At 72.2% G+C, this 48,101-nt stretch carries 42 protein-coding genes; 24 read left to right on the forward strand and 18 right to left on the reverse strand.

What is annotated here, in order from left to right:
- Positions 1-128: 128 nt before the first annotated feature.
- Entirely contained in the window at positions 129-1,103 is a 975-nt protein-coding gene (locus ABT057_RS46125; RefSeq protein ID WP_352350834.1) for a carbohydrate kinase family protein, read from the reverse strand.
- 130 nt (positions 1,104-1,233) lie between these two features.
- Between ABT057_RS46125 and ABT057_RS46130 the strand changes: the two genes are divergently transcribed.
- Positions 1,234-1,443, forward strand: coding sequence for a hypothetical protein (locus tag ABT057_RS46130; protein WP_352350836.1), 210 nt, complete (start codon positions 1,234-1,236; stop codon positions 1,441-1,443).
- A gap of 107 nt (positions 1,444-1,550) precedes the next feature.
- A complete protein-coding gene (locus ABT057_RS46135; RefSeq protein WP_352350838.1) occupies positions 1,551-3,431 on the forward strand; it encodes a hypothetical protein in 1,881 nt (626 codons plus the stop codon).
- Between the two features lie 69 nt (positions 3,432-3,500).
- On the opposite strand, the gene ABT057_RS46140 is transcribed toward ABT057_RS46135, so the two are convergent.
- Positions 3,501-3,857 carry an iron-sulfur cluster assembly accessory protein gene (locus ABT057_RS46140; RefSeq protein WP_030582488.1) on the reverse strand — a complete coding sequence of 119 codons (357 nt, stop codon included), beginning with the start codon at positions 3,855-3,857 and terminating at the stop codon, positions 3,501-3,503.
- A gap of 243 nt (positions 3,858-4,100) precedes the next feature.
- Here ABT057_RS46140 and nadA point away from each other — a divergent pair, with 243 nt between their 5' ends.
- Positions 4,101-5,285 (forward strand): quinolinate synthase NadA, encoded by a 1,185-nt coding sequence (nadA, locus tag ABT057_RS46145; RefSeq protein WP_352350840.1) that lies wholly within the window; start codon positions 4,101-4,103, stop codon positions 5,283-5,285.
- Positions 5,286-5,303: 18 nt separating this feature from the next.
- On the opposite strand, the gene ABT057_RS46150 is transcribed toward nadA, so the two are convergent.
- The 5 genes from ABT057_RS46150 to ABT057_RS46170 form a co-directional block, all read right to left on the reverse strand.
- On the reverse strand, positions 5,304-7,544 hold the full coding sequence (locus ABT057_RS46150; protein WP_352350842.1) for a protein kinase domain-containing protein: 2,241 nt from the start codon (positions 7,542-7,544) through the stop codon (positions 5,304-5,306).
- A gap of 183 nt (positions 7,545-7,727) precedes the next feature.
- Positions 7,728-8,408, reverse strand: coding sequence for a response regulator (locus ABT057_RS46155; RefSeq protein ID WP_352350844.1), 681 nt, complete (start codon positions 8,406-8,408; stop codon positions 7,728-7,730).
- Positions 8,405-9,628, reverse strand: a complete 1,224-nt coding sequence (locus tag ABT057_RS46160) for a sensor histidine kinase (protein WP_352350846.1) — start codon at positions 9,626-9,628, stop codon at positions 8,405-8,407. Before ABT057_RS46160 ends, ABT057_RS46155 begins: the two co-directional genes overlap by 4 nt.
- A gap of 40 nt (positions 9,629-9,668) precedes the next feature.
- Positions 9,669-9,947, reverse strand: a complete 279-nt coding sequence (gene pspAA, locus ABT057_RS46165) for a PspA-associated protein PspAA (RefSeq protein WP_352350848.1) — start codon at positions 9,945-9,947, stop codon at positions 9,669-9,671.
- Between the two features lie 22 nt (positions 9,948-9,969).
- Positions 9,970-10,749: a PspA/IM30 family protein gene (locus ABT057_RS46170; protein WP_352350911.1), complete on the reverse strand. Its 780-nt coding sequence runs from the start codon at positions 10,747-10,749 to the stop codon at positions 9,970-9,972.
- Between the two features lie 328 nt (positions 10,750-11,077).
- Between ABT057_RS46170 and ABT057_RS46175 the strand changes: the two genes are divergently transcribed.
- The gene (locus ABT057_RS46175; RefSeq protein WP_352350850.1) at positions 11,078-11,674 is read left to right on the forward strand and encodes a DUF3043 domain-containing protein; all 597 of its coding nucleotides are present in this window, start codon (positions 11,078-11,080) and stop codon (positions 11,672-11,674) included.
- A gap of 83 nt (positions 11,675-11,757) precedes the next feature.
- Entirely contained in the window at positions 11,758-12,459 is a 702-nt protein-coding gene (locus ABT057_RS46180; RefSeq protein ID WP_352350852.1) for a methyltransferase domain-containing protein, read from the forward strand.
- Between the two features lie 94 nt (positions 12,460-12,553).
- Here the strand turns inward: ABT057_RS46180 and ABT057_RS46185 are convergent, their stop codons facing one another.
- Positions 12,554-12,766, reverse strand: a complete 213-nt coding sequence (locus ABT057_RS46185; RefSeq protein WP_352350854.1) for a hypothetical protein — start codon at positions 12,764-12,766, stop codon at positions 12,554-12,556.
- 114 nt (positions 12,767-12,880) lie between these two features.
- Here ABT057_RS46185 and ABT057_RS46190 point away from each other — a divergent pair, with 114 nt between their 5' ends.
- Entirely contained in the window at positions 12,881-14,098 is a 1,218-nt protein-coding gene (locus tag ABT057_RS46190) for a bifunctional adenosylcobinamide kinase/adenosylcobinamide-phosphate guanylyltransferase (protein ID WP_352350856.1), read from the forward strand.
- Here ABT057_RS46190 and ABT057_RS46195 read toward each other — a convergent pair.
- Positions 14,087-15,043: a class I SAM-dependent methyltransferase gene (locus ABT057_RS46195; RefSeq protein WP_352350858.1), complete on the reverse strand. Its 957-nt coding sequence runs from the start codon at positions 15,041-15,043 to the stop codon at positions 14,087-14,089. The genes ABT057_RS46190 and ABT057_RS46195 overlap by 12 nt on opposite strands.
- Before the next feature lie 157 nt (positions 15,044-15,200).
- On the opposite strand from ABT057_RS46195, the gene cobT reads away from it, so the two are divergent.
- The 3 genes from cobT to ABT057_RS46210 are packed head-to-tail and all read left to right on the forward strand — an operon-like array spanning position 15,201 to position 18,888.
- Positions 15,201-16,376: a nicotinate-nucleotide--dimethylbenzimidazole phosphoribosyltransferase gene (gene cobT / locus ABT057_RS46200; protein ID WP_352350860.1), complete on the forward strand. Its 1,176-nt coding sequence runs from the start codon at positions 15,201-15,203 to the stop codon at positions 16,374-16,376.
- Between the two features lie 59 nt (positions 16,377-16,435).
- Complete coding sequence (locus ABT057_RS46205; protein WP_352350862.1) at positions 16,436-18,160, forward strand: phosphatidylglycerol lysyltransferase domain-containing protein; 1,725 nt, start codon at positions 16,436-16,438, stop codon at positions 18,158-18,160.
- Positions 18,157-18,888: a hypothetical protein gene (locus ABT057_RS46210; RefSeq protein ID WP_352350864.1), complete on the forward strand. Its 732-nt coding sequence runs from the start codon at positions 18,157-18,159 to the stop codon at positions 18,886-18,888. The genes ABT057_RS46205 and ABT057_RS46210 overlap by 4 nt, the downstream gene beginning before the upstream one ends.
- On the opposite strand, the gene ABT057_RS46215 is transcribed toward ABT057_RS46210, so the two are convergent.
- Complete coding sequence (locus tag ABT057_RS46215; protein ID WP_352350866.1) at positions 18,792-19,559, reverse strand: hypothetical protein; 768 nt, start codon at positions 19,557-19,559, stop codon at positions 18,792-18,794. The two genes, ABT057_RS46210 and ABT057_RS46215, sit on opposite strands and share 97 nt — an antisense overlap.
- Positions 19,560-19,626: 67 nt before the next feature.
- Between ABT057_RS46215 and ABT057_RS46220 the strand changes: the two genes are divergently transcribed.
- Positions 19,627-20,412, forward strand: a complete 786-nt coding sequence (locus ABT057_RS46220) for an adenosylcobinamide-GDP ribazoletransferase (protein WP_352350868.1) — start codon at positions 19,627-19,629, stop codon at positions 20,410-20,412.
- Here ABT057_RS46220 and ABT057_RS46225 read toward each other — a convergent pair.
- The 4 genes from ABT057_RS46225 to ABT057_RS46240 form a co-directional block, all read right to left on the reverse strand.
- Complete coding sequence (locus ABT057_RS46225) at positions 20,409-21,188, reverse strand: endo alpha-1,4 polygalactosaminidase (protein WP_352350870.1); 780 nt, start codon at positions 21,186-21,188, stop codon at positions 20,409-20,411. The genes ABT057_RS46220 and ABT057_RS46225 overlap by 4 nt on opposite strands.
- Entirely contained in the window at positions 21,185-22,621 is a 1,437-nt protein-coding gene (locus tag ABT057_RS46230; RefSeq protein WP_352350872.1) for a hypothetical protein, read from the reverse strand. The genes ABT057_RS46225 and ABT057_RS46230 overlap by 4 nt, the downstream gene beginning before the upstream one ends.
- Positions 22,618-24,138, reverse strand: coding sequence for a GT4 family glycosyltransferase PelF (pelF, locus tag ABT057_RS46235; protein ID WP_352350874.1), 1,521 nt, complete (start codon positions 24,136-24,138; stop codon positions 22,618-22,620). Before pelF ends, ABT057_RS46230 begins: the two co-directional genes overlap by 4 nt.
- A gap of 139 nt (positions 24,139-24,277) precedes the next feature.
- On the reverse strand, positions 24,278-26,314 hold the full coding sequence (locus ABT057_RS46240; RefSeq protein WP_352350876.1) for a hypothetical protein: 2,037 nt from the start codon (positions 26,312-26,314) through the stop codon (positions 24,278-24,280).
- A 439-nt stretch (positions 26,315-26,753) separates the two neighbouring features.
- On the opposite strand from ABT057_RS46240, the gene ABT057_RS46245 reads away from it, so the two are divergent.
- The 7 genes from ABT057_RS46245 to ABT057_RS46275 all read left to right on the forward strand — a co-directional run bounded on the left by ABT057_RS46245 (position 26,754) and on the right by ABT057_RS46275 (position 37,341).
- On the forward strand, positions 26,754-28,292 hold the full coding sequence (locus ABT057_RS46245) for a leucyl aminopeptidase (RefSeq protein WP_352350878.1): 1,539 nt from the start codon (positions 26,754-26,756) through the stop codon (positions 28,290-28,292).
- 268 nt (positions 28,293-28,560) lie between these two features.
- Positions 28,561-29,949, forward strand: a complete 1,389-nt coding sequence (gene lpdA, locus ABT057_RS46250) for a dihydrolipoyl dehydrogenase (RefSeq protein WP_352350880.1) — start codon at positions 28,561-28,563, stop codon at positions 29,947-29,949.
- Between the two features lie 60 nt (positions 29,950-30,009).
- The gene (sucB, locus tag ABT057_RS46255) at positions 30,010-31,791 is read left to right on the forward strand and encodes a 2-oxoglutarate dehydrogenase, E2 component, dihydrolipoamide succinyltransferase (RefSeq protein WP_352350882.1); all 1,782 of its coding nucleotides are present in this window, start codon (positions 30,010-30,012) and stop codon (positions 31,789-31,791) included.
- Between the two features lie 282 nt (positions 31,792-32,073).
- Positions 32,074-32,697 carry a GntR family transcriptional regulator gene (locus ABT057_RS46260; protein WP_352350884.1) on the forward strand — a complete coding sequence of 208 codons (624 nt, stop codon included), beginning with the start codon at positions 32,074-32,076 and terminating at the stop codon, positions 32,695-32,697.
- Positions 32,698-32,979: 282 nt separating this feature from the next.
- A complete protein-coding gene (aceE, locus tag ABT057_RS46265; RefSeq protein ID WP_352350886.1) occupies positions 32,980-35,682 on the forward strand; it encodes a pyruvate dehydrogenase (acetyl-transferring), homodimeric type in 2,703 nt (900 codons plus the stop codon).
- A 91-nt stretch (positions 35,683-35,773) separates the two neighbouring features.
- The gene (locus ABT057_RS46270; protein ID WP_352350888.1) at positions 35,774-36,766 is read left to right on the forward strand and encodes a helix-turn-helix transcriptional regulator; all 993 of its coding nucleotides are present in this window, start codon (positions 35,774-35,776) and stop codon (positions 36,764-36,766) included.
- 56 nt (positions 36,767-36,822) lie between these two features.
- The gene (locus tag ABT057_RS46275; protein ID WP_352350913.1) at positions 36,823-37,341 is read left to right on the forward strand and encodes a DUF4240 domain-containing protein; all 519 of its coding nucleotides are present in this window, start codon (positions 36,823-36,825) and stop codon (positions 37,339-37,341) included.
- Positions 37,342-37,344: 3 nt separating this feature from the next.
- Here ABT057_RS46275 and ABT057_RS46280 read toward each other — a convergent pair whose 3' ends face one another.
- A complete protein-coding gene (locus ABT057_RS46280) occupies positions 37,345-37,572 on the reverse strand; it encodes a hypothetical protein (RefSeq protein ID WP_352350890.1) in 228 nt (75 codons plus the stop codon).
- Between the two features lie 86 nt (positions 37,573-37,658).
- On the reverse strand, positions 37,659-38,513 hold the full coding sequence (locus tag ABT057_RS46285) for a peptidoglycan recognition protein family protein (protein ID WP_502974080.1): 855 nt from the start codon (positions 38,511-38,513) through the stop codon (positions 37,659-37,661).
- 216 nt (positions 38,514-38,729) lie between these two features.
- Between ABT057_RS46285 and ABT057_RS46290 the strand changes: the two genes are divergently transcribed.
- Positions 38,730-39,914, forward strand: coding sequence for a MarP family serine protease (locus ABT057_RS46290; protein WP_352350892.1), 1,185 nt, complete (start codon positions 38,730-38,732; stop codon positions 39,912-39,914).
- Between the two features lie 3 nt (positions 39,915-39,917).
- On the opposite strand, the gene ABT057_RS46295 is transcribed toward ABT057_RS46290, so the two are convergent.
- Complete coding sequence (locus tag ABT057_RS46295; RefSeq protein WP_352350894.1) at positions 39,918-40,412, reverse strand: GNAT family N-acetyltransferase; 495 nt, start codon at positions 40,410-40,412, stop codon at positions 39,918-39,920.
- A gap of 71 nt (positions 40,413-40,483) precedes the next feature.
- Here ABT057_RS46295 and ABT057_RS46300 point away from each other — a divergent pair, with 71 nt between their 5' ends.
- Together ABT057_RS46300 and ABT057_RS46305 are read left to right on the forward strand one after the other, a co-directional pair.
- Positions 40,484-41,383, forward strand: a complete 900-nt coding sequence (locus ABT057_RS46300; protein WP_352350896.1) for a TIGR01777 family oxidoreductase — start codon at positions 40,484-40,486, stop codon at positions 41,381-41,383.
- Between the two features lie 216 nt (positions 41,384-41,599).
- Positions 41,600-43,078, forward strand: a complete 1,479-nt coding sequence (locus ABT057_RS46305; RefSeq protein ID WP_352350898.1) for an NAD(P)/FAD-dependent oxidoreductase — start codon at positions 41,600-41,602, stop codon at positions 43,076-43,078.
- 7 nt (positions 43,079-43,085) lie between these two features.
- On the opposite strand, the gene ABT057_RS46310 is transcribed toward ABT057_RS46305, so the two are convergent.
- Positions 43,086-44,564 carry an NsdA family TPR-like regulatory protein gene (locus tag ABT057_RS46310; protein ID WP_352350900.1) on the reverse strand — a complete coding sequence of 493 codons (1,479 nt, stop codon included), beginning with the start codon at positions 44,562-44,564 and terminating at the stop codon, positions 43,086-43,088.
- Positions 44,565-44,808: 244 nt separating this feature from the next.
- Between ABT057_RS46310 and lipB the strand changes: the two genes are divergently transcribed.
- The 4 genes from lipB (at position 44,809) to ABT057_RS46330 (ending at position 47,977) form a co-directional block, all read left to right on the forward strand.
- The gene (gene lipB, locus ABT057_RS46315; protein ID WP_352350902.1) at positions 44,809-45,618 is read left to right on the forward strand and encodes a lipoyl(octanoyl) transferase LipB; all 810 of its coding nucleotides are present in this window, start codon (positions 44,809-44,811) and stop codon (positions 45,616-45,618) included.
- A gap of 75 nt (positions 45,619-45,693) precedes the next feature.
- Positions 45,694-46,683 carry a lipoyl synthase gene (gene lipA, locus ABT057_RS46320; protein WP_352350905.1) on the forward strand — a complete coding sequence of 330 codons (990 nt, stop codon included), beginning with the start codon at positions 45,694-45,696 and terminating at the stop codon, positions 46,681-46,683.
- A 289-nt stretch (positions 46,684-46,972) separates the two neighbouring features.
- Positions 46,973-47,173, forward strand: a complete 201-nt coding sequence (locus ABT057_RS46325) for an SCO2195 family GlnR-regulated protein (protein ID WP_352350907.1) — start codon at positions 46,973-46,975, stop codon at positions 47,171-47,173.
- Between the two features lie 102 nt (positions 47,174-47,275).
- Complete coding sequence (locus ABT057_RS46330) at positions 47,276-47,977, forward strand: DUF4191 domain-containing protein (RefSeq protein WP_352350909.1); 702 nt, start codon at positions 47,276-47,278, stop codon at positions 47,975-47,977.
- Positions 47,978-48,101: the final 124 nt, after the last annotated feature.

Genomic DNA, 48,101 nt, shown 5'->3' on the forward strand with positions numbered 1-48,101 from the left:
GTCATCGAGACCGTCGGCACCCAGGAGTACCAGCTGCGCCGCGCCCACTTCATGGACCGCTTCACCAAGGCCTCCTGGCGGACGGGGCTTTCGGCACACTCCCTGGTGGTGCTTCGCCGGGTTCCGGTTCAGCCGAGGTGCTTGCGGACCTCGGTGGCGGCCTCGTCGCCGTAGGCCTTGGTGAAGCGGTCCATGAAGTGGGCGCGGCGCAGCTGGTACTCCTGGGTGCCGACGGTCTCGATGACCAGCGTGGCGAGCATGCAGCCGATCTGGGCGGCGCGCTCCAGGGAGACGCCCCAGGCCAGGCCGGAGAGGAAGCCCGCGCGGAAGGCGTCGCCGACGCCGGTGGGGTCGGCCTTGCGCTCCTCGTCCGGGCAGCCGACCTCGACCGGGTCCTCGCCGGCCCGCTCGATGCGGACGCCGCGCGCGCCGAGGGTCGTGATGCGGTGGCCGACCTTGCCGAGGATCTCGGCGTCGCTCCAGCCGGTCTTGGACTCGATGAGGCCCTTCTCGTACTCGTTCGAGAACAGGTACGTGGCGCCGTCCAGCAGTATCCGGATCTCGTCGCCCTCCATACGGGCGATCTGCTGGGAGAAGTCGGCGGCGAACGGGATCGAGCGGGAGCGGCACTCCTCCGTGTGACGGAGCATGCCCTCCGGGTCGTCGGCGCCGATCAGCACCAGGTCGAGGCCGCCGACGCGGTCCGCGACCGTCTTCAGCTCGATCAGCCGGGCCTCGCTCATCGCGCCCGTGTAGAAGGAGCCGATCTGGTTGTGGTCGGCGTCGGTGGTGCACACGAAACGGGCGGTGTGCAGGGTCTCGGAGATGCGGACCGACTCGGTGTCGACGCCGTGGCGGTCCAGCCAGGCCCGGTACTGGTCGAAGTCGAAGCCCGCGGCGCCCACCAGGATCGGGCGGGTGCCCAGCTGTCCCATGCCGAAGGCGATGTTCGCACCCACACCGCCGCGGCGGACATCGAGATTGTCGACCAGGAAGGAGAGCGAGACCGTGTGCAGCTGGTCCGCGACGAACTGGTCGGCGAAGCGGCCGGGGAACGTCATGAGGTGATCGGTAGCGATGGAGCCGGTGACTGCGATGCGCACGGCGGGGACTCTCCTGAGGGGAGGGGGATTGACAGTTCACGCTACCGGGTCGAGCGGCTCTGCTGAAGCAGCCGAAACTACCCGATAGTAGATCTTTCTTCACGGGCTCGATCATGCCTACGGTTCGGTTATGACGAACCTCAAGGTCCACTCCGCCGCTCCGGCCGACCCCGAAGGCGACCTGGCGTCGCTGCGGGGGGACTGCGCACGGATGGCTCCGCACTGGGCGCCTCCGGAGAAGATCGTTTCCCCTCCGGTCTCCCCGTCACGCATCCACGGCGTGACCGTCCCGGCGCGGTCGGCACGACTGCTCGAGGATATGCCGGACTACGGCAACTGACTGCGGGGCGCTCACAGGGAACCGTGCGCTCCCCCGCTGCGTCCCATCGCCGTCCCCCGTAAAGGGGATGTGGGGTACGACAGCAGGGCAGTCGAAGGAGCGATGCGGTGAACAGCGAGCGACCCGAGTACGACGGCACCGCGCGCGAGCCGGAGGAGACGGGCTCCGCCGGGAAGACCGAACGGCCTGAGGCGGCTGAGACGGCCGGGGAGGCCAGGGCGACCGGGGCAGCCGAGGAGGCCGAGGCCGCCGCCGAGGATGCCGGGACGGCCGACCGGGTCGAGGGCGACGCACCGGCGGACACGGCCCCGTCGGCCGACGAGCGCACACCGGTGAGCGGGTCCACGCCGGCCGACGAGCCCGAGCCGGCCGACGCGCATGTGCCGGACGACGAGCCCCAGCCGGCCGGTGAATCCACACCGGTCGGCGAGTCCGCGCCCGCCGGTGAGCCCGAGCGGGCCGGTGAGCCCGAGCCGGTCCGCGAGTCTGCGCCGGTCGATGAGGCCGCGCCCGCGGTCGATGAGGCCGCGCCGGTCGGCCCGCTCTCGTCGGATCGGCACGGGGACGGCGAGCGCGACCCCGTTCGGCGGCACCGTTCGCCCGTCCTCGTCGCCTCCGTGGCCGCCGCCGTGCTCCTGGTCGGGGGCGGTGGGGCCTATCTCAGTGCGCGGGCCACCGGGGGGTCGGGGGCCGGTACGGCGCCCTCCGCCGACGGGACTCCCTCTCCGCTCGCCCTGGACGACTACGCGGGCGCCGGCGCCAACGGCATCGCGCCCGGGGAGCCGAACCCGTACGGCGTGACGTACAAGGCCGACGGCGCCCTCCCCGACGGCCCCGACTCCGCGCCCGTGTACTGGGCGAAGGGCTCGGTCGGCGAGGACGAGGTGGCGCGGCTCGCGAAGGCGCTGGGAGTCGAGGGGAAGCCGGTCGTCGACGGGGTGGCCTGGAAGGTCGGATCCGGGAACGACGGGTCGGGGCCCGTGCTCAGGGTGAACCGGCAGGCACCGGGCATGTGGACCTTCAGCCGGTACGCACCCGGCACGGACGACTGCACCGGCGGCACCCTGTGCACCAAGGACCCCGCCTCCCCCGCCACCGACCCGGTGAGCGAGGCGGTCGCGAAGAAGGCGGCGGCGCCGGTGCTGAAGGCCGTCGGGCAGGACGCCGCCAAGGTGGACGCGAGCCAGGTCATGGGCGCCCAGCGGGTCGTGAACGCCGACCCCGAGATCGGCGGGCTGCCCACCCACGGGTGGACGACCGGGATCAGCGTCGGGGCCGACGGCACGGTCGTCGGCGCGAACGGGCAGCTGAAGGCGCCGGTCAAGGGCGACACGTACCCCCTGCTGAGCGCCGAGAAGGCGCTGGCGGCGCTGAATGCGGCGCCGGGGAGCGGTCACCGGATGGGGATCGGCGGGTGCACCAGCCCCATGCCGTTGAAGGACCGGCTGGAGAGCCCGTGCGGGTCGTCCACGCAGAGCCCGCAGCAGGAGACGGTGACGGTCGAGGACGCCGTGCTCGGGCTTGCCCCGCACACCTCGGGCGGGCGGCAGGTGCTCGTGCCGTCCTGGCTGTTCGAGGTGAAGGGGGCGGGGGCCGCGGACACGTACCGGGTGACACAGCCGGCCGTCGACCCGGCCTACCTGAGGTCCGCCACGACACCGACGCCCGCGCCCACCGCCCCGTCCGCCACCTCCGGTCCCCGCGACGTCCAGGTGGACGGCTACACGGCCGAGGGCGAGGAGCTGGTCGTGAGCTTCACCGGCGGGGTGTGCGCCGACTACGAGGCGACGGCGAAGGAGACCGCGGACCGGGTGACGGTGACCGTGACCGAGACGCCGTATCCGGACAAGGTCTGCATCCTGATCGCCAAGGAGTACCACCGGACGGTGCGGCTGGACGAGCCGCTGGGCGGCCGTGAGGTGGTCGCGGCGGACGGCAAGGCCGTTCCGCTGGAGAAGGACGGGGCACGACTGCCCTCCGTCCGGTAACCGGGCACAAGGAAAGGCGGCTCCCCCTCCGGCAGAGGGGGAGCCGCCTTTCCTTGTGCCCGTTACGGCTCAGCTGAAGGAGTCGCCGCAGGCGCAGGAGCCCGTCGCGTTCGGGTTGTCGATCGTGAAGCCCTGCTTCTCGATGGTGTCGACGAAGTCGATGGACGCGCCGCCCAGGTACGGGGCGCTCATGCGGTCCGTGACGACCTTGACGCCGCCGAAGTCCTTGACGACGTCGCCGTCGAGCGAGCGCTCGTCGAAGAAGAGCTGGTAGCGCAGGCCGGAGCAGCCGCCGGGCTGTACGGCGACCCGCAGGGCCAGGTCGTCACGGCCTTCCTGGTCGAGCAGGGCCTTGACCTTCGCCGCGGCGGCGTCGGACAGGATGATGCCGTCGGTGACGGTGCTGGTCTCGTCCGATACGGACATCTACATCTCTCCCGGGTTGTACGGAGACTGCTTGCCGACGGTTGCAACCGACGGGGCCGCGGATTCATTCCGGGCTCAGCTCTTGTCTTTTCGTTCCCTTCTCATGCTCGCACATGCGGTTGCGGACGAAAAACACTCCTCAGGGATTCATGTCACATCGACGCTATGACCATCGTCAAAGTGACATGAAGCGAGCTATCATAGATAACGTCAGATCGACGAAAAGTAGAAAGGGTGCGTGTCGTGACCACCGCCCAGACCACGGAGCTCGACGTACAGCCGTCTCCGCTCGCCCTGTTGCTGCTCGGCCGTGAGGCCGACCCGAAGAGCGAGCGGGGCGTCGAGTGTCCCGGCGACCTGCCCTCGCCCTCCGACCCGGACCTGGTCGAGCGCGCCCGCGCGGCCAAGGAGAAGCTCGGTGACAAGGTCTTCGTGCTCGGCCACCACTACCAGCGCGACGAGGTCATCCAGTTCGCCGACGTCACGGGCGACTCCTTCAAGCTGGCCCGGGACGCGGCCGCCCGCCCGGAGGCCGAGTACATCGTCTTCTGCGGTGTGCACTTCATGGCCGAGTCGGCGGACATCCTGACGTCCGACGACCAGAAGGTGGTGCTGCCGGATCTCGCCGCCGGGTGCTCGATGGCCGACATGGCCACCGCCGAGCAGGTCGCCGAGTGCTGGGACGTGCTGACCGAGGCCGGCATAGCCGAGCAGGTCGTGCCCGTCTCGTACATGAACTCGTCCGCGGACATCAAGGCGTTCACGGGCAGGCACGGCGGCACGATCTGCACCTCGAGCAACGCCCGGCGGGCCCTGGAGTGGGCGTTCCAGCAGGGTGAGAAGGTGCTGTTCCTGCCCGACCAGCACCTCGGCCGCAACACCGCCGTGCGGGACATGGGCATGTCCCTGGAGGACTGCGTCCTCTACAACCCGCACAAGCCGAACGGCGGGCTGACCGCCGAGCAGCTGCGCGACGCGAAGATGATCCTGTGGCGGGGCCACTGCTCGGTGCACGGCCGCTTCAGCCTGGAGTCCGTGGAGGACGTGCGCGCCCAGATCCCCGGGGTGAACGTGCTGGTGCACCCGGAGTGCCGGCACGAGGTCGTGGCCGCGGCCGACCAGGTCGGTTCGACGGAGTACATCATCAAGGCGCTGGAGGCGGCCCCGGCGGGCTCCAAGTGGGCCATCGGCACGGAGCTCAATCTCGTGCGCCGGCTGGCGAACCGTTTCGCACCCGAGGGCAAGGAGATCGTCTTCCTCGACAGGACGGTCTGCTTCTGCTCGACCATGAACCGCATCGACCTCCCGCACCTGGTCTGGGCCCTGGAGTCGCTGGCCGAGGGCAAGCTGGTCAACCGCATCGAGGTCGACGAGGAGACCGAGGCGTTCGCGAAGCTGGCGCTGGAGCGGATGCTGGCGCTGCCGTAGGACCGTGGCGAGGAGCGCTCACTCCGAGTTCTGCTCGGGGTGAGCCGGGTCCAGGCTGAAGACGACGCCGTCCGGGGTGCTCACGACCAGTGCGCCGCCGTACGGCAGCACCTTGGACTTGACCACGTCGCCGCTCGCGAGCTGGTCGGCGTGCGCGCCCGTCTCCCACAGCAGCGTGCCCTTGCGGGTGTCGAGGGCCGCGACCCGGCCGCTGGTGCTCGCCAGGTACAGGGTCCGGGTGTGGGCTTCGTACGTGGGCTGCCCCGAGCCCTCGACGCCGGTCCGGGTCCGCCACAGCTGTTTGCCGGTCAGCGGGGACACGGCGGTCACCTGGCCGTTGGCCCCGGCGATCCACAGGGTGCCGGCGGCCAGCCGCACCGAGCCGTCGTACGTCTTCGTCAGCTTCGTCGTGGTGGCGGCGCCGGTGTCCGGGTCGAGCAGCCAGATCTCGCCGAATTTCAGGTTCTCGGGGCCCGACGCGGTGTCGCCGCCGACCACGAAGGCCAGCCGGCCGTCGACGGTGCCGAGCAGGCTGCTCGTGTACGGGGTCTGCCGACGCCGGAGCACCGATCCGTCGGCCTTGTCCAGCTCCAGGAGTACGGCGTTCTTGGTCGCCTCGCCCGAGAAGCAGTGCGCGTACAGGCGGGAGCCGACCGTCGCGAACTGGCAGTAGTCGTCGGAGGGCAGTTCCATGGTCCAGCGGTCGGTGCCGGTGCGCGGGGAACGGGCCGTCACCAGCCGGCCGCTGGGGTCGGGGGTCAGGACGAGGTCGCCGGACACGATCTGGTCGACGGTCACGTTGTTCCGCGCGCGGGCCCACAACTGCTTGCCGCTCTCGGTGTCGAGGGCGACGATGCTGACCTTCGGGCCCCCGGCACCCCCGAAGACGTACCGCTGGACGAGCATCGCGTCGTCGCTCACCCCGAGAAGCTCGAAGTCGTTCCGTCCCGAGTCCGCGCCCTCGGCGGAGGACGCGAGCGAGGAGCGCCAGACGGTGGCGCCGGTACGGCCGTCCAGACGGACCGGGAGGATGTTGTTGCCCGCGCAGTAGACCGCGTTCTCGTACCTCTGGCAGGTGGCGTCGCCCGCGTCTCCGCTGTCCTTCGCCAGCGGGTTGACCTCGCCGAGCGGTGACGTCTCGGACATCGTCGTCTGCCAGGCCTGCCAGCCGGTGGGCACCGCCGCCCACCGGGAGCCCGCGGACCGTTCGCTCGAGCTCGTGGCCTGGGGGGTGTCCGCGAATCCCGGGCCGAACCGTATGTACCAGAGCATGCCCAGGGCCACCGCGCCCACCGTGCCGGCCGCCACCAGCGGGCGGAGGCGACGACCTCGTCGGCGGACCTTCGGCAGTCTCGTCACCGCCGCCGGGTCGGCACCGGAGGAGGTCGCCTCGACGGCCTGCAGCGCGCCCAGACGCAGGGTCATCGTGGGCGGGTCGTCGCCGTCCGGTTCGGGCAGGACCGTCGCGAACTCCTGGGCCAGTTCGTCGAGTCCGGGCCGGTCCTTGGCCTCCTTGGCCAGACAGCGCTCCAGGACGGTGCGCAGGGGGCGCGCCACCCCCTCCAGCACCGGCTCGTTGTGGACCACCCGGTAGGCGGTCAGATAGGGGCTGTCGGCGTCGAAGGGGCCCCGGCCGGTGATGGAGTACGCCAGCAGCGCCCCGAGCGAGAACACGTCGGAGGCGGGGCCGACCGAGCGGGCGTCGGTGAACTGCTCCGGCGACATGAAGGGCGGAGTGCCGATCATCTGGCCGGTCTCGGTGAGGGTGCCGTGGTTCTCGGCCGCCCTGGAGATGCCGAAGTCGATGACGCGGGGGCCGTCCTCGGCCATCAGGACGTTCGCCGGCTTCAGATCGCGGTGCACCACACCCGCCCGGTGGATGTCCTGCAGCGCCTCCACCAACCCCAGTGCCACCAGCCGCACTTCGGGGCCCCGGATCGGGCCGCCCTCGCGGATCCGGTCGGCGAGCGAGCGTCCTGGCACGAACTGGGTGGCCATCCAGGGCTGCAGCGCCTCGGGGTCGGCGTCCACGACCGGGGCGGTGAACGCGCCGCTCACCTTGCGGACGGCCTCGATCTCCTGCCGGAACCGGGCCCGGAAGACACCGTCCTCCGCGTACTGCGCGTGCACCACCTTGAGCGCGACCTCGCGCCCCGAGCGGGACCGGGCCCGGTAGACGAGACCCATGCCTCCGGCCCCCAGCCGGTCGACGATCTTGTATCCACCGACTGTCTTCGGGTCGTCCTTGTGCAGCGGCACGTCCCGATTCCCTTCCGCCGCAGATCAGTTCGAACGCCAGCATAGGGAACCGGCCACGGGGAAAAAGCATCGGTGTCACGGACGGAGTGTCCGGGACGCCGAAGTGCCCCTCTTCTTGTCCCCGCGGTCCTTGCGGAGTCCGGGCACCGCGTACCGCGTCGGCACGCGGAGGGCGATGAAGCCTCAGTCCACCCTCGGACGTACCAGACCCGACTCGTACGCGATCACCACGAGCTGGGCGCGGTCGCGGGCGCCCAGTTTGGCCATGGCCCGGTTGACGTGGGTCTTCACCGTCAGCGGGGACACCTCGAGGCGCTCGGCGATCTCGTCGTTGGAGTGACCCCCGGCGACCTGCACGAGGACCTCGCGCTCGCGGACGGTGAGCGCGTCCAGGCGCCGGGCGCGGGCGGGGTCGCGGTCGTCGTCCGCGTCGCCCTGGGCGAGGAAACGGGCGATCAGCCCCTTGGTGGCGGCCGGTGAGAGCAGGGCCTCGCCGCCGGCCGCGATCCGGATCGCGCTCAGCAGCTCCTCCGGCTCGCTGCCCTTGCCGAGGAAGCCGGAGGCGCCCGCGCGCAGCGACTGCACCACGTAGTCGTCGACCTCGAAGGTGGTCAGGATGACCACCCTGACGTGCGCGAGGTCAGGGTCGGCGCTGATCAGCCGGGTCGCGGCGAGACCGTCGGTGCCGGGCATCCGGATGTCCATCAGGACGACGTCGGCGCGCTCCCGCCTCGCCAGCTCGACCGCCTCCGCGCCGTCGGACGCCTCCCCCACGACCTCCATGTCGGACTCGGAGTCGACGAGCACCCGGAACGCGCTGCGCAGCAGCGCCTGATCGTCGGCGAGCAGGACACGGATGGTCATGCGGGGTCCTCCACGGCGTGGACTCGGGTCTTGACCGGCAGGATCGCATGCACCCGCCAGCCGCCTCCGTAGCGGGGACCGGTGGTGAGGGTGCCGCGCAGGGCGGTGACGCGCTCCCGCATGCCGAGCAGGCCGTGGCCGCCGCCGGTCACCGGAGCGTCCTCGCCCTCCGGGCGCCCGCCGTCCAGGACCGTTATCTCGATGTGCGGTCCCACGCGTACCACGCTGACCTCGGCCTTCGCCTCCACTCCGGCGTGCCTCTGGACATTGGTCAGGGCCTCCTGGATGACCCGGTAGGCGGCCAGGTCCACGGCGGCGGGAAGTTTCGCGCCGGAGTCGGCGCGGGCCACCTCGACCAGCAGCCCGGCGCTGCGGAAGGTGCCGGCCAGTTCGTCGAGCCGGTCCAGGCCCGGGGCCGGCTCGGTGGGGGCCTCCGGGTCACCGGACTGGCGCAGCAGACCGACGGTGGCGCGCAGTTCGTTGAGCGCGGAGCGGCTGGCCTCGCGGACGTGCGCGAGGGCCTCCTTGGCCTGGTCGGGCCGCTTGTCCATGACGTGGGCGGCGACACCGGCCTGGACGTTGACCAGGGCGATGTGGTGGGCGACGACGTCGTGCAGGTCGCGGGCGATCCGCAGCCGCTCCTCGGCGACCCGGCGGCGGGCCTCCTCCTCGCGGGTGCGCTCGGCACGCTCGGCGCGCTCTCGGATGGCCTGGACGACGGCCCGGCGGCTGCGGACGGCGTCCCCGGCGGTGGCGCCGATGCCGGTCCAGGCGAGGATGCCGAGGTTTTCCTGCGCGTACCAGGGCAGCGGGCCCGCGAGCATCGCCGCGGCGGTGAGGACGGTCATGGTGAGCAGGCCGGCGCGCAGGGTGGTGGAGCGGTCGGTGCGGTCGGCGACGGTGAAGAGGGCGATGACGGCGGACATCGCGACCGGCGCGCGGGGGTCGCCGGTGACGCTCTCGACGAGCGAGACCGTGCCGGTGACGGCGAGGACCGTCATGGGTGTGATGCGGCGGAAGACCAGGGCGGTGGCGCCGACGGTCATCAGCAGGAGGCTGAGGGGGGCGGGGCTGTGGATGCTCCAGCTGATGCGGTGGCCGTCGTGGGGGGCGACGAAGGAGCCGGCGAGCATGCAGAGGAGGACGCCTGCGGCGAGGCCCGTGTCGCAGGCCAGGGGGTGGGCTTTCAGCTGGTGCCGGGCCTGCGCGAGGGCGGTCACTTCCGGGTCACTTCTCGGTACCGTCGCTTTCCCTGCCGTACTACCCCGGAATCAGGCCGTCGTCGCTCAGCATCTCCCTGACCTCCTCCAGGCTCGCGTCCGGGGAGGGCAGGATCAGTTCCGACGGCTCGAGGGAGTCGTCCGGCAGGGGTTCGCCGAGGCGGCGGACCTCGTCGAGGAGGGCACTCAGGGTGCGGCGGAATCCGGCCTCGTCGCCGGACTCCATCTCCTCCAGCAGGTCGTCGTCAAGCTTGTTCAGCTCGGCGAAGTGGGCGTCGGCAAGTGTCCACTGTCCCTCCCCCATGATCCGTACGATCATGTCGCCTCCCTCGGCGTGGGCCCTACTGCTTGTCGAAGCGCGGGGTGTCCTGCGGCTGCTGCTGGGACTGCTGCGCCTGGCTCGTGCCGCCTTCGATGGCCTGCTGCCCGGAGGACGTGCCTCCCGCCAGCTCGGCCTTCATGCGCTGCAGCTCCAGCTCTACATCCGTACCACCGGAGAGGCGGTCCAGCTCGGCCTGGAGGTCGTCCTTGGCCATGCCGGTCGGGTCGTCGAGGGCACCGGAGGCGAGGAGCTCGTCGAGTGCGCCGGCCCGGGCCTGGAGCTGTGCGGTCTTGTCCTCGGCCCGCTGGATGGCGAGGCCGACGTCGCCCATCTCCTCGGAGATGCCGGAGAAGGCCTCGCCGATGCGGGTCTGTGCCTGGGCGGCGGTGTAGGTGGCCTTGATGGTCTCCTTCTTCGTACGGAAGGCGTCGACCTTGGCCTGGAGACGCTGGGCCGCGAGGGTGAGCTTCTCCTCCTCGCCCTGGAGCGTGGAGTGCTGCGTCTCGAGGTCGGTGACCTGTTGCTGGAGGGCAGCGCGGCGGGAGAGGGCCTCGCGGGCGAGGTCCTCACGGCCGAGCGCGAGCGCCTTGCGGCCCTGGTCCTCCAGTTTGGAGGACTGCGACTGCAGCTGGTTGAGCTGCAGCTCCAGGCGCTTGCGGGAGGTGGCCACGTCGGCGACGCCGCGGCGGACCTTCTGCAGGAGCTCCAGCTGCTTCTGGTAGGAGTAGTCGAGGGTCTCGCGCGGGTCCTCGGCCCGGTCAAGGGCCTTGTTCGCCTTCGCGCGGAAGATCATCCCCATACGCTTCATGACACCGCTCATGGGCTTCGCGCGCCCCCTTCTGACGTCCAGCTCCAGCTCTGCGACAGAACCCACAGTACGGGCCCTGCATCCATTGACGCACTGTTCGGGGACGGATGCGCTCCTCCCCAAGGACGACTGACCGAGTCCCTGCTCCGGCGTAAGGAGTAGGTGACCTTCAGGGTGAGGGACAGATCACCCCGACGTCCTCTCTTCCCGGGGTTTCCCCCATCCGTCCCGGTCTGTCTCCACTACAGACGTCTGGTGTTGCCGGATCGTTCCCCGCCGGGCTGGGGTCCATGCGTCCGAGCGCTTACCCTTGGGTTTTGTGTTCCGTAGCCGTGCCAAGGAAGAGAAGGCCCCCGCCGACAAGGCCGTGGTGACCGACTCCAAGCAGACCCGTGACCCGCAGGCCCCCAAGGGGAGGCCGACGCCCAAGCGCAGCGAGGCCCAGTCCCAGCGCCGCAGCGTCGCCAGCACGCCGACCTCGCGCAAGGAGGCGTCGAAGCGGCAGCGCGACGAGCGGCGTGCCCAGCTGGAGCGTCAGCGCCAGGCGCTGGCCACCGGCGACGAGCGGTACCTGCCGGCCCGTGACAAGGGCCCGGTCCGCAAGTACGCGCGCGATTTCATCGACTCGCGGTTCAACGTGGCGGAGTTCTTCCTGCCGATGGCCGTGGTGATCCTGGTGCTGAGCCTGGTCCGGGTGGCCTCGCTGCAGACCATCGCGCTGCTGCTGTGGCTGGTCGTGATCGTGCTGATCGTGCTCGACTCGATCGCCAACGGCTTCCGGCTGCGCAAGCGGCTCGCGGAGCGCTTCCCGGACCAGAACCGCAGGGGCGCGGTCGCCTACGCCCTCATGCGCTCCCTGCAGATGCGTCGGCTCCGGCTGCCCAAGCCGCAGGTCAAGCGCGGAGAGCGGCCCTGAGCACTACGCCGTTCACCGGGGGAGCGGCCGCGGCCTGGCTGAACAGGCTGGGCGGGCTGCGTGATGTCGTACGACAGGAGCTGGTGGCCCGGCAGCTCGACGAGCAGATGGCGGGGCGGTATCCGGTCGGGCAGCGGCTGCGGGTGCTCGACGTCGGGATGGGGCAGGGCACGCAGGCACTGCGGCTGGCCCGCCTCGGCCACCAGGTGACGGGTCTGGAGCAGGACGCGACCATGGTCGCGGCGGCCCGGGAGGCCCTGGCCGGGGAGCCCGAGGGCATCCGGGAACGGATGCGGATCATCGAGGGCGACGGCCGCGACACGGGCGTGCACTTCCTGCCCGGCAGCTTCGACGTGGTGCTGTGCCACGGCGTGCTGATGTACGTGGAGGAGCCGGACGCCCTGCTGGCGGGGCTCGCGCGGATGCTGGCCCAGGGCGGCCTGCTGTCGCTGCTGGTGCGCAACGCGGACGCGCTGGCCATGCGGCCGGGCCTCAGCGGCGACTGGGCGGGCGCGCTGGCCGCGTTCGACACCACCGCCTACACCAACCGTCTCGGTCTGGACGTGCGAGCGGACCGGCTGGCCACGCTGACCGGCACCCTGGCGGGGATCGGGGCGCCGCTGCAGGCCTGGTACGGGGTGCGGGTCTTCACCGACACGGCGGCGGACGGCACCGGCGTCCCCGACGACGGGGAGGCGCTGCTGGCCGCCGAGGAACGGGCGGGACGGACGGATCCGTACCGGAGCGTGGCGGCACTGCTGCATCTGTGCGGGGTCCGCGGCTGACCCGGGCGTGACATGAGACGACCGCCACTCGATCGAGCGGCGGTCGGTGACGCGGGTTGCCGCGGTGTACGGCTGCGTGGCTACGACTGCGTGGCTACGACTCGTTCGCGTGCAGGCTCATGGGGCCGTAGATCTCGCTGGAGTCCTCGAAGAGCCGCACCTGGTCGGCGCCGCCCTCCAGGAGGTCCTTCCACGTCTCCCCGATCCAGGACTCGGCGTCCCCCTGCGTGGTGAACTCCTCCGGCTCCACCGCAGGCTGGACCTCCGTCCCGTCGGCCTTCTCGAACCGCCACGTCCATGCCGCCATGTACGCCTCCCTGATATGAACACGTGCAGAGCAGAAGCCGGATCTTGGTCCGGCTCCTGCCGAGCAGCCTAGTCGGGTGCGCAAGACCAGGTCAGAGAGGCGAAAATCAGCTTTGTGGAAGTGACTCTGCTCGGTACCGGCGCCCCCGCGGGACTCCCCCGCCCCGACTGTCCCTGCGCGGTGTGCGCGACCTCGCTCGGCGCGCACGCGCGCGCGGCGACCGCGTTGCTCGTGGACGGGGTGCTGTTGGTGGACCTGACGCCGGGTGCGGCCTTCGCGGCGGCGCGGGCGGGGCGTTCACTGGGCGGGGTACGGCAGGTGCTGCTGTCGCATCCGCACGACGGGCCGCCGGTGGAGGTGCCGGCCGGGCTGCCGCAGCCCGAACGGGTGCCGGACGGGCGGGAGTCGGCGTTGCCGACGGGGCATCGGGTGCGGGCGGTGGCGCTGGACGCGCCGGGCACCGGGTACGCGGTGACCGGTACCGACGGGCAGCGGCTGCTGTATCTGCCGCCGGGCGGTGCGCCGGCCGGTCTGGAGGAGAGGTCGGGTCCCGCCGAGCGGTACGACATGGTCCTCGTCGATCTCGTGGGGCGGCCGGACGCGCTGGCGAAGCTGCGGGCGGTGGGTGCGGTCGGGCCCACGACGGATGTGGTCGCCGTCCATCTGGACCACGGGGTGCCGCCTGGCGCGGAGTTGACGCGGCGGCTCGCGGCGGCGGGGGCGCGGGCGGTGCCGGACGGGTCGACGCTGGGGGTGGCCGAGTACGAAGGCGTGTCGGCCGTGCCCGATGTGCCGCGGCGGACCCTGGTGCTGGGCGGGGCGCGGTCGGGGAAGTCGGTGGAGGCGGAGCGGCGGCTGGAGTCGTTCCCGGACGTGCTGTACGTGGCGACCGGGGGGTCGCGGGGCGGCGACACCGAGTGGGCGGCACGGGTGGCGACGCACCGGGAGCGGCGGCCGGGGTCCTGGCGTACGGCGGAGACCTGCGACCTGGTGCCGTTGCTGGCCCAGGAGGGGGCGCCGCTGCTGATCGACTGTCTGTCGCTCTGGCTGACGGACGCGATGGACTCCGCGGGGGCGTGGGACGACGCGGTGTGGGCGGACGGGGGTGAGCGGGCGCTGCGGGCGCGGGTGGCGGAGCTGGTGTCGGCGGTGCGGGGGGCTCGGCGGTGTGTGGTGCTGGTGTCGAACGAGGTGGGGTCGGGGATCGTGCCGGCGACCGCGTCCGGGCGGCGCTACCGGGATGAGCTGGGGCGGGTGAACGCGGCGGTGGGGGCCGAGTGCGAGTCGGTGGTGCTGGTGGTGGCGGGGCAGGCGGTGGTGCTACGGGGGTGAGGCCGGGATGCCGATCGGCCGCCCGCCGGTGCGCTTGGAGGCGGATTTACGGGCGATCACCCGGTAGGCGTTGGAGAAGCGGGTGCGGCGAAGCAGGGGGGCGAGGGCGTGGTCGAGGACGGCGGCCAGGGTGGTGGCCGGGGGTGCCGCTCGGCTCAGGCGGGTTCTGTTCATCCCGCGGGACACGGCCGTCGCCAGGTCGCGGGGGGTGTGCGGGGTCCTGCGGTCGACGGTGATGATCTCGCACCCCCGGGACTCGAGTTCCGTGCGGAGGTTGGGCAGGGGGATCAGGTGGAGGTGGCGGGGCTGGTCGTGGGCGGGCCACCACTTGCCGAGGACGGCCGCGGAGGCGCTGGCGGGGTCGGCGAGTTCCAGGAGAAGGTGTCCGCCCGGGCGCAGGACCGTCAGGGCCGCCGCGAGTTCCTCCCTGGGGTCCCGGGTGTGTTCCAGGTGGCGCAGCATGCTGACGACGTCGTAGCGGGCGCGCAGACGGGCGAGGACCTCGGGGGCGGTGAGGTGGCCGAGGTGGGCTTCGTCCAGGCGGCCCGCGGCTTTCGCGCGTTCCACCCTCGGCGTCGGGTCCAGGCCGTCGAACGCGGTGTAGGTGAACAGTTCCTTCGCCGTCACCGGGAAGGCCGCGTCCCCCGTCCCCACGTCCAGCCAGCTCTCCGGCTCCGGGAAGGGCAGCATGACGCGGGCCGTCGCGCGCAGGCCTCTGCGGCTGGACCGCCGGTCGTCCCGGACGTCGTACAGCGCGAGTCCCTCGGGGGTCAGGCGCGGGTTCTGGAAGGCGTGGGCGCAGTCCCGGCACTCGTCGACGACGAACGTACCGGGTCTGCGGTGGCGCAGGTCCTGGGCGCGCAGTCGGGTGCGCAGACGTTTCGAACCGCACCAGGGGCAGTCGTCGCGGCGCGGTTCGTGGATGGGCCTGGGCCGGGAGGACATGGGCGGCTCCGGGAGGGGGGAGGAGAACGACACAGGGGGCGGCATTACGCAGCAAAACGGAACGTATGGGATACCGATCTTGGGTGCAAAGACGTCACGGGGGTGTGGTGACGATGTGGCGCCGTGGCGCACGGACGGTGCCGGTACTGTTCGGCGAATGAGCTCGCTTAATCTCGACGACTTCACCGATCTGATCGAGCGCCCGGACGGCGGCGTGCGCCGCGACGCGGAGGCCCGCCGGGAGCGTCAGATCGTGCCGCCCGGATCGCTGGGGCGCCTGGACGACCTGAGTGAGTGGCTGGCGGCGGCGCAGGGTGCGGTGCCCGTGCGGCCGGTCGTACGGCCGCGGGTGGTGCTGTTCGCCGGCGACCACGGCGTCGCCGAGCTCGACGTCTCGGCCCGGCCGGCGGGCAGCGCCGCGGAGTTGGTGCGGGAGGTCCTGGCGGGCGGCCGCCCGGTCTCCGTGCTGGCCCGGCGCCTCGACGTGCCGGTGCGCGTGGTGGACATGGCGCTGGACTGCGAGCCCGACGCGTTCCCGGAGGACGTCGTACGGCATCGGGTACGGCGTGGCAGTGGCCGTATCGACATCGAGGACGCGCTGACCGTCGAGGAGGCCGAGGCGGCCTTCCTGGCGGGTGTGGCGGTCGCCGACGAGGAGGCCGACTCCGGGACGGATCTGGTCGTGCTCGGCGATGTGAGCGTGGGCGGGACGACGGCCGCCGGGGTGCTGGTGGCCGCGCTGTGCGGGACCGACGCCTCGGTGGTGACCGGGCGGGGCGGGGAGGGCATCGACGACCTGGCGTGGATGCGCAAGTGCGCCGCCATCCGGGACGCGCTGCGGCGGGCCCGGCCGGTGCTCGGGGAGCAGTTGCAGCTGCTGGCGACCGTGGGCGGGGCCGACCTCGCCGCCATGACGGGTTTTCTGCTGCAGTGCGCCGTACGGAAGTTGCCGGTGGTGCTGGACGGGGTCGTGACGGCGGCCTGCGCGCTGGTCGGGCAGCGGATCGCGTTCCGGGCGCCGGACTGGTGGCTGGCCGCGCACAGAAGCGGGGAGCCGGGGCAGGCGAAGGCGCTGGACCGGATGGCGCTGGAGCCGCTGCTCGACCAGGGCGTGAAGGTCGGGGAGGGCGCGGGGGCGCTGCTGGCGCTGCCGCTGGTACAGGCCGCGGCGGCGCTGGCCGCCGAACTCCCCGAGAAACCCCAGGTGCCCGAGAAGGACGAGAAGGACGAGACAGGCGAGACAGGGGAGACAGGGGAGACAGGGGAGACAGGGGAGACAGGGGAGACAGACGAGAGGGACGAGGAAGGCATGAAGGGGCAAGAAGAGGCGTAAAGGGACAGGCGGCATCAAAAGAGCTGTTTCCCGGAAGTGCACCCATATGATCACCGCTCATGGGAAACGCCCGGTTCGCCGCCGTCTTCGCCGTCTGGTACCTGCGTGCCGTCGCCTTCGTCAACTTCCTCAGCGCGGTGTGGGTTTCCCTGGGGCAGGACGTGCGGCGGCACAACCAGGAGAACTTCTTCACGCCGTACCTGCTGACGGCCGGATTCGCCTCCGGGGTGTTCACCGCGTTCCTGGCCGTGACCATGCGGCGGCGCAAGCGGGCCGCGTGGATCCTCAACCTCGGGCTGAGCGGGGCCTTCCTGGCCCTGTTCGTGCCGGCCATGGCGTTCCCCGAGATCCGCGGGTACCCGCAGAACTGGGTCTCGCTCGCCCTCACCGCCGCCTTCGTCGCCGCGCTGCTCGTCGGGCGGCGGGAGTTCTACGCCAAGGGTGACCGGGCCAATCCGAGGCTGGCCGCCCTGGTCGCGCTGGGCGGGCTGCTCGGTACCTCGCTGCTGGCCGCGCTGCTGGTGACGGTCACCAACCGGGCCGCCGCCCCCTCCACGTTCCTGGAGCGCTGGCGCTACGGCACCCTGCGGCTCGTCTCGGTCGCCGCCGACGACCACCACGTCCCCGGGATCGCCACGCCCACCTGGGTCGACGTCGCCGTCAACGTGCTGAGCACCGTCCTCGTCCTCGCCGTCCTGTACGCGGCCTTCCGCTCCCGGCGGGCCGTCGACCCGCTCACCGAGGACGACGAGAAGCGGCTGCGGGAGCTGCTGGAGCGGCACGGCGAGCGGGACTCGCTCGGGTACTTCGCGCTGCGCCGGGAGAAGAGCGTGTGCTGGTCGCCGACCGGCAAGGCGGCCGTCGCCTACCGGGTGGTGGGCGGGGTGTCACTGGCCTCCGGGGATCCGCTCGGCGACCCGGAGGCCTGGCCGGGGGCGATCGAGCCGTGGCTCGCCGAGGCGCGGGCGCACGGATGGATCCCGGCGGTGATGGGGGCGGGCGAGGAGGCCGGGACCGTGTACGCGCGGCACGGCCTGGACGCCCTGGAGCTCGGGGACGAGGCGATCGTCGAGGTCGCCGAGTTCACCCTCGAGGGCCGGGCCATGCGGACCGTGCGGCAGGCCTTCAACCGGGTGCGCCGGGCCGGGTACACGGTTCGGGTACGGCGGCACGAGGACATTCCCTCCGACGAGATGGCGTATCTGCTGCGCCGCGCCGACGACTGGCGGGACGGGGCGACCGAGCGCGGGTTCAGCATGGCGCTGGGGCGGCTCGGGGACCCCGGGGACGGGCGCTGCGTGATGCTGGAGTGCCGGGACGCGGACGGTGAGCTGCGGGCGCTGCTGTCCTTCGTGCCCTGGGGCCCGTGCGGGCTGTCCCTCGACCTGATGCGGCGGGACCGGGGCTCCGACAACGGCCTGCTGGAGTTCATGGTCATCGACCTCCTCCGGCGGGCCCGCGGCCGGGAGATCGGGATCACCCAGGTCTCGCTCAACTTCGCGATGTTCCGGTCGGTCTTCGAGCGCGGAGCACGTCTCGGCGCCGGCCCGGTGCTGCGGCTGTGGCGGTCGCTGCTCAGCTTCTTCTCCCGCTGGTGGCAGATCGAGTCGCTGTACCGGGCCAACGCCAAGTACCGGCCGATCTGGGAGCCCCGGTTCCTGCTCTTCGAGAAGAGCGCGGACCTGCTCCGCATCGGCCTGGCCTCCGCGCGCGCCGAAGGGTTCCTGGAGGCGCCGGGGCTGCCGAAGTGGCTGCACCGGCGGCACCTGGGAAGCCGCCGGTGAACCCGATCGTCCGCTGGGCCCGCCGGGAATGGGGGCCGCTGTACGAGGCCGTTCGGCGGCCGCCCGGGCAGCGGCGGTGGCGGGCGGTCCCGATGACTCTCGCGGCGGTGTGCCTGACCTCCGTCCTGCAGATCGTCCAGAACCGGTCCTGGGGCTACGGGCCGGTCCAGGACCTCGGGGCGGTGCGGGCCGAGGACCCTCTGCGGACGGCTGTGCTGCGCACCCCGCTGTCCCTGTTCGTCCCCGCCCTCGATCTGCCGGTCTGGGGTGCGCTGGCGCAGATCCTGCTGGTGTTCGGCCTCGCGGAGCTCTGTCTCGGCTGGTGGCGGACCCTCGTCATCGCCTACGCCGCGACCCTCGCCGGCACGCTCTGCGCGCGCGTGGGCATCGGCCGGGGCTGGCTGCCCGCCACCGACGCCCTGGTGGTCGACACGGGGCCGTCGGCGGCGGTGGTGGGCCTGGCGGTGTTCCTGGGCTGGCGTTGTCGCGCGTACACGACGGCCGGGGTGGTGATCCTCGCCATGGTCGTGGAGGTGCTCCTGAAGAACAACCTGGCGGGCAAGGAGCACCTGGCGGCGATCGCGGCGGCGGTGGCGCTGTGCGGGGTGGCGTGGGCGCGCCGGCGCGGGCGTCAGCGCCGGTCGGCGGACTCGGCGAGTTCCTCGGTCGTCTTGCCGCCCAGCCAGTCCCCCAGCACCCGTCCGGGCCGCGCCCAGCGCCGGTCGTGACGGTAGGCCCGCAGGATCGCCTTCGCGCGGGCCTTCGGCCGCCGCCGGTAGAAGCGGCGGGCCCAGGGCGAGGCCGGTCTCGCCACCCGTAGCAGGCCGACCAGCCCCACGAACGGGATGAAGACGCTGAAGACGGCCATCTTGACCTTGCCCTTGAACAGCACGGCCAGCGAGAAGAGGAAGTTCACCGCGACGGTCGAGGCGACGGTCCCCCGGTCCTGGATTTCCTCGTCGTTGATGTCGTTGACGCCGAACGGCGCGGCCCCCACCAGCAGCAGCCCGACGAGAGCGGCCGTCAGCACGACGGCTTCCACGCTCTTGCGGCCCGCCTCCGTCCAGTACACGTCGTCCAGGTGCAGGATCAACGCGAACTCGTCGAGGACGAGCCCCGTGCCGATCCCGAAGACCACCGCGAAGGCGCCCGCCCCGAAGCCGTGCCGCCCGCTGGCCACCGCGCCGAACCCGCCGGCGACGGCCAGCACGATCCCCGGGACCACGTGGTGGATGTGCAGCCCGCCGGCGGAGCTGATGTTGCCGAAGGGCCCCCTGCCCGCCCGGATGAGGCGGGTGATGGCCCGGGTGACCAGGAAGGTGACGACGAACGCGGTCAGGGCGAGCAGCAGCGGGAGCTTGCCCGGTTCGACGATGTTGCGCTGCAGCCAGTGGCCCATGGGACCAGTTTCCCGGGGAGTGGGGCGCGCTGCCTGGTCACAGGGGCGTCCGGGCTACTCTGCGGGCGTGTCCACGACCCCGCCGCTCGACGGTCTCCGCTTCGCCTTCGGCACCCTGACCGTTCTCCCCGTGAAGGTGAGCCGCTGGGACCGGGAGGCCGCGCGGCGCGGGATGCTCAACGCCCCGGTGGTGGGGCTGGTCGTCGGGGGCTGTGCGGCGGGGCTCGGCCTGCTGCTGCTCCTCCTCGGCGCGGGCCCGCTGCTCGCCGCCGTCGCCTCCGCCGCCGTGCCGGCCGTCCTCACGCGTGGTCTGCACCTCGACGGGCTGGCCGACACGGCGGACGGGCTGGGCAGCGGAAAGCCCGCCGAGGACGCGCTGCGGATCATGAAGCAGTCGGACATCGGGCCGTTCGGTGTGCTCACGCTCGTGTTCGTGCTGCTCGCCCAGGTGGCCGCGCTGGCGCAGCTGTACGGCGAGTCCTGGGCGCGGGGCGCGGCCGCCGCCGTCACCTCCGCCGTCGCGGCCCGCCTCGCGCTCACCCTGGCCGCCCGGGCCGGGGTGCCGGCCGCGCGGCCGGAGGGGCTGGGGGCGGCGGTCGCGGGGGTGGTCCCGGTGCCGGGCGCGCTGGCCGTGACGGCCGCCTTCACCATCGCCTCGGCCGCCTGGGGCGGACTCCTCGGCACCTACGGCAGTGTCCGTGTCGCCGCCTCGGTCGTCCTCGCCCTCGCCGCCGCCGAACTCCTCCTGCGCCACTGCACGCGCCGCCTCGGCGGGGTCACCGGTGATGTGTTCGGCGGCCTCGCGGAGACGGCGGCGACGACCGCGCTGATCGTGCTCACGCTGGGCGGTTAACAGGCTTTGCGCCAGGCGCCCAGTTCGTACTTCTTCAGCAGGGAGCTCAGTTTCAGGCGCTCGGACTCGGCGCAGAAGCGGCTGGTGGGGAGTTCGTACTCGACGTGGAACACGGCCTTGTCCGCCTTGATGAAGGGCGTCATGTCCGCGCACTCGTCGTACTGGGCGCACTGCTCGTTGACCGCGAAGTCGAAGTCGTCGACGAGTTCGGGGATCTGGTCGAGGTCGTTCTTCAGGCCGACCGCCATGCCCCGGTCGTGGACGAGGCGGGCGATCAGGCGGTTGTAGCGGAGCTGGTCGGCTGCCTTGAGCGGGAAGCCGGTCGTGTTCTTGTAGCCGTCCATGTTGTCCGGCTCGACCGCGTCGAAGCCCTTCTTCCGGCACATGTCGATCCGGGCCGCCATCAGCGGTTCGAGGACATCGGTCGCGCGGATGTCGAGCCACTGCTCGCCCTCCCAGCCGTTGCCCTTCCCTATCACCGACTTCGGGAAGTCGTCGGCGTCGGGACGCCAGTCCTCCCAGGCTCCGGTGGAGAGGTAGCAGATGGTCCTGCGGCCGTCCCGGTGCAGGCCGGCGACGGTCTCCTTCGACTGGTCGAAGCCGTCGATGTCGTACACCGGGACGTCCACCGAGGTGTCGAGCCTGCCGCTGAGCTGCCACTGCCAGTCGGTGCCGGGGCGTGGCCGCCAGCGCTCGCCGGTCTCCGGTCCGTCGTCGGGTGCGGCGGCGCAGCCCGCGAGCAGAAGCAGGGTCAGCAACAGGATCGGACGTCTCATCGGTGCGCGGTGGCCCTTCCCAGGAGAGTGCAGACGACGGCCGTCTGGACCGCGGCAGCCGCTCCGTACACCGTAAGCGCCGCCCCGTGCGGGTCGGTCGCGTGGGTCAGGAGCGCGAGGGTCTGGGCGAGGGCGGCCGTGCAGCAGACGGCGGCCGTGCCGAGGACCGCGCCGAAGGACTGCAGGAGCAGCCCGGTCCACAGGACCACGCCCAGCAGGAGCAGGTCGGCGAGGCGTACGGCGGTCAGGGCGGGGGTGTCCGGCCACAGGGCGGCGGCGGCCAGGCCGAGGCCGCAGAGGACGCAGAGGTAGGCGGCGAGGCATTCGGCGCCCGTCCTGACGGTCGTCCGCCGGAAGGTGCCCGGGGTGCCGGAGGAGCGCAGCCCGGCCAGGCCGGCGCTGCGGAAGCGGTACAGCAGCCACTCCGCGGGGCCCATGCTGAGGGTGAGTGCCACGGCGGCGGGCGCGGCGAGCGCGCTGTGCCGCTCCCCCGCCAGGACGTCCCCGAGCGCCGCGTACAGGACGAGGGCGCCGCTGCCGAGGCCGAACAGGGCGTACGGGAGGGACGCGGTGAGCCGGGGCCCGCCTCGCCCGGAGCGCGGGCCCGGCTCTTTGGCCGCGGACGACACTTCCCGCAGGCCGAGCAGTATGACCGCGGCGAGCGAGCCGAGCAGCAGGGTCGGGCCGGCCGGCTCCGGGAGCGGGTGGACCATCGTCACCAGGGCGCCCGCCGCCATCGGTGCGAGAGCGGCCAGCAGGGCGCGTTCACGGCCCAGCACCAGCAGGGTGGTGGAGGCGCCGAGGTAGCAGGACTGGCCGGCGGCGAAGGCCACGGCCGACGGGGCGGCGCCGTCGGCGACGGCCAGGGCGGTGAGGGCGCCGAGCAGGGCGCCCACCGGGGCGCCGAGGAGGAGACAGCGGCGGGCGGCCGCGCGGTCGCCCAGCCCCAGCCAGGCGTACGCCCGGTGGGACAGGCCCTGGTTCCAGGTCCAGCCGAACAGGGCGCCGGCCAGCAGCGCGGCGGTGCCCACGGGGAGCCCCAGGTCGCCGCGCGGGCCGGCCGGCAGGCGGGCGCCGAGGACGTAGGCGAAGCCGGGCAGGGCGAAGACCAGTCCGCGCAGCAGACAGGCCGGCAGGCCTGCTCGCCAGGGGTCGTGGGGCGGTTCGCCGGGGTCGGGGTGGCGGCGCGGGACGCGGGCGTAGAGCTCCTCGGCGAGCGCGAAGGAGTTGTGCACGCCGTAGCGTTCGCGGATCTGTTCGTCGGAGAGGCCGTCGGACTCCAGCACGGCGGCTATCTCGTCGGGGTGGACGGCCGAGGACACGAAGTCGTCGAGGCGGTCGGCGAGTTGGGCGACCGGGTCGGGGGCGGCCCAGGAGGGGCTCGTCGTGCGCTGCCGGGGGACTGTGGGCAGCCCGGTCGTCTCGTTGCTCACCAGCCGGTCCCGTCCGTCGCCACGGCGCGGTACCACGGGTCGCGCAGTTCCCGGGTCCAGTCGGCGACCGTCTCGAGGGTGGGCTCGTAGACCTCGGGCAGGCCCGCGAGTTCCTGGTAGATCGTGCGGAAGTTGTCCACCGAGCGGCGGAGCGTGAAGCGGTCGATGACCCGTCGGCGGGCCGACTCGCCCAGCTTCAGGCGCCGTTCGTCGTCCTTGAGGAGGGTCAGGGCGGCCGCGGCCATCTTCTCCGGCTCGCGCGGCGGCACGACGAGACCGGTGTCGCCGACGGCCTCGCGCACTCCGCCGACGTCGGTCGACACCGTCGTACGGCCGCAGGACATGGCCTCGATGAGGGAGAACGGGAAGCCCTCGGAGATCGACGACAGCATGACGACGTGGCCGGCCGCGTAGGCGCGCGAGACCTCGGTGACGCGGCCCTCGAAGGTGAGGCCGTCGCCGACGCCGAGTTCGGCGGCGAGCTTCGCGAGGCCGGTGGCGTACTCCTCGCAGCCGGCGGCCACCGGGCCGAACAGCCTGAGCCGGGTGTCCGGGAGTTCGGCGCGGACCAGGGCGTAGGCGCGCAGGAGCGTCTCCAGGTCCTTGATGGGGTCGACGCGGCCGCACCAGGTGAGGGTGGGGGTCTCCGGCTCGGGGCCGGCGTGCGGGAAGGCCTGCGGGTCGACGCCGTTGTAGACCGTGCGGATCTTGTCGGGCCGGGCGCCGCCGCGCTCCTCCCAGCGGCGGTTGTACTGGTTGCAGGGGGTGATGAGGTCGGCGGCGCGGTAGCCGAGGGTGTTCAGGGCGCGGTGGAAGCCGAGCATGAAGGCCTTCACCGGCCAGCGCTGGGTGTCGCGGCGGCTGCCGAGGTAGCGCTCGCGCAGGTAGATGCCGTGCTCGGTGAGGAGGAAGGGCACCCCGTCGAAGTGGCGGGCGGTGAGCGCGGGGAGGGTGGCGAGGCCGTTGCTGACGGCGTGCGCCACCGAGTCGGGGGCGACCCGGAAGCCGAGCGGGCGCAGGGCGTGTTCCAGCAGGTCGGTGGCGGTGAGCGCGTCGTGCACGGTGGGACCGGCGGCCGCCGTGGGGAGGTGCGGCATGGTCCAGATCCACATCAGCGAGCGCAGCGCGGTCTCGGTGCGCAGGGCGGCCGACAGCCGTCCGGCGCGGGCGAGTTCGGCCAGCGCGTACAGGCTCTCGCCGAAGTCGCAGGGTGCCTCGGGGTCGAGGAAGGACAGCAGGAGGCGTTCGTAGGAGTCCGTGAAGCGGTGCAGGTCCCTGCCGTACGGCGGCCGGTCGCGGCCGGGGCGCGGGCCCCAGGTCGGCAGGGAGGTGTGGCGGCGGACGTTGGGCGGCAGTTCCCAGGTCACGGGTTCGCGGCCGCTGCCGGAGAGCGAGACTATGTGGAAATCCACCTCGGGCATGCCCCGGACGAGCTGGTCGCACCAGGTGCTGACCCCGCCGTGGGCGAGCGGATAGGTGCCTTCGGTGAGCATGGTGACGTGACGGCCTGTGCGCATGCGCTGCGCGGCTCCCCCTGTGTTGTGCGGATGATGTGGGGGGAACTGCGGACCGGAGTCCGGCTGCGGCGCCGTTGTGGTTGGTCGCGCAGTTCCCCGCGCCCCTAGGGGGGCGTTGCCCCTTATGGGGCGTTGGTGCTTACGGCAGCTTCAAGGTGACCGAGCTCTGCAGGGTCGCCGGCGTGGCCCAGTCCGAGCGGCTGCCGGCGTACGGCGTGCCGAAGGCGGTGGTGCCGACGACCTGCTGCTTCTTGGTGCCCTCGGGGGCGGTCACCGGGATGTGCGTGCCGTTCGGCGCGGTGATCGTCACGGTGGTGCCGATGCGGTAGGCGGTCACCTTGTTGCCGGCGATCGCGGCCTGCCAGGCGGCGCGGCGCTGGAGCTCGGTGCCGATGGCGCTCTGGCGGAGGTTCTCCAGCGGCGTGTTGTCGGCGAACAGCGCCTTGTAGTCGCCCAGAACCTTGTCCATGACCGGGTACAGCAGCCGGTCCTCGGCCAGGTTGGACTGGTGGGCGTAGTGCGGACGCGGGTCGTTGCTGATGGCGTGGCCCAGGTCGGTGCGGGCCTCCTGCGGGACGATGGTGTCGTCGAATCCGGTGGCCGGGTCCAGCGGCTGGGAGAGGCAGGTGGAGGACGCGTTGCCCTCGCAGATGCCGCTGCCGCCGTCGGCCCGGGACGTGTAGATCCAGTTGTACTCGTCGGCCATCTCGGCCTTGGTGCCCGTGTTGTAGTACACGTTCATCGGGTAGCGCGGGACGGTCGACGCCTTGCCGACGGCGCGCTGTTCGGGCTCGCGCGAGTTGTCCGAGGCGATCCACTTGACGCCGTTGTCGGAGAGGGCGCCGGCCAGGTTCGGGTTGTCGTCCGGCTGCTGGGGCAGGGTCTTCAGGCCCGAGTGCTCGCCGGTGACCAGCTCGGTGCGGTCGACCGGCAGGCCCTTGGCGGCCGCCCAGTCGTTGTTCTGGCGGATCTGCGCGGAGATGTCGGCGCGGCTCATGTACTGCGTCGAGCCGTCGGCGTTCTTCGCGCAGCTCCACGGCACCGTGGAGGTGTCCTGTACGCAGCCGAGGAACGGGTGCTGGTAAGTGTGGTTGATCCAGCGGTACTTGGCCTTGTCCGCGAGCAGCCGGTCGGCCATCGCGTCGGTGTCGCCGTTCTCGGCCTTCCACTCCTCTCCGGCGCCGGCGTTGTACACCATGTCCATGGTGAAGCCGTGCTCCTGCTGCCACTGCGCGGCGTAGGCCGCGTCGGCGGCCGTCATCCGGATCGGCGTGCCCTCGTCGTCGCCGCCGCCCACGCAGTCGATGTCGCCGGGCGTGCAGTTGCGCTCGGCGTCCCAGCGGGCGTCGGGCGCGAACACGTCGTCGACGTGCACCGCGTAGTAGTTGCGGGCCTGGCCCAGGTGGACGCCCTGGGTGAGCCACTCGACGATGCCCCGGGCCAGCAGCCGGAACTGCTGCTGGTACTGGTTGTAGGCGAACGTCACCACGAGCTCGCGGCGGCCGTCGTGGGCGTACTCGCCGACCAGGCTGCCGTTGCCGCCGCCCCCGGGCAGCGGCGCGTCGACGTAGCTGGTGTAGCCGGCGCGCGGCGCCGCCAGGTAGCCGTAGCTCTCCGCGACCACCGGCGAGTTGTCCTCGAAGGTGAAGCCGCCGTCGAGGTAGCCGAACCAGCTCCCCTGGCCGGCCGTGGTGACCGACGCCGGCTTCCCGTCGAGGGAGCCGGAGTACGCGGCGTACTCCAGGCCCACTTCCGGGTGCGCCCAGGTGTAGGCGTCGACCTGCGGGATGCCGTACGTCTTCTCGTAGGCCTCCAGGGCGGTCTGCTCGGCCGAACCGGCCCCGAACGGTGCCTCATTGGGCAGCACCACGCCCTGGAACTTCGCCCTCGGGGTCCCGTTCACGGTGTCGGCCAGGAAGGCCGCGGTGATCGTCGGACGACTCGCGGAGTTCAGGTCGACGACGGTGTACGGGATGCCGGTGCTCTTGAGCTGGGCGGTGATCGCCTGCACGGGGCTGTCGCCGTTGTCCACGACCAGCACCCGCAGGTCGATCCGCGGCGTCGTCGCGGCCGAGGCGCCGGGTGCCGCCCCCAGACTCAGCGCCGTGAGTCCCGCGGTCGCCATGAAGGCGGCGGCGGTCTTTGCGTTTCTCCACATGCGCGCACGGTGCGCCATGGTGGTCCCTCCCCCAGAAATGGACCTCCGCGCGGGCATGACTGTGCCTATGTGGCGGAGGATCCGTGGAAATCTTGTGAATCGGCGAAGTGATCTCCTCGCCGGAACTCGACGAGTGTGACCCAGCTCATGGAGTGCGAGGATCCAGAAGTGGCTACGACGCCACAGACAGGTGAACGCTCGCGTGCATGAGCGAATGCGCGGGCACGCGTACGCTCGTTGCGGGGTTCGTCACACCGGTTCGCCGCGCCGGTGCGACCGCCCCTGGTGCGACCGCACTCTCGGCCCGGTTCGGACCGAGCCGTCGGAGTCCCGTCGTCCGCCCGAAGGGGTGGGGCAGGCGGGTCTGGCGACGGTTCGGTCTAGGGTCGGCTCCCGGGCCCGGTCGACCCACATTCCGGCCACAGCAACTCCACATCGGAAGCGAGATTTCACCACCGTGACTGCTCTCACACTCAGCACCGCCGCGGCGCCCGGCCTGCGGGCCGACGCGATCGTGATCGGTGTCGCCAAGGGCGCTGGCTCCAGGTCGGGGGACCTGATCGTCGCCCCGGGCGCCGAGCCCGTCGACCAGGCCTACGACGGCCGGCTCGCCGGCGTTCTGGAAACCCTCGGGGCCACCGGCGCCGAGGGCGAGGTGACGAAGCTGCCCGCCCCGGCCGGCTTCAAGGCACCGCTCGTGCTCGCGGTGGGGCTGGGCACCGAGCCCGAGAAGGACGCGTCCTTCGACGGCGAGGCGCTGCGCAGGGCGGCCGGCGTCGCGGCCCGCACCCTGACCGGCTCCAAGAAGGCCGCCTTCGCCCTGCCCCTGACGGACGCCGGCGACGTCGGCGCGGTCGCCGAGGGCATCGTGCTCGGCGCGTACTCCTTCGACGCCTACAAGCAGAACGGCGGCGCGGCCAAGACGAAGAACGCCAAGGCGCCGCTCGCCGAGGCCGCCCTGCTCGGCGGAAAGCCGCGCGACGCCGCCCACAAGGCCGCGCTCGCCCGTGCCGCCGCCGTCGGCGAGGAGCTCAACCGGGCCCGTGACCTGATCAACATGCCGCCCAACGACCTCAATCCCGAGGCGTTCGCCGCCCTGACGCAGACCGCGGCCAAGGAGCACGGCATCAAGGTGCAGGTGCTCGACGAGAAGGCCCTGACCAAGGGCGGCTACGGCGGCATCCTGGGCGTCGGCGGCGGCTCCGCGTCGGCCCCGCGCCTGGTCAAGCTGTCGTACACCTCCGCGAAGGCGGCCAAGCACCTCGCGTTCGTCGGCAAGGGCATCACCTACGACTCGGGCGGCATCTCGCTGAAGCCGGCCGGCCACAACGAGACGATGAAGTGCGACATGAGCGGTGCGGCGGCGGTCTTCGCCGCCGTGGTCGCCGCCGCGCGCCTCGGTCTCGAGGTCAACGTCACCGGCTGGCTGGCACTCGCCGAGAACATGCCGTCGGGCACCGCGACCCGCCCCGGTGACGTGCTGCGCATGTACAGCGGCAAGACGGTGGAGGTGCTGAACACCGACGCGGAAGGCCGGCTGGTCCTCGCGGACGCGCTGTGGGCGGCGTCCCAGGAGAAGCCGGACGCGATCGTCGACGTGGCGACCCTGACCGGCGCGATGATGCTGGCGCTGGGCAGCCGGACGTTCGGGGTCATGGCCAACGACGACGCGTTCCGCACCGCGGTGTACGAGGCCGCGGAGGAGGTCGGCGAGCCGGCGTGGCCCATGCCGCTGCCGGAGCACCTCAGGAAGGGCATGGACTCCGCCACGGCCGACATCGCGAACATGGGCGAGCGGATGGGCGGCGGGCTGGTGGCCGGCCTGTTCCTGCGGGAGTTCGTGGGCGAGGGGATCACCTGGGCGCACCTGGACATCGCGGGCCCGGCGTTCAACGAGGGCGGGCCGTTCGGCTACACGCCCAAGGGTGGTACCGGGACCGCAGTGCGGACGCTTGTGCGGCTGGCCGAACTGACCGCGGCGGGCGATCTCGGTTAGTTCCCCGGGCGTGGGACTGTGTGCCTGATCACGTGGCTGGTCGCGCCCGCGCGGCGCAGCCCCGGATCGGCACAGTCCCGCGCCCCGGGACGACGTACGTGGGGTGTCTCACACCGTAGCCCGGCGTCTCGTTCGTCTCCTCCAAGTGCAAAGATGGGGCTCGGCAGGACAGGGCCCCCACCACAGGGCCGAAGAAAGAGCGGCCGGACACCAGCCGCCGGCGGTCAGCGACGACCGGCGCACGGCGCACATGCATGGAGGACGTGACGTGGCGAACGACGCCAGCACCGTTTTCGACCTAGTGATCCTCGGCGGTGGTAGTGGCGGTTACGCCGCGGCCCTGCGCGGGGCGCAGCTGGGCCTGGACGTCGCCCTGATCGAGAAGGACAAGGTCGGCGGCACCTGCCTGCACCGGGGTTGCATCCCCACCAAGGCCCTGCTGCACGCGGGCGAGATCGCCGACCAGGCCCGCGAGAGCGAGCAGTTCGGCGTCAAGGCCACCTTCGAGGGCATCGACATCGCCGGGGTCCACAAGTACAAGGACGGCGTGATCTCCGGCCTGTACAAGGGCCTGCAGGGCCTTGTGGCCTCTCGCAAGGTGACCTACATCGAGGGTGAGGGGCGCCTGTCCTCCCCCACCTCCGTCGACGTGAACGGCCGGCGTGTCCAGGGCCGTCACGTGCTGTTGGCGACCGGCTCCGTGCCGAAGTCGCTGCCGGGCCTGGAGATCGACGGCAACCGGATCATCTCCTCCGACCACGCCCTCGTCCTGGACCGTGTGCCGAAGTCCGCGATCATCCTGGGCGGCGGTGTCATCGGCGTCGAGTTCGCGTCGGCGTGGAAGTCCTTCGGCGCGGACATCACGATCATCGAGGGCCTGAAGCACCTCGCACCGCTCGAGGACGAGAACAGCTCCAAGCTTCTCGAGCGCGCGTTCCGCAAGCGCGGCATCAAGTTCAACCTGGGCACCTTCTTCTCGAAGGCCGAGTACACCGCCGACGGCGTCAAGGTCACCCTGGCCGACGGCAAGGAGTTCGAGGCCGAGCTCCTGCTGGTCGCGGTGGGCCGCGGGCCCGTCTCCGCGGGTCTCGGCTACGAGGAGCAGGGCGTCGCCATGGACCGCGGCTATGTCCTGGTCGACGAGTACATGCGGACGAACGTCCCCACCATCTCCGCCGTCGGTGACCTGGTCCCGACCCTCCAGCTCGCGCACGTCGGCTTCGCCGAGGGCATCCTGGTGGCGGAGCGTCTGGCCGGTCTGAAGACCGTCCCGATCGACTACGACGGTGTCCCGCGGGTGACGTACTGCCACCCCGAGGTCGCCTCCGTGGGCATCACCGAGGCCAAGGCCAAGGAGATCTACGGCGCGGACAAGGTCGTCGCCATCAAGTTCCCCCTCGGCGGCAACGGCAAGAGCCGGATCCTCAACACCACGGGCGAGATCAAGCTCGTCCAGGTCAAGGACGGTTCCGTGGTCGGCGTCCACATGGTCGGCGACCGCATGGGCGAGCAGGTCGGCGAGGCCCAGCTGATCTACAACTGGGAGGCGCTGCCGTCCGAGGTCGCGCAGCTCATCCACGCCCACCCGACGCAGAACGAGGCGCTCGGCGAGGCCCACATGGCCCTGGCGGGCAAGCCGCTGCACTCGCACGACTGACCCCTCGGTCGACGAAGCGACGACACAGACTTCCGCAACTCGTAAGGAGCAACCGAAACCATGGCGGTTTCCGTAACCCTTCCGGCGCTCGGCGAGAGCGTCACCGAGGGCACCGTCACCCGCTGGCTGAAGGCCGAGGGTGAGCGCGTAGAGGCCGACGAGCCGCTGCTCGAGGTCTCCACCGACAAGGTCGACACCGAGATCCCCGCGCCCGCCGCGGGCATCCTGGCCTCCATCAAGGTCGCCGAGGACGAGACCGTCGAGGTGGGCGCCGAGCTGGCGATCATCGACGACGGCACCGGCGCTCCCGCGGCCGCTCCGGCTCCGGCCGCCGAGCAGGTCGCCCCGCCGGCTCCCGAGCCGGCCCCGGCCGCCCAGCCCTCCACCGAGCAGGCCGCTCCGGCCCCGGCGCCCACCGCCGAGGCCACCGCCGGCGCCGGCTCCGCCGCGGGCACGGACGTGGTCCTGCCCGCGCTCGGCGAGTCCGTCACCGAGGGCACCGTCACCCGCTGGCTGAAGTCGGTCGGCGACAGCGTGGAGGCCGACGAGCCGCTGCTCGAGGTCTCCACCGACAAGGTCGACACCGAGATCCCGGCACCCACCTCGGGTGTGCTGCTCGAGATCACCGTCGGTGAGGACGAGACCGCCGAGGTCGGCGCCAAGCTCGCCGTCATCGGCGCCGCGGGCGCGGCTCCGGCCGCCGCTCCGGCTCCGGCCGCCCCGGCCCCGGCGCCCGCCGCCGCCGCTCCCGCGGCCCCGGCGCCCGCACCGGCCGCTCCCGCCCCGGCCCCGGCTCCCGCGCCCGCTCCGGTCGCGGCTGCTCCGGCCCCGGCTCCGGCCGCTCCGGCCCCGGTCACCCCGGCTCCGGCCGCTCCCGCTCCCGCCGCGGGCGCCACCGACGAGGGTGCCTACGTCACCCCGCTGGTGCGCAAGCTCGCCGCGGAGAACGGCGTCGACCTGGGCTCCGTCAAGGGCACCGGCGTCGGCGGCCGGATCCGCAAGCAGGACGTCATCGCCGCCGCCGAGGCCGCGAAGGCCGCCGCCGCCCCGGCTCCGGCCGCGGCTGTGACCGCCGGGGGCCCTGCCGCCGCCAGGAAGGCCCCGGCGCTGGAGGCCTCCCCTCTGCGCGGCCAGACCATCAAGATGCCGCGGATCCGCAAGGTCATCGGCGACAACATGGTCAAGGCCCTGCACGAGCAGGCCCAGCTGTCGTCGGTCGTCGAGGTCGACGTCACGCGGCTGATGAGGCTGCGTGCCAAGGCGAAGGACTCCTTCGCGGCCCGCGAGGGCGTCAAGCTCTCCCCGATGCCGTTCTTCGTGAAGGCGGCGGCCCAGGCGCTGAAGGCCCACGCGCCGATCAACGCCAAGATCAACGAGGGCGAGGGGACGATCACCTACTTCGACACCGAGAACATCGGTATCGCGGTGGACTCCGAGAAGGGCCTGATGACCCCGGTCATCAAGCACGCCGGTGACCTCAACATCGCCGGCATCGCCAAGGCCACGGCCGACCTGGCGGGCAAGGTCCGCGCCAACAAGATCACCCCGGACGAGCTGTCCGGCGCGACCTTCACCATCTCCAACACCGGTTCGCGCGGTGCGCTCTTCGACACGATCATCGTGCCGCCGGGCCAGGTCGCCATCCTCGGCATCGGCGCCACGGTGAAGCGCCCGGCCGTCATCGAGACGGAGGAGGGCACGGTCATCGGCGTCCGCGACATGACGTACCTGACCCTGTCCTACGACCACCGTCTGGTCGACGGCGCCGACGCGGCCCGTTACCTGACCGCGGTCAAGGCGATCCTGGAAGCGGGCGAGTTCGAGGTCGAGCTCGGCCTGTGACCCCAGGGTTCAGCAGCGGGTGCCCCCGTCCGGAGCGTTCCGGGCGGGGGCGCTTGTTCTGTCGCTCGTCCACAACGCGCCGCGCACGGTTCTCGACCTCTGGTTTCTGACGCCCGATCGCCGGGGCCGGTCCTCGCGACCGGCCCCGGCTCACGTATGTAAGTCTCGTCTCACCTGCGTGAAAGCACCCCCGCACGCCCCTTCAGAAAGCGCTCACGGCCGTATTGTCTAAACGTCGAACGCCCCCGGGGCCGATGGGCGGCCCCTCCCTAAGGAGCACTCATGACCGCGCCCGTCGTCCACTCGCTGCGCGAACAGATCCGCGAGCACATCGTGGAGGGGATCGTCAGCGGTCGCTGGAAGCCGGGCGAGCGGATCGTGGAGCGGCGGATCGCCACCGAACTGGAGGTCAGCCAGACACCGGTGCGCGAGGCGCTGCGTGAGCTGGAGTCCCTGCGGCTGATCGAGTCCGCGCCGAACAAGGGCGTACGGGTGCGGAACCTGACCGCGGCGGATCTGGAGGAGAGCTACCCGGTCCGGGCGGGGCTCGAGGCCATCGCCGCGGAGCTCGCGGCCCAGCGGCTGGCCGAGGACTGCTCGGCGCTCGAGCCGCACGTCGCCGCGCTGTACGAGGCCGACCGCGACTCCGACGGCACCGCCCAGGTGCGCCACACCGTCGGCTTCCACCGCGAGCTGGTCCGGGCGGCCGGCAACTCCGTGCTGCTGCACACCTGGGAGGGCCTCGGCATCGAGGTGTTCACCGCGCTCTCCATCCGCTGGCTCGGGACGGTGCAGCAGTCGTACGCGGAGGAGCACGAGGAGCTGGTGCAGGCGTTCCGGCGGCGTGACCCGAGGATCGCGGAGCTGGTGAAGGCGCATGTCCTGGGCTGCGCCCCGCGCGCCTGAAACAGCCGAGCGCACCCATGCTCACCTGCGGAAATCCATCGAACGAACGACACCGGGTGCCCGGCCGAAAGGCACCCCGTGCCGACTTTCTCGGAATCGAGAGGTTTTTCCCTTCAACTCTTTGATCGATCATCGATCAGAGTTAGAGTCGCCGACGGGCCATGCGACGGTGCCACACAACGGCACCGCACCCAGGCCCTCCGCCCTGTCCTGCCAAAGACCAAGGGCACCCCTGAACCCTTACCGATGAGGGCACCCCCTTCGACTGAGGAAGGCGGCGACATGACCGACCCCAACGCCATCCAGCCGAGCGAGCTCGACCAGCTCCCGGACCGCGACCCCGAGGAGACCGCCGAATGGCAGGCCTCGCTGGACGCGGTCGCCAAGGCGGCCGGCCCGCACCGTGCGGCATACCTGATGCGACGCACACTGGAGCGCGCGGAGGGCAACGGCATCGCGCTGCCCAAGCTGCTCGAGACCGACTACGTCAACACCATCCCGACCGCCGCCGAGCCGAGCGCGCCCGGTGACGAGGCGATGGAACGCCGTATCACCGCGTGGAACCGCTGGAACGCGGCCGCGATGGTGACCCGGGGCAGCAAGTACGGGGTCGGCGGCCACATCGCCACCTTCGCCTCCGCCGCCTGGCTGTACGAAACCGGCTTCAACCACTTCTTCAAGGGCAAGGAGGCCGACGGCTCGGGCGACCAGCTCTACATCCAGGGCCACGCCTCCCCCGGCATCTACGCCCGCGCCTTCCTCGACGGCCGGCTGACCGAGACCCAGCTCGACAACTTCCGCCGCGAGTCGGGCGGGGACGGCCTGCCGTCGTATCCGCACCCGCGCCGCCTGCCCTGGCTGTGGGAGTTCCCGACCGTGTCCATGGGGCTCGGCCCGCTCTCCGCGATCTACCAGGCGCGCTTCAACCGCTACCTGACCAACCGCGGCATCAAGGACGTCTCCGCGTCCCACGTCTGGGCCTTCCTCGGCGACGGCGAGATGGACGAGCCCGAGTCGACGGCGGCGCTCGCACTCGCCTCCCGCGAGGGTCTCGACAACCTGACCTTCGTCATCAACTGCAACCTGCAGCGCCTCGACGGCCCGGTCCGCGCCAACTTCAAGATCGTTCAGGAGCTGGAGGCCCAGTTCCGCGGCGCCGGCTGGAACGTCGTCAAGACGCTGTGGGGTTCCGCCTGGGACGAGCTGTTCGCGCTCGACACCACCGGCGCGCTCGTACGCCGGCTGCGCGAGGTACCGGACGCGCAGGTGCAGACGTACCAGACCCGCGACGCCGCCTACATCCGCCAGGACTTCTTCGGCAAGGACCCGGCGCTCGCCGAGATGGCCAGGCTGCTGTCCGACGACAAGATCCTGGAGTGCTTCCACCTCTCCCGCGGTGGTCACGAGGCACGCAAGGTGTACGCCGCGTACAAGGCCGCCGTCGAGTTCAAGGGCGCGCCGACCGTCATCCTGGCCCAGACCGTCAAGGGCCACACCCTCGGCGAGGGCTTCGCGTCGAAGAACGCCAACCACCAGATGAAGAAGCTGACGGTGGACGAGTTCAAGACGATGCGCGACCTGCTCGAACTGCCCATCAAGGACAGCGACTTCGTCGACGGTGTGGTGCCCTACGGCCACCCCGGCGCCGACTCCCCCGAGGTCCGCTACCTCCAGGAGCGCCGTGCGGCCCTCGGCGGCCCGGCCCCGGCCCGCCGCACGCACGCCCTCGCGCCCCTGCCCGCCCCCGCCGAGAAGGCCTTCGCCTCCTTCGACAAGGGCTCCGGCTCGCAGAACGTGGCGACGACCATGGCCTTCGTCCGCCTGATCAAGGACCTGGTCCGCGACAAGGAGACTGGGAAGCGCTGGGTGCCGATCGTCCCCGACGAGGCCCGCACCTTCGGCATGGAGAGCCTCTTCCCCTCCCTCGGGATCTACTCCCCCAAGGGCCAGACGTACGAGCCGGTCGACCGCGACCAGCTGATGTACTACAAGGAGGCCGAGAACGGCCAGATCCTCAACGAGGGGATCACCGAGGCCGGTTCGATGGCCGACTTCATCGCCGCGTCCACCGCGTACTCCACGCACGGTGAGGCGATGATCCCGTTCTACATCTTCTACTCGATGTTCGGCTGGCAGCGCACGGCCGACCAGATGTGGCAGCTCGGCGACCAGCTCGGCCGCGGCTTCCTCGTCGGCGCCACGGCGGGCCGTACGACGCTGACGGGCGAGGGCCTGCAGCACGCCGACGGCCACTCCCCGGTCATCGCCGCGACCAACCCGGCCGCGCTGACCTACGACCCGGCGTTCGCGTACGAGATCGCGACGATCGTCAAGGACGGTCTGCGCCGGATGTACGGCGAGGCCGCCCCGGGCGAGGACCCGAACGTCTTCTACTACCTGACGGTCTACAACGAGCCGCTGCCGCAGCCCGCGAAGCCGTCCGGCGCCGGTGTCGACGAGGGCATCGTCAAGGGCCTGTACCGCTTCAACACGGCGGAGACGGCAGGGCTGTCGCCGGTCGCCAACGCCCCGCGCATCCAACTGCTCGGCTCCGGCACGGCGATCCACTGGGTCCTCCAGGCGCAGCGGCTGCTCGCCGAGGAGTGGGGTGTGGCGGCGGACGTCTGGTCGGCCACCTCCTGGACCGAGCTGCGCCGGGACGCGCTGGAGGCCGACGAAGCGCTGCTGCACGGCGAGGAGCGGGTGCCGTACGTCCGGCAGGCGCTGCAGGGCGCCGAGGGCCCGGTTCTCGCGGTCTCCGACTACATGCGCCAGGTACCGGACCAGATCGCGCAGTGGGTCGAGCAGGACTGGTCCTCGCTGGGCGCCGACGGCTTCGGTCTGTCGGACACCCGTGAGGCGGCCCGCCGCCACTTCGGCGTCGACGCGCAGTCGGTGGTCGTCGCGGCCCTGGCCCAGCTCGCCCGGCGCGGCGAGGTCAAGGCGACGGCAGTGAAGGAAGCGCGCGAGAAGTACGGCCTGTAGGTCGGCCTCATAGGTCACAGTTGGGGGAAGGGGGGTACGGCGGCCGCCGTGCCCCCCTTTGCCTGTCGGTGGGCACCGGCATCATGGCCCCATGCGCGCTGCCCGCCTCATCAAGATGGTGCTGCTCCTGCAGTCCCGGCCCGCCATGACGGCCGCCGAACTGGCCCGGGAGCTCGAGGTGTCCGAACGGACGGTCACCCGTGACGCCCAGGCGCTCTCGGAGGCGGGTGTGCCGGTGTACGCCGAGCGGGGGCGGGCCGGCGGGTACCGGCTGGTCGGCGGGTACCGCACGCGGCTGACGGGGCTTGCCCGGAGCGAGGCCGAGGCGCTGTTCCTGAGCGGGGTGCCGGGGGCGCTGCGGGAGATGGGGCTCGAGGACGTGGCCTCGGCGGCGCGGCTGAAGGTGTCGGCCGCGCTGCTGCCCTCCCTGCGGGACGCCCCGCGCGCGGCGGCGCAGCGGTTTCATCTGGACGCGCCCGCCTGGTTCGAGGAGCCGGTGCCGCCGGCGCTGCTGCCGGTGGTCGCGGATGCGGTGTGGGACGACCGGCGCGTCCGCGCGCGGTACCGGCGCGGGGGCGCGGGAGAGGTCGAGCGGGAGCTCGAGCCGTACGGGCTCGTGCTGAAGGCGGGCATCTGGTATCTGTGCGCGCGGGTGCTCGGCGACGAGAACAGGGGCGGGGTCTTCCGGACGTACCGGATCGACCGGTTCGCCGGGGTCGAAGAACTGAAGGATCGTTTCTCCAGGGACGAGGAGTTCGATCTGCCCGCCTTCTGGGGCGAGCAGGCCGAGCGGTTCGCGCGCTCGATCCTGCGGGCCGACGTCGTGCTGCGGCTGTCGGAGACGGGGATGCGGCGGCTGGCGCACGCGGTGGACCCGGTGGCCGCGCGCGACGCGCTGGCGGGCGCCGGGGAACCGGACGAGCGGGGCCGGGTGACGGTGACTCTGCGGGTGGAGTCGGAGGACGTGGCGCACACCCAGCTGACGGCGCTCGGAGCCGAGGCCGAGGTGCTCTCCCCCGAGCCCCTGCGGAAACGGTTCGCGCAGGACGCGGCGAGACTGGCGGAGTTGTACCGCCACGGGTGACAATCCCCGGCACTCCGGGTGCGTCCGCCGCGGTGAGGCACGATGCTGGACGCGTGATGGACGAGTTGGAGTTCTGGGAGCTGGTGGACGCCTCCCGCGAGGCCGCCGAGGGCGACCCCGAGGAGCAGGCGGACCTGCTCGTGGAACGGCTGCTCCGGCTGGACCCGGAGTCCGTGCTCGACTTCGCCCGGCACTTCGAGTCCCGCTACAACCGCGCGTACACCTGGGACCTGTGGGGTGCGGCCTGGGTGCTGCTGGACGGGGCGAGCGACGACGCCTTCGACTTCTTCCGGTGCTGGCTGATCGGGCAGGGCCGGGAGGTCTTCGAGGGCGGGGTGCACGATCCGGACGCACTCGCCGACCTGCTGGACGAGTTCGACGAGGAGATCGACGGGGACGGCGAGGAGCTCGGCTACGCGGCCGACGAGGCCTATGAGCAGCTCACCGGGGTCGTGGCACCGGACCTCGGCATTCCGCCCGCGCCGTCCGAACCCGAGGGGACTCCCGTCGCCTTCGAGAACGAGGGGGCGCTCGCCGAGCGGTATCCCCGGCTGTGGATGCGCTTCAAGGAGTGAGCGTCACACGGTGACCTTGCGACGGGTGCTGTCGGCCGGGATGTACGCCTGCGCCTGGTCGGCGCGCACCGCGTGGTGCAGCGGTGCCTTGTTGGCCTGTTCGAGCGCGGACGCGGTGACGGCGGCCGGGCCCAGGACGACGGCCGCGACGGCGCACAGGACGGTCCAGGGGCTGCGGGCGGCCCTGGTCCAGCCGGCCGCCTTGTACTCGTCGGTGTGACTGCTGTTCATGGTCCCCGCCTCCGGTCTGTTCGTGTTGTCCATGACCTGTTGTCGAAGACCGTAGGGCGCCGGGATGGGAGAACTCTGAACCCTGGCTAAGGGGTTCCTGTGAGCGTGGGCGGGCGGTGCTGGAGGCGGGCGGCCGTCCCGCGGATCTCCGGAAGGCGGGCGGTGAGGGCGGCTCCGGGGCAGGTCGTCATGTAGCCGTCGTCGTGGCCGGCGAGGGCGGGCAGGGAGGCGGCGGCCCCGGCGGGGTACCGGCTGAGGCTGTTGCTGGAGACGAGCCGGACGGTCGTGCGCGGGTCGACGCCGGCGAGGCCGAGCTTCCAGGCCGTGAGCGCCGCGATCGCGTCGATCATCTCCTGCGGGACGGGCACCCCGGCGGTGAAGGTGCCGATGGCGGCGACACCGGCCGTGCGGTGGTTGAAGCCCTGGGTGTGGGCGCCGGTGACGGGGCGGTCGACGCCGCCCGCGCGGCCCTCGTAGATGGTGCCGCAGCGGTCGACGAGGAAGTTGTAGCCGATGTCGTCCCAGTCCCGGACGCCGGTCTGGCCCGCGTACAGGTAGCGGATGATGCGGGGCACGTCGGCGCAGTCGTAGCCGTTGGGCGAGTCGGTGTGGTGGACGAAGACGGCGACGACCTTGTCGTCGTAGCGCGGCGGCGGCTGGGCGCGTCCGACGGCCTCGTCGAGCCAGGCCGAGCGGGGCACGATGCGCGGCCGGGGGGCGGTGTGCGGGCCCGTCGCGGTGCGGGCCGGGTGCGGGGAGCGGGCGGCCAGGTGGGCCGTGGCGGCGCGTTCGACGCCCCGTGCGCACAGCGCCAGGGCGAGCACGGCGGCGAGCCCGGGCAGACAGCCCAGGAGCACGAGCAGCGGACCCGGTGTCCGTGCCGGGCGCCGTCCGCCTCGCGTTCCCCGCGTCCCGCGGGGCACCGGTCGGAGCGCACACATGGACCCACTGTCGGCCGGTTCCGTTCCGCCCGCGATGTGTGCTGTGCCACCTGGTGGAACCATCGTCCCCGTCCACGGCGTTTTCCAGGATGCACGCACGCGCGGCCCGCTGAAGTGCACGCACGCGTGGCCGATCGTGTTCAGGCACGCGCGCGTGCGGCTGATCACTGGGCCCCTCCCCCACGTACTGAAGGGTCCAAGAGAAAGGCGGCTCGCGTGGACCTGCTCGACATCCTGCTGGTGCTGGTGATCCTGGCTTACGCCGGATCGGGGTACCGGCGCGGACTGGTGGCCGGCTGTGTGTCGCTGGCCGGGTTCGTGGGCGGCGCGGTGGTCGGTGTGTGGGTGCTGCCCTGGGTGATGGATTTGGTGACGCCGGGCACCACGGCGGCCACGCTGACCGCGGTGTTCACGGTCCTCGTCCCGGCGGCGGCCGGCCACGAGCTGGCGGGACGCCTCGCGCTCAGGCTGCGGCGGGAGCTGGACCGGGGGCCGCTCAGGGTGGCCGACGGAGTCGGCGGGGCGGCGGCGAACGCGGTGGCGGTGATGATCGTGGCGTGGGTGGCGGCGAGCGTGCTGGGCGCCTCCTCCTCTCCCGTGGTGACCTCGTCGATCCGGGACTCCAAGCTGCTGGGCGCGGTGCAGGACGCGATGCCGGACACCACCCCGGCCTGGTTCTCCAACGCCACCTCGGCGCTGACCGCGGCGGGCTTCCCCCAGGTCTTCAACCCGTTCGAGAACGAGTCGACCGCCCAGGTCGCCGAACCCAGCGGCGACAGCGTCACGCCGACCGCCACCGAGGCGGCGAAGCTGAGCACGGTGAAGATCGAGGGCTCCTCGGGCGACCAGGGCCGCGAGGGCAGCGGGTTCGTGTACGCGCGTGAGCACGTGATGACCAACGCCCACGTGGTGGCGGGCATCGACCACCCGAGCGTCCGCGTCGGCGGCGTGGGCGCGTCGTACGACGCGCAGGTGGTGTTCTTCGACCCGGACAAGGACGTGGCCGTGCTGTACGTGCCGCAGCTGCGGACCCCGGTGCTGCGCTTCGACGACTCCGCGAAGCGGGGCGACGAGGCGGTGGTGGCGGGCTATCCGCAGGACGGCGACCTCAACCTCCAGGCGGCGACGGTCGCGAACCGGGTGAAGGCGACCGGCCGGAACATCTACAACGACGCGACCGTCACCCGGGAGATCTACTCGATCCGCTCCACGGTCCGCCCGGGCAACTCGGGCGGACCGCTGCTGACCACCGACGGGCAGGTGTACGGCGTCGTCTTCGCGCGTTCCACCTCCGACGACGAGACGGGGTACGTGCTGACGGCGGCGGAGGTGTCCGGCGACGCGAAGCGGGCGGCGACGGCCACGCGGCCGGTGGACACGGGCCGGCTCATCAGCTCCTGACGGTCACAGCCGGCGGCCCATGAGGATGTCGTCGACGTACCGGCCGTCCAACAGCATCTCCTCCGGCAGGACGCCCTCCACCACGAACCCCTCCGACTCGTAGAGCTTGCGGGCGGGGGTGTTGTGGGCGAGGACGCGCAGGGTGATGCGGCGCGCGCCGTGCTCGCGCGCGGTCTCGACCGCGGCCCGCAGCAGCGCCCGTCCGACGCCCTGGCCGCGGGCCTCGTCGCTGACGGCGAGGCCCTGTATCTGGCGCACGTGCGCGTTGGCGGCGAGCGGGGTGGGGGGAACGAGCCGGAGATAGCCCACGAGACGGGCGCCCGACTCGGCGACCAGGAAGTGCTCGGGGAGGTGGCGTTCGTCGAAGAAGCGGGCGTCGGGCGCCGGCCTGGGCACCACGGCGTGCAGATGCGACCAGGTGAGGCGGTCGATCAGGGCGAGCGCGTCGTCGTCGGCGGCGCGGGCGGTGCGGATACGGAAGTCGTCTCGCTCGGGCATGGGCGTCACCCTAGGGCGCGCCAACGGGGTCCAGACCGGGAATTTATGCCCTGACCCGGCAGGATTGCGCCATGACAGCGGAACATGCGCGGATCGCGGTGGCCGGTGCGTCCGGTCTCATCGGCAGCGCTCTGGTGCGGTCCCTGACCGCCGACGGGCACGAGGTGGTCAGACTGGTGCGCCGTGCGCCCCGGGGCGCGGACGAGGTGCGGTGGGACCCGGAGCGCGGGCACGTGGACGCGGCGGGGCTCGCGGGGTGCGACGCCGTGGTCAACCTGGCGGGGGCGGGCGTCGGGGACCGCCGGTGGACGGAGGAGTACAAGAAGCGGATCCACGACAGCCGGGTGCCCGCGACGGCCGGGCTCGCGCGGGCGGTCGCCTCGCTCGACAAGCCGCCGCGGGTGTTCGTGAACGGCAGCGCGATGGGCATCTACGGCGAGACCGGCGACCGGGTGGCCGACGAGTCGGCGCCGGCGGCGCGCGGCTTCCTGCCCGAGCTGTGCGTGCAGTGGGAGGCGGCCGCGGCCCCGGCTCAGGAGGCCGGGGTGCGGACGGTGTTCACGAGGACCGGTCTGGTGGTGGCGCGCGGCGGCGGGGCCTGGGGGAAGCTGTTCCCGCTCTTCAAGGCGGGCCTCGGCGGCCGGATGGGCGACGGACGGCAGTACTGGTCGTACATCGCGCTGCACGACGAGGTCGCGGCGATCCGGCATCTGATCGACCGTGACGATCTGTCGGGGCCGTTCAACCTGACCGCGCCGGAGCCGCTGACGAACCGTGAGATCACGGAGGCGATGGGGCGGGTGCTGCGCCGGCCGACCCTGTTCGCGGTGCCCGCCCCGGTGCTGCGGGCGGTGCTGGGCGAGATGGCCGGGGATGTGCTGGGCAGCGCGCGGGTGGTGCCGAAGCGGCTGCTGGAGTCCGGGTTCACCTTCGCGTTCCCGGGGATCGAGGACGCGATCCGGGCGGCGTGAGCCGCGCTGCGACGGGCGTGAGCAGCCGTACGACGGTGTGCGACCGGGCGTGCCGACCCCCGGCGGCCGTATGCGACCGCCGTGCGACCGTGCCCTGTTCATGCGCGACTGTCCCCGACCGATCACGGCCCTACCCTCGATCCGAACTCGGGTACCCCGGAAGCCAGTTGGAGGCATCACGTCTCCACCGGCCGCACAAACCTCGAGGAGGGGCACGTGCTTGAGCCCGCGTACCAGGCAGACGTCGTAGTCGTGGGAGCCGGAGTCGCCGGTCTCTCCGCGGCGCATCGGCTGGCCAGCGCAGGAGTGACGACCGCAGTCCTGGAGGCCGCCCCTTACGTCGGCGGCCGCATGTCGACCGAGAAGATCGACGGCTTTCGGCTCGACCGCATCGGGCAGCTGCTGTCCACCGCGTATCCCGAACTGGGCCTGACACCGGGGCTCGGCGCGCTGGTGCTGCGCGCCTTCGCCCCCGGGGTCCTGCTGCACAGCGACGGGCGTCACCACCGCGCGGGCGCGCAGGCAGGTGCGGGGAGCGCGAGGGGCGCACTACATGCCGTACGCGCCCTGGCAAGCGCCCCTCGGCCGGGTGCGCTGCCCCGGCCGCGTCCGGGCGTCTCCCGGTCGGTGCCGCTGCCCGGAGGCCGGGCCGTGACCCGGCCCGGGAACCGGACGGGCTCACCGTGGCAGCCCGTGCCGCCGCCCCGGGTGCGTCCCGGCGCCCCGCTGGGCACCGCCGTGGACCAGGCCCGGCTGGGCGCCGCCCTCACCCGGATCGCGGCCACCCCCGCCGAACGGCTGCTGCGCCGCCCGGAGTCGGCGGCGGCCCAGGCGCTCGCGGCCCGCGGGCTGCCCGCCCGCACCATCGACGGCTTCCTGCGGCCGCTGCTCGCCGCGCTGCTCTGCGACCCGGACCTCACCACGTCCAGCCGCTGCGCGGACCTCGCGCTGCGCGCCTTCGCCGCCGGCCGGCTGTGCCTGCCGGAGGGCGGCGCCGAGGTACTGCCCGAACTCCTCGCGCGGACCCTGCCGCCGGGCACGGTGCACACCGGGGTGCGGGTCACCTCGGTCTCCACGACCGCGGTGACCACCGCCGAGCACGGCGTGTTCCGCTGCCGGGCGGTGCTGGTGGCCACCGACGCGCGCGCCGCCGCCGAACTGCTGCCGGGCCTCAGGGTCCCCGACTCCCACCCGGTGACGATCGTCCACCACACCACGGACGAGCCGCCCGCCACCGGCGCCTCCCTCCTGCTGGACGCCGACCGCGGCGGCCCGGTCGCGCACACGGCGGTGGTCAGCGCCGTCGACCCGGCCCGCGCGCCCGAGGGCCGCGCCCTGATCTCCTCCACCGTCCTCGGCGCCCCGCCCGACGACATCGACACCGCCGTGCGCACCCATCTCTCCCGCCTCTACGGCACCTCGACCGCGCGCTGGGAGACGCTCGCCGTGCACCACACCGCCGAGGCGGTCCCGGCGATGCGCCCGCCGCACGACCTGCGGCGGGCGGTACGGCTGCTGGCGGGCCTGTACGTGTGCGGCGACCACCGGGACACCAGTACCGTCCAGGGCGCCCTGCACTCGGCCCACCGGGCCGCCGCGGCGATCGTGGCGGACCTGGGCCTGGCCGGGTCGATGCACAGGGCCGACCCGGTCCGCACCGCCCCCCGGTCTCAGGCCGCCCCCGAGGCCGCCTGAGAGGGCCCTAACCGAGCGCCGACACCTTGTCCCGGTAGGTGCGCACCGGGGCCGCGTCCTTGTAGGGCTCCAGCCTGCGTTCGAAGTCCCTGACGTACTCCACCGCCCGGACCGACCGCATCTCGGCCGCCTGTCCGGCCGCCTCGGCGGCCAGCTGGCAGGCCTGGTCGAGTTCGCCGAGGCCCAGGCGGGCGGAGGCGAGGACGACCCGGCAGAACAGACGGCTGCGGGCGTAGGCGGCGGGGCGCAGCTGGAGGGAGCGTTCGGCGTGCTGGGCGGCGGCCCGGTACTGCTGGAGGTCGCGGTGGCAGTGCCCGAACTCGTCGGCCAGCTGTCCCTCGTCGAAGAACCGGGCCCAGTACGGCACCTCGTCGCCGGCCCTGGACACCTCGAGGGCCCGCTCGGCCCGCACCAGCGCGGCCGTGCAGGCCCGCACCTCGCCGAGCACGCCGTGCCCGCGCGCCTCGGCCGCGTGCAGCAGCGCCTGCACGACGGGCGGGGCGCCGGTGCCGACGCCCTGCTGGGCCACCCGCGCGAGCTGGACGGCCTCGCGCCCGTGCCCCAGATAGACGGCCTGGCGGCTCATGGTGACCAGGACGAACGAGCCGTACGCCCGGTCCCCGGCCGCCTGGGCGAGGCGCAGGGACTGGACGAAGTAGCGCTGGGCGAGGCCGTGCGCGGCGATGTCGAAGGAGGTCCAGCCGGCCAGCCGGGTGAGGTCGGCGGCGGCGGCGAAGAGCCGTCGTCCGGTCTGCTCGCCGTAGGTGCCGCGCAGCATGGGCTCGCACTCGTGCTCCAGGTAGCGCACGAGGGCCTGGCGGGCATGGCCGCCGCCGTACATGTTGTCGAGGGTGCGGAAGAGTTCGCCGACCGAGCGGAGCGCGGAGATGTCGCCGCCGGTGACCCGCTGGCCGACGCCGCGGTCGCCGCCCTGGCCGCGCTGGCGGGGGACGACGGGCGTCAGCCTGACAGGCGTGCCCGCGGTCTGCGGCGCCGGGCGTCCCTGGACGGGCACCCGGGGGGCCTGCTCGCCACGGGCGACCTTCTCGTCGGCCCGCCCGATCAGCCAGTCGCGGCTCGGCACGACGAGCCCCGCCGGAGTGAAGGCGATCTTGCGGAGTTCGGCGTGGCTGCCGGAGTCCTTGCGCCACAGTCCGCCGACGATGTCGATGGCCTCCTCGGGGGTGCCTGCGAACTCGAGGCCCGCGTAGACCGGGGCGCAGGCGTCCAGGCCGAGATCCTGGGCGGTCAGCCGGCGGCCCAGGCGGCGGGTGAAGACCTCGGCGATCAGGGCGGGCGTGGTGCCCCGGGGCTGCTGTCCGCGCAGCCACCGGGTGACGGAGGTCTTGTCGTATCTGAGATCCAGCCCGTGTTCGAGGCCGAGCTGATCGACGCGACGGGCCAGTCCCGCGTTGGAGAAGCCCGCTTCTGCGATGAGCGCGGCGAGCTGGCGGTTGGGAGTGCGCTGCGCGGGTCGTTCCGTCATCTGCGGTGCGGTCTCCTGCCTCCCGGGCCTCTGACGTGCCCGGATGAAGTGCCCTGGTGGGTGTGATCAGCCCTTTGGCCTCGCGAACGGCGCGAATGTAGCGGAGCGTAGCCACCTGGTCGCACATCTCGACATTCATTCATCCGATCGTGTGAGGATTGACCCCAGGGCTGACGCGGAACGCGCGGACGTACAGTGGCTTGGGCGCGTGACGCGCCTGACGACTTCCAGGGAGGCGCTTGCCGTGAGTGAGCTGCGGTTCGTCCAGTTGGGTTTCGGTCCCGAGGCCGTGGAGTACCAGGAAGCCTGGGACGAGCAGCGCCGGGTGCACGCCGCCCGGTTCGCCGACGAGATCCCCGACACCGTGCTGCTCCTGGAACACCCGCCGGTCTACACGGCGGGTCGGCGCACGGCCGACAGCGAGCGCCCCCTCGACGGCACTCCGGTCATCGACGTGGACCGCGGCGGCAAGATCACCTGGCACGGCCCCGGCCAGCTGGTCGGCTACCCGATCCAGAAGCTTCCCCGTCCGGTGGACGTCGTCGCCCATGTCCGGCGCCTGGAGGAGGCCCTGATCCGCACCTGCGCGGAGTTCGGCCTCGAGACCACCCGGGTCGAGGGCCGCAGCGGGGTGTGGGTGCTGGGCGACCCCCGGCAAGCCGCGGAGCAGCGGCCGGGCATCGGCGGGCTGTCCCTGGACTTCGACCCCCGGCTCGCCGACGAGGAGTTCGACCCGCGGCTGAACGGCCCCGAGTACGCACCCTCCAACGCCGGCCAGCGCCGCGAGGACCGCAAGCTGGCCCAGATCGGCATCCGGGTGGCCAAGGGCGTCACCATGCACGGCTTCTCGCTGAACGTGAACCCGGACACCAAGTGGTTCGACCGGATCATCCCGTGCGGCATCCGGGACGCGGGGGTGGCGTCCCTGGCGGGCGAGCTGGGCCGGGACGTCACGATCGCCGAGGTGCTGCCGGTGGTGGAGCGGCATCTGATCGAGGTGATGGCGGGCGCGGAGCTGAAGCCGAGGGTGATCGAGAAGACACCGGCGGCATGACGCGGGGCACCGGGCTTTCAAATCCACGGGCGTACCCTTGAGCACGCCGAAGAATCAATCGCTAGGGAGCCGGTCGTGTCCGCAGTCGCACCCGACGGACGCAAGATGCTGCGCCTGGAGGTCCGCAACAGCCAGACCCCCATCGAGCGCAAGCCCGAGTGGATCAAGACCCGGGCGAAAATGGGCCCCGAGTACACGAAGATGCAGAACCTCGTGAAGAGCGAGGGGCTGCACACCGTGTGCCAGGAGGCCGGCTGCCCCAACATCTACGAGTGCTGGGAGGACCGGGAGGCGACCTTCCTCATCGGCGGCGACCAGTGCACCCGGCGCTGCGACTTCTGCCAGATCGACACCGGCAGGCCCGAGGCGCTGGACCGCGACGAGCCGCGCCGCGTGGGCGAGTCCGTGGTCACCATGGACCTGAACTACGCCACGATCACCGGCGTCGCCCGCGACGACCTGGAGGACGGCGGCGCCTGGCTGTACGCGGAGACGGTCCGCCAGATCCACGAGCAGACGGCGTCCCGCGCCGAGGGCCGCACCAAGGTCGAGCTGCTCGCCCCCGACTTCAACGCGGTCCCCGAGCTGCTGCGGGAAGTGTTCGAGTCCCGCCCCGAGGTCTTCGCGCACAACGTCGAGACGGTCCCGCGGATCTTCAAGCGGATCCGGCCCGGCTTCCGCTACGAGCGCTCCCTGAAGGTCATCACCGAGGCCCGCGACTTCGGCCTGGTCACCAAGTCGAACCTGATCCTCGGCATGGGCGAGACCCGCGAGGAGGTCGGCGAGGCGCTGAAGCAGCTGCACGAGGCCGGCTGCGAGCTGGTCACCATCACCCAGTACCTGCGTCCGTCCGTGCGCCACCACCCGGTGGAACGCTGGGTGAAGCCGCAGGAGTTCGTAGAGCTGAAGGAGGAGGCCGAGCAGCTCGGTTTCTCCGGGGTGATGTCGGGTCCGCTGGTGCGCTCCTCGTACCGCGCCGGGCGGCTGTACCGGATGGCGGTCGAGCAGCGGCACTCCGCCGCTCCGCAGCAGGGCGGCAGCTACATCGCCTCGCAGGCCGTGTGACCTGGGCGACATTCGCCGACCCCCTTGCCCCGTACGGGCGCGGGACAAGCGTGTGAATTCGCGCACAAGATACTACTGACCAGTAGTGGCCGATACGGCGCGGTTCCGACCGTCCTCGCAGTTGGGGGGCGTCGCTCGGGGCCGCGTCGCCGTCGTACGCCCCCGAATGCCCCACATCAAGGCTTCATTGGCGTTTGACCGGTCGGTCACGCCCTGGTAACACCAAACAGTGACACTGGTATCACACCACGTGGATACATTCCGAAGCCCTACGAAGGGGACCTTCACCATGCAGGCCGCGCCCGTTCGCGCCACCGCGATCCCGTCGTTCACCACCGCCCTGCGCGCAGTGGAGTCGCTGCTCATGAGCAGCGGCCAGCGCACCGCCCGCCGCAACGCCTGGACCTCCGTGCTGGAGGACCGCCGTCGCGCCAAGGACCGGGTCGAGGCGCAGCGCGTCCTCGAAGCGGTCGTCTCCGCCCGTCCCTGACTCCTGCCCGCCCCTCCCCACACCCCACACCCCACAGTTCCCGCACCTCTCACCCGGACACTGCCGTCGTCCGCGCTTGTGAGGCCACGTAGACTTCCTCGCATGGCGAGAAGTGACAGCGCGGCGGACGCCGCGAACCCCGGGCGACTGAAGCAGATCGCCCTGACGTACAAGATGACCCGCAAGGCCGACAAGAAGATCGACCTTGTTCTCGCGGGCGTCTTTCTCCTCATCTTCGGTGTCTTTCTCGCGATCGGTTTCCTGATCGGTCATCCGGTCTACCTCGGCATCCTGGGCTTCGTCTTCGCCCTCCTCGCGACGATGATCGTGTTCGGACGCCGGGCCGAGCGGGCCGCCTTCGGGCAGATGGAGGGCCAGCCGGGCGCCGCGGCGGCCGTGCTCGACAACATCGGCCGGGGCTGGACGACGACCCCCGCGGTGGCGATGAACCGCAGCCAGGACGTGGTGCACCGCGCGGTCGGCAAGGCCGGCATCGTGCTGGTCGCCGAGGGCAACCCGAACCGGGTGAAGAGCCTGCTGGCCGCCGAGAAGAAGAAGATGAACCGCATCGTCGCGGACGTCCCGGTGCATGACGTGATCGTCGGCACGGGCGAGGGCCAGACCGAGCTGAAGAAGCTGCGGACGACTCTGCTGAAGTACCCGCGCGTCCTCACCGGCCCGCAGGTCACGGCGACGACCGACCGACTGCGCGCGATGGGCGACCTGATGAGCAACATGCCGCTGCCGAAGGGGCCGATGCCGAAGGGCATGAAGCTGCCGAAGGGCGGCCCCAAGGCCCGCTGATCCCCATGCCACGACGAGGGGGGTGGCCCGGGGGGACCGGGGCCCCCCCCCCGCGTAAGCCGGCCGACGGGCCCCAGATGCGCCCCACCAACCGGCGGGGGCGCCCGGGGGGGAGTACCCCCCC

The organism is Streptomyces sp. NPDC002588, assembly GCF_040295925.1.
GTDB lineage: Bacteria > Actinomycetota > Actinomycetes > Streptomycetales > Streptomycetaceae > Streptomyces.

Excerpts from the sequence above, each read along its gene's own strand:
- ABT057_RS46275 (WP_352350913.1), top strand. The coding sequence starts at position 36,823 with ATGGACGAGTTGGAGTTCTGGGAGCTGGTGGACGCCTCCCGCGAGGCC.
- pelF (WP_352350874.1), bottom strand. The coding sequence starts at position 24,138 with ATGCGCACAGGCCGTCACGTCACCATGCTCACCGAAGGCACCTATCCG.
- ABT057_RS46240 (WP_352350876.1), bottom strand. The coding sequence starts at position 26,314 with ATGGCGCACCGTGCGCGCATGTGGAGAAACGCAAAGACCGCCGCCGCC.
- pspAA (WP_352350848.1), bottom strand. The coding sequence starts at position 9,947 with ATGATCGTACGGATCATGGGGGAGGGACAGTGGACACTTGCCGACGCC.
- ABT057_RS46170 (WP_352350911.1), bottom strand. The coding sequence starts at position 10,749 with ATGGGGATGATCTTCCGCGCGAAGGCGAACAAGGCCCTTGACCGGGCC.
- ABT057_RS46185 (WP_352350854.1), bottom strand. The coding sequence starts at position 12,766 with ATGGCGGCATGGACGTGGCGGTTCGAGAAGGCCGACGGGACGGAGGTC.
- ABT057_RS46295 (WP_352350894.1), bottom strand. The coding sequence starts at position 40,412 with ATGCCCGAGCGAGACGACTTCCGTATCCGCACCGCCCGCGCCGCCGAC.
- ABT057_RS46285 (WP_502974080.1), bottom strand. The coding sequence starts at position 38,513 with ATGTGTGCGCTCCGACCGGTGCCCCGCGGGACGCGGGGAACGCGAGGC.
- ABT057_RS46130 (WP_352350836.1), top strand. The coding sequence starts at position 1,234 with ATGACGAACCTCAAGGTCCACTCCGCCGCTCCGGCCGACCCCGAAGGC.
- ABT057_RS46330 (WP_352350909.1), top strand. The coding sequence starts at position 47,276 with ATGGCGAGAAGTGACAGCGCGGCGGACGCCGCGAACCCCGGGCGACTG.
- ABT057_RS46195 (WP_352350858.1), bottom strand. The coding sequence starts at position 15,043 with ATGTCCTCCCGGCCCAGGCCCATCCACGAACCGCGCCGCGACGACTGC.
- cobT (WP_352350860.1), top strand. The coding sequence starts at position 15,201 with ATGAGCTCGCTTAATCTCGACGACTTCACCGATCTGATCGAGCGCCCG.
- ABT057_RS46215 (WP_352350866.1), bottom strand. The coding sequence starts at position 19,559 with ATGGGCCACTGGCTGCAGCGCAACATCGTCGAACCGGGCAAGCTCCCG.
- ABT057_RS46325 (WP_352350907.1), top strand. The coding sequence starts at position 46,973 with ATGCAGGCCGCGCCCGTTCGCGCCACCGCGATCCCGTCGTTCACCACC.
- ABT057_RS46225 (WP_352350870.1), bottom strand. The coding sequence starts at position 21,188 with ATGAGACGTCCGATCCTGTTGCTGACCCTGCTTCTGCTCGCGGGCTGC.
- ABT057_RS46300 (WP_352350896.1), top strand. The coding sequence starts at position 40,484 with ATGACAGCGGAACATGCGCGGATCGCGGTGGCCGGTGCGTCCGGTCTC.
- ABT057_RS46260 (WP_352350884.1), top strand. The coding sequence starts at position 32,074 with ATGACCGCGCCCGTCGTCCACTCGCTGCGCGAACAGATCCGCGAGCAC.
- ABT057_RS46205 (WP_352350862.1), top strand. The coding sequence starts at position 16,436 with ATGGGAAACGCCCGGTTCGCCGCCGTCTTCGCCGTCTGGTACCTGCGT.
- ABT057_RS46155 (WP_352350844.1), bottom strand. The coding sequence starts at position 8,408 with ATGACCATCCGTGTCCTGCTCGCCGACGATCAGGCGCTGCTGCGCAGC.
- ABT057_RS46280 (WP_352350890.1), bottom strand. The coding sequence starts at position 37,572 with ATGAACAGCAGTCACACCGACGAGTACAAGGCGGCCGGCTGGACCAGG.
- ABT057_RS46270 (WP_352350888.1), top strand. The coding sequence starts at position 35,774 with ATGCGCGCTGCCCGCCTCATCAAGATGGTGCTGCTCCTGCAGTCCCGG.
- ABT057_RS46310 (WP_352350900.1), bottom strand. The coding sequence starts at position 44,564 with ATGACGGAACGACCCGCGCAGCGCACTCCCAACCGCCAGCTCGCCGCG.
- aceE (WP_352350886.1), top strand. The coding sequence starts at position 32,980 with ATGACCGACCCCAACGCCATCCAGCCGAGCGAGCTCGACCAGCTCCCG.
- ABT057_RS46140 (WP_030582488.1), bottom strand. The coding sequence starts at position 3,857 with ATGTCCGTATCGGACGAGACCAGCACCGTCACCGACGGCATCATCCTG.
- sucB (WP_352350882.1), top strand. The coding sequence starts at position 30,010 with ATGGCGGTTTCCGTAACCCTTCCGGCGCTCGGCGAGAGCGTCACCGAG.